The sequence below is a fragment of the Pseudomonas sp. A25(2017) genome, from assembly GCF_002001065.1.
GTDB classification, from domain to species: domain Bacteria; phylum Pseudomonadota; class Gammaproteobacteria; order Pseudomonadales; family Pseudomonadaceae; genus Aquipseudomonas; species Aquipseudomonas kilonensis.
This window is the reverse complement of record NZ_MUOA01000053.1, coordinates 1-44428: the sequence shown is the minus strand read 5'-3', so window position 1 is coordinate 44428 and position 44428 is coordinate 1. Positions and strand designations below refer to the sequence as shown.

Genomic DNA, 44428 nt, shown 5'->3' with positions numbered 1-44428 from the left:
CCACCCCCAGCGGCCATTTGCATTTCGGTTCGCTGGTCGCCGCCCTGGCGTCGTACCTGGATGCCCGCGCCGTGGGCGGGCGTTGGTTGCTGCGCATGGAAGACCTTGACCCTCCGCGGGAAGAACCGGGCGCGCAAACGGCGATTCTCAAGGCACTGGAAAGCTACGGGTTCGAATGGGACGGCGAGATGATTCGCCAGAGCGAGCGCCATGACGCCTACGATCAGGTGATCAGCCGGCTGTTCAGCCAGGGCCTGGCCTACGCCTGCACCTGTTCGCGCAAACAACTGGAAGCGTACCAGGGCATTTATCCGGGGCTGTGCCGCAACGCCGGGCACAGCACCGAGGACGCCGCCATCCGCCTGCGCGTCCCCGAGCTTGAGTACCACTTCACCGACCGGGTCCAGGGCGAGTTCCGACAGCACCTGGGCCGCGAGGTCGGCGACTTCGTGATCCGCCGCCGCGACGGGCTCTACGCCTATCAACTGGCCGTGGTCCTGGACGACGCCTGGCAAGGGGTGACCGATATCGTGCGCGGCGCCGACCTGCTGGACTCCACGCCACGCCAGCTCTACCTGCAAGAACTGCTTGGGTTGCCGCAACCGCGTTACCTGCACGTGCCGCTGATCACCCAGCCCGACGGGCACAAGCTCGGTAAATCCTACCGCTCACCGCCCCTGGCAGGCGATCAGGCCACGCCATTGTTGTTACGGGCGTTGCGCGCGCTGGGCCAGCAACCGGGCCTCGAACGGGTCGATGCCAGCCCACGGGAACTGCTGGCCTGGGGCATTCGCCACTGGGACGCGGGCAAGATCCCGCGCACACTGAGCCTGCCCGAAGCGCAAATACGTTGACGGCCCTTGCAGCTTGGCGCCCATCCGTTACCATCGCCGCACGTTTTTTGGGCACGCGCATAAATTAGAGAGGCCGGGATGTATATCTATCGCTTGGTCCTGCTCCTGGTAGTGGGGATTTATCTGTTCTCCCCGGCCATCATGGATTGGTGGATCGATGCCACGGGTGCCTGGTATCGGCCGTATCTGCTCTGGCTGATCCTGATTGTCGTGACCTTCATCCTGCAGAGCCAAAAAGATGCCGATGAGCTTTAGCCTGACCCAGATGATCCTGATCAGCGCCGCCTACCTGGCCGTGCTGTTCGGCGTAGCCTGGATCAGCGAACGAGGCATGATCCCCCGGGCGATCATCCGCCACCCGCTGACCTACACCCTGTCGCTGGGTGTCTATGCCAGCGCATGGGCGTTCTATGGCACCGTCGGGCTGGCCTACCAGTACGGCTATGGCTTCCTCTCCAGTTACCTGGGGGTGTCAGGGGCGTTCCTGCTGGCGCCGGTGTTGCTCTACCCGATCCTGAAAATCACCCGCACCTACCAACTGTCGTCGCTGGCCGACCTGTTCGCCTTTCGTTTTCGCAGCACCTGGGCCGGCGCACTGACCACGATTTTCATGCTGGTCGGGGTGCTGCCGCTGCTGGCCCTGCAGATCCAGGCCGTGGCCGACTCCATCAGCATCCTGACCCGCGAGCCGGTGCAGCACCGGGTGGCGTTGAGCTTCTGTGTGCTGATCATCCTGTTCACGATTTTCTTCGGCTCCCGGCACATTGCCACGCGGGAAAAGCACGAAGGCCTGGTGTTCGCCATCGCTTTTGAATCGGTGATCAAGCTGATCGCCATCGGCGGCGTCGGCCTCTATGCCTTGTATGGCGTGTTCGATGGCCCGCAGCAGCTTGAGCTTTGGCTGCTGCAGAACCAGACCGCCCTCGCCGCCCTGCACACGCCTTTGCAGGAAGGCCCATGGCGCACGCTGTTGCTGGTGTTCTTCGCGTCGGCCATCGTGATGCCGCACATGTACCACATGACCTTTACCGAAAACCTCAACCCGCGCTCGCTGGTGAGCGCCAGTTGGGGCCTGCCGCTGTTCCTGCTGCTGATGAGCCTGGCGGTACCGTTGATCCTCTGGGCCGGCCTGAAGCTGGGCGCCAGTACCAATCCGGAATACTTCACCCTGGGCATCGGCATCGCCGCCAACAGCAAGGCCCTGGCGTTGCTGGCGTATGTCGGCGGCCTGTCGGCGGCCAGCGGCTTGATCATCGTCACCACGCTGGCATTGTCGGGCATGGCCCTCAACCACCTGGTGCTGCCGCTTTACCAGCCACCGGCCGAAGGCAATATCTACCGCTGGCTGAAATGGACACGGCGGGCGCTGATCGTCGCGATCATCATGGCCGGCTACGGTTTCTACCTGATGCTGGGTGAGGGACAGGACCTGGCCAACCTGGGCATCGTCGCCTTTGTCGCCACCCTGCAGTTCCTGCCCGGCGTGTTGTCGGTGCTGTATTGGCCGACCGCCAATCGCCGCGGCTTCATCGCCGGTCTGCTGGCAGGGATCCTGGTATGGCTGGTCGCGATGCTGTTGCCGCTGATGGGCAACCTGCAGGGCTTCTATATTCCGCTGCTGAACATGATCTACGTGCTCGACGACACCAGTTGGCACATGGCGGCCATCGCCTCCCTGGCCGCGAACGTGCTGATGTTCACCCTGATCTCGCTGTTCACCAACGCCAGCAGCGAAGAGGCCAGCGCCGCCGAAGCCTGTGCCGTGGACAACGTCCGCCGCCCGCAGCGCCGCGAACTGCACGCCGCCTCGCCCCAGGAGTTCGCCACGCAACTGGCCAAGCCCCTGGGCGCCAAGGCCGCGCAAAAGGAAGTCGAACAGGCCCTGCGTGACCTTTACCTGCCTTTCGATGAGCGCCGTCCGTATGCCTTGCGACGCCTGCGGGACCGGATCGAGGCCAACCTGTCCGGCCTGATGGGCCCCAGCGTGGCCCAGGACATGGTCGAAACCTTTCTGCCCTACAAGGCCGGCGGCGAGAACTATGTCACCGAGGACATTCACTTCATCGAAAGCCGCCTCGAGGATTACCACTCGCGCCTCACCGGCCTTGCCGCCGAACTGGACGCCTTGCGCCGTTACCACCGCCAGACCTTGCAGGAACTGCCGATGGGCGTGTGCTCCCTGGCCAAGGATCAGGAAATCCTGATGTGGAACAAGGCCATGGAAGAACTCACCGGGATCGCGGCCCAGCGCGTGGTCGGTTCCCGCCTGAGCACCCTGGGCGAGCCGTGGAAAGGCTTGCTGCAAGGCTTCATCGATCTGCCGGACGAGCACTTGCACAAACAGCACCTGGCCCTCGACGGCCAGACCCGTTGGCTGAACCTGCACAAGGCAGCGATCGACGAGCCGTTGGCACCGGGTAACAGCGGCCTGGTGCTGCTGGTCGAAGACCTGACCGATACCCAGATGCTCGAAGACAAGCTGGTCCACTCCGAACGACTGGCAAGCATCGGCCGGTTGGCCGCCGGGGTGGCCCATGAAATCGGCAACCCGATTACCGGCATTGCCTGCCTGGCGCAGAACCTGCGCGAAGAGCGTGAGGATGACGGCGAGCTGACGGAAATCAGCGGCCAGATCCTCGAACAGACCAAGCGCGTGTCACGCATCGTCCAGTCGCTGATGAGCTTCGCCCATGCCGGCGGCCACCAGCACAACGATGAGCCCGTCTGTCTGGCCGAAGTGGCCCAGGATGCCATTGGTCTGCTGGCGCTCAACCGGCGCAATTTCGAGGTGCAATTCTTCAACCTGTGCGATCCGGATCACTGGGTCGATGGCGACCCCCAGCGGCTCGCCCAGGTGTTGATCAACCTGCTATCCAACGCGCGGGACGCCTCACCGGCCGGCAGCGCGGTGCGGGTCAAGAGTGAAGCCTTCGAACACACGGTCGACCTGATCGTCGAAGACGAAGGCAGCGGTATCCCACAGAACATCATGGACCGATTGTTCGAACCTTTCTTCACCACCAAGGATCCTGGCGAAGGCACCGGTCTGGGCCTCGCACTGGTCTATTCCATCGTTGAAGAGCATTATGGACAAATCACCATCGACAGCCCGGCCGATGTACAAAGCCAACGCGGCACCCGTATCCGGGTGACCTTGCCGCGTCATGTCGAAGCGACGTCCGCTGTGAACTGAGACCGTCGAGAGAATCGAATCAATGCCGCACATTTTGATCGTCGAAGACGAAACAATTATCCGCTCCGCCTTGCGCCGCCTGCTGGAACGCAACCAGTACCAGGTCAGCGAAGCCGGTTCAGTGCAGGAAGCACAAGAACGTTTCAGCATTCCCACGTTTGACCTGATCGTCAGCGACCTGCGCCTGCCTGGCGCCCCGGGCACCGAGCTGATCAAGCTCGGCCAGGGCACCCCCGTGCTGATCATGACCAGTTACGCCAGCCTGCGCTCGGCGGTCGACTCCATGAAAATGGGCGCGGTGGACTACATCGCCAAACCGTTCGACCACGACGAGATGCTCCAGGCCGTGGCCCGCATCCTGCGCGACCGACAGGCGGCGACCAGCAACCCGGTGGAGCCCGCTGGCAAGGCCAGCGCCTCGGCGAAAGCCGGCGCCAGCAACAATAATGGCGAAATTGGCATCATCGGTTCCTGCCCGCCCATGCAGGACCTGTACAGCAAGATCCGCAAAGTGGCGCCAACCGACTCCAATGTCCTGATCCAGGGCGAGTCCGGTACCGGCAAGGAGCTGGTAGCCCGTGCCCTGCACAACCTGTCACGCCGGGCCAAGGCGCCGATGATCTCGGTGAACTGCGCGGCGATTCCGGAAAGCCTGATCGAGTCCGAACTGTTCGGTCACGAGAAAGGTGCGTTCACCGGCGCCAGCGCCGGGCGGGCCGGGCTGGTGGAAGCCGCGGACGGCGGCACGTTGTTCCTCGATGAAATCGGCGAGCTGCCGTTGGAAGCCCAGGCGCGGTTGCTGCGGGTGCTTCAGGAAGGCGAAATCCGCCGGGTCGGCTCGGTGCAGTCACAGAAGGTCGATGTCCGCCTGATCGCGGCCACCCACCGCGACCTCAAGAGCCTGGCGAAAATCGGCCAGTTCCGCGAAGACTTGTATTACCGCTTGCACGTGATCGCCTTGAAGCTCCCTGCCCTGCGCGAGCGCGGCGCGGACGTCAATGAAATCGCCCAGGCGTTTTTGGCCCGCCAGAGCGCGCGGGTCAACCGCACCGACCTCAAGTTCGCCCCGGACGCCGAACAGGCCATTCGTCATTACGCTTGGCCGGGTAACGTTCGCGAGCTGGAAAACGCGGTCGAGCGGGCGGTGATCCTGTGCGAGAGCCCGGAAATCTCTGCCGACCTGCTGGGCATCGACATCGAACTGAGTGACCTGGACGACGAAGAGTTCATCGGCCTGGCCCCGCAACAGGGCGGCGCTGCCAACAACACCAGCCACGAACCCACCGAAGACCTGTCCCTGGAAGACTATTTCCAGCACTTCGTCCTGGAGCACCAGGACCACATGACCGAGACCGAACTGGCACGCAAGCTGGGCGTCAGCCGCAAGTGCCTGTGGGAACGTCGCCAGCGCCTGGGGATTCCACGACGCAAGACCGGTGCGACCAGCGAAAGCTGAGGTGTGGGGGTAACACCGCTGAATGTGAAAAAACTGTTACCTCAGCTTTTTCACGTAACAGAAGCCGGGGTTTACGGTAACGAAACCCCGGCTTTTTTTCGCCCCGAAAAAATGGTTATAACCCTAGAACCCCCAGTTTCTCTGGGCCTCGCAAAAGTTGGCACGCACCCTGCTATAGCTTTGGTACAAGAACAATAACAAGCAATGCAAAAGACAATAAAAATAAGACGAATCGACTCACGCACAATAAAAACAAGACGGCGAGAGGCGCAGCTAACTGATTCTTTTGGAGAGGCGTTGTATTTGGGGCTTGCCCCACAACCAGGCCGAGAACAATAAAAACTGTCTCAAGACAGGTGCCTGAACTGGTTGGATCGATAGATCACTGCAACACAGCGATCAAAGCAATCCGTTTGCTCTTGGCTCCCGATTGGGAGGGTCACGAAGGGAAACCTCGTGACGCGGGCACTCAACAAAAACAAGAAGCCCGAAACCAATAATAAAAACAGAGCACGCAACTAATTCTGGGGGAGCTTCGGCTCCCCTTGTGGTTTCTGTCGTTCCGCCTCCCTGCAGCCTACAAGGCTTGTCGCTGAAGCTTGCAGCTCTAAACTGCTCCGTCCTACACCATCCCTCGACTAAATGCTAGAATCTCGGCCCATCATGCGGTCATTCTTCGTTTTTGGCCGAATATTCCTTCAAACAGTGCATCCCATGCTGAAGAAGCTGTTCCAGTCATTCCGTTCTCCCTTGCGTCGTACGCAACACATTCGCAGCACGCCTGAAGTGCTCAACAGCGGCCAGCATTCACTGCAAAAGGCCCAGTTCAGCCGTTATGCGGTGAACATCGTCGAACGCTTGCAGAACGCCGGCTACCAGGCTTACCTGGTCGGCGGCTGCGTGCGCGACATGCTGCTCAACATCACCCCCAAGGATTTCGACGTTGCCACCAGCGCCACGCCGGAACAGATACGGGCCGAATTTCGCAATGCGCGGATCATTGGCCGGCGCTTCAAGCTGGTCCACATCCACTTCGGTCGCGAAATCATCGAAGTGGCGACCTTCCGCGCCAATCACCCGCAAAACGATGAAGAGGAAGACAGCAACCAGTCCTCCCGCAACGAGAGCGGGCGCATCCTGCGCGACAACGTCTACGGCACGCTGGAAGAAGACGCGCAACGCCGCGACTTCACCATCAACGCCCTGTATTACGATCCGGTCAGCGAACGCATCCTCGATTACGCCAACGGCGTACACGATATTCGCAATCGCCTGATCCGCCTGATCGGCGATCCCAAGCAGCGCTACCAGGAAGACCCGGTGCGGATGCTGCGGGCCGTGCGTTTCGCCGCCAAGCTGGACTTCGGCATCGAAAAACACAGCGCCGTGCCCATTCGCGAACTGGCGCCGATGCTGCGGGAAATCCCTTCGGCGCGCCTGTTCGAGGAAGTGCTCAAGTTGTTCCTCTCGGGCAACGCCGCAGACACCTTCGAGATGCTCGTGGACCTGCAGCTGTTCGATCCGCTGTTCCCCGCCAGCGCCGAGGCCCTGGAGCACAACCCGACCTACACCCACACCTTGATCAGCGAAGCCCTGATCAACACCGACCTGCGCATCAAGCAGAACAAGCCGGTGACACCTGCGTTCCTGTTCGCCGCGTTGCTCTGGCCTGCCCTGCCGGCCCGGGTGTTGCGCCTGCAAGAGCGTGGCATGCCGCCGATCCCGGCGATGCAGGAAGCTGCCCACGAGCTGATCGCCGAACAGTGCCAGCGCATCGCCATCCCCAAACGCTTCACGATGCCGATCCGCGAGATCTGGGACATGCAAGAACGCCTGCCACGGCGCAGCGGTAAACGTGCCGACCTGCTGCTGGACAACCCGCGTTTCCGCGCCGGCTACGACTTCCTGCTGCTGCGTGAAAGCGCGGGCGAGCAGACCGATGGCCTGGGTGAATGGTGGACCGATTACCAGGACGCCAACGACAGCGAGCGCCGCGACATGATTCGCGAGCTCAGCGGCAAGGATGACGGCGCCAGCGGCCCGCGCAAGCGCCGTCGCAGCAGCGGTGCCAAGCGCAAGCGTGCCGGTGTACCGAGCGCATCGGGCGAGTAATCGATGGAACGCATCTACATCGGCATGGGCAGCAACCTGGCCGAACCTACCGAACAATTGCGCAGTGCCGTCCAGGCGCTGGCGCAATTGCCCGACACCCAACTGGTGGGGGTCTCGGCGTTTTATCAAAGTGATTCCCTGCTGCCCGGCCAGCCGCGCTACACCAACGCGGTGGCGGCGCTGGACAGCCGCCTGGCACCGCTGGACCTGCTCGATGCGCTGCAAGCCATCGAAACCGGACAGGGTCGTGAACGCCTGGAACGCTGGGGCCCGCGCACCCTGGATCTGGACATCCTGCTGTTCGGCGATCGCCTGATCGACGAGCCTCGCCTCAAGGTCCCCCACTACCACATGCAAGCCCGGGCCTTTGTGCTGTACCCACTGGCCGAGTTGGCACCCGCCGACCTGCGCCTGGCCGATGGGCGCTCACTCAAGGATCTCCTCGCGGCGTGCCCATTCGTTGGTCTGGAACGCTTGCCGCCGCACTGACGCAGTTCCTCTTGTGGGAGCAAAGCTTGCTCGCGATTGCGGTGGGCCAGTGAACATTCATGCCGTCTGATCCACCGCCATCGCGAGCAAGCTTTGCTCCCACAGGATGCGGTACTGGACCGTCATGCCGGGGACACGCCTCTACGCTGAAACGCATCAGTAACCCCGGTAACACCCGGCGGTAACACATCCAATTGACTTCCCGAGTGCTCCTCACGACTATAGGCGTCCCGTTGCCGCCAATACGGCGCTGAAGGGCGCAATCCAGGCCTTACAAGCACCACACATAAGAAGGTGCGCCTGTATCGATAACGAATCATGCGCGTTACTTGCAGTAATTCACGAGCGCCTAATGAGGACTTTTTCATGCCAGCTATTACCCTGACCACGCTGCAAGGTCTCAAGCAAAAAGGTGAAAAAATCACCATGCTGACCTGCTATGACGCAACTTTCGCCCACGCCTGCAATGAGGCCGGTGTCGAAGTGTTGCTGGTGGGCGATTCCCTCGGCATGGTGCTGCAAGGTCACGACAGCACGCTGCCGGTGACCACCGCCGAGATGGCCTACCATGTGGCCGCCGTCAAACGCGGTAACACCGATGCACTGATTCTCGCCGACCTGCCGTTCATGGCCTACGCCACCCTCGAACAAACCATGACCAACAGCGCCATGCTGATGCAGGCCGGAGCCCACATGCTCAAGGTCGAAGGCGCGTTGTGGCTGGCCGATTCGATTCGGCTGCTGGCCGAGCGGGGTATCCCGGTATGCGCGCACATGGGCCTGACCCCACAATCGGTCAATATCTTCGGTGGCTACAAGGTCCAGGGTCGCAATGAGAACCAGGCACGGCAGATGCGCGCCGATGCAATTGCGCTGGAGCAGGCTGGTGCGGCGATGTTGCTGCTCGAATGCGTGCCCAGCGAGCTGGCGGAAGAAATCACCCAGGCGGTGAAGATCCCGGTGATTGGGATCGGCGCCGGCCACGCCACCGATGGCCAGGTGCTGGTGCTGCACGACATGCTCGGCCTGTCGATCACCGGTCGCGTGCCCAAGTTCGTGAAGGACTTCATGGCCGGGCAGACGTCCATCCAGGGCGCCTTGAGTGCCTACGTCGCCGAAGTCAAGGCCGTAACCTTTCCTGGCGCCGAGCACGGGTTTTCTGCATGAACACCGTCAAAACCGTACGCGAACTGCGAGCCGCCGTGGCCCGTGCCCGCGGCGAAGGCAAACGCATCGCCTTCGTGCCGACCATGGGCAACCTGCACAGCGGTCATGTGGCGCTGGTCACCAAGGCCACGCAACGGGCCGACTTCGTGGTGGCGAGCATTTTCGTCAATCCGCTGCAATTCGGCGCTGGCGAAGACCTGGACAAATACCCCCGCACCCTGGCGGCCGACCAGGAGAAACTGCTCCAGGCCGGCTGCCATCTGCTGTTCGCGCCCAGCGTCGAAGAGATCTACCCCGACGGCATGGCCGGGCAGACCCGGGTCAGCGTCCCGCAATTGTCCGAAGGCTTGTGCGGCGCCAGCCGTCCAGGGCATTTCGAGGGTGTGGCGACGGTGGTCAGTAAACTGTTCAACATGGTCCAGCCTGACCTGGCGGTGTTTGGCCAGAAAGACTTCCAGCAACTGGCGGTGATCCGCGCACTGGTCCATGACCTGAACATGCCGATCCAGATCATCGGCGAGCCGACCGTTCGCGCCGAGGACGGCCTGGCACTGTCCTCGCGCAACGGCTTCCTCAGCCCGGATCAACGTGCCGTCGCGCCCGTGGTCTATCGCGTCCTGAGCCAGATCGCCGACGCCATCAAACAGGGCCGACGAGATTTCCCGGCACTGATCGACGAGCAGCTCAAGCAACTCGAAGCCGCCGGCCTGCGTCCCGACTACCTGGAAATCCGTCACGCCAAGACCTTGCGTCCGGCATTGAGCGAGGACCGTGACCTGGTGATTCTGGTGGCGGCCTTCCTGGGCACCACGCGCCTGATCGACAACCTGCACCTAGACCTCGACACCCCCGCCTAAACCCACACCCGTCCCAATCTGGGAATTGGCCTTGTGGGAGCAAAGCTTGCTCGCGATAGCGGCCTGATATTCGGCATACGTGTCGAATTTGACCCCGTCATCGCGAGCAAGCTTTGCTCCCACATACAGACTGCACTTGCAAATCCCTCGCGTATTGCCGCCCCACAAGCCTTCAGGCAGACTGCCCGCCGTTCGGACCCGACCAGAGGAAACATTCATGCATGCCATCATGCTCAAGGCCAAGCTGCACCGCGCCGAAGTCACCCACGCCGTGCTCGATTACGAAGGCTCCTGCGCCATTGATGGTGAATGGCTGGACCTGTCGGGGATCCGCGAATACGAACAGATCCAGATCTACAACGTCGACAACGGCGAACGCTTCACCACCTACGCCATCCGTGGCGAGGAAGGTTCGCGGATGATCTCGGTGAACGGTGCCGCAGCGCACAAGGCCAAGGTCGGTGACCGCGTCATCATCTGCGCCTACGCCCACTACAGCGAAGCCGAACTGGTCAACTTCAAGCCCCGCATGCTGTACATGGCCCCGGGCAATGAACTGAGCCACACCAGCAATGCGATTCCGGTGCAGCTCGCCTGATCGAACCCGAACGATATCTGTGTACAAGCCTGTGGGAGCAAAGCTTGCTCGCGATAGCAGTGTGTCAGGCGACATCCATGCAACGGGTCCATTGCAATCGCGAGCAAGCTTTGCTCCCACAGCGAACCATTCCCGCCCCCTGCTGTATAAAAAAGTACCGGGAATCGGTCAGACAAAGCCAAGACAGATCGCAACACGAGGTTTACTGTAGTCGCCCTGCGTCCGGCGATCGTGTCGATGCAGTGTCCGGACGCCCACCTCGAGCCGCGTCGGAATTTTTAGTGTACAAAAGGCCGTTCAAGTAAAAAGGAAACCCGCAGCGATGGCGTATTACCGAACCCCTCATGACGTGACCGCTCTGCCAGCCTGGCAAGCGCTGAATGACCACCGCAAAGCCATGCAGGATTTCAGCATGCGCGAAGCGTTCAATGCCGATCCGCAGCGTTTCACTCAATTCACCCTGTCGAGCTGTGGCCTGTTTCTCGACTACTCGAAAAACCTGATCAACACCCAGACCCGCGACCTGCTGGTGGGCCTGGCCAACGAAGTCGACCTCAAGGGCGCGATCAAGTCGCTGTTCGAAGGCGAAATCGTCAACGCCTCGGAAAACCGCCCTGCCCTGCACACCGCCCTGCGTCGGCCGGTGGGCGACAAGTTGCTGGTCAACGGCGTCAACGTGATGCCGGACGTGCACAAAGTGCTGAACCAGATCACCGACCTGGTGGGCCGCATTCACGACGGCCTGTGGCGCGGCTACACCGAAAAGCCCATCACCGACGTGGTAAACATCGGCATCGGTGGTTCTTTCCTCGGCCCGGAGCTGGTGTCCGAAGCACTGTTGTCCTACGCGCAAAAAGGCGTTCGCTGCCACTACCTGGCGAACATCGACGGCAGTGAGTTCCATGAACTGACCATGAAGCTGCGCGCCGAGACCACGTTGTTCATCGTCTCGTCGAAATCCTTCAACACCCTCGAAACCCTGAAGAACGCCCAAGCCGCCCGCGCCTGGTACCTGGCCCAGGGTGGCTCCGAAGCGGAGCTGTATCGCCACTTCATCGCGGTATCGAGCAACAACGCCGCCGCCGTGGCCTTCGGCATCCGTGAAGAAAACATCTTCCCGATGTGGGACTGGGTCGGCGGGCGCTACTCGCTGTGGTCGGCCATCGGCCTGCCGATCGCCTTGGCCATCGGCATGTCGAACTTCAAGGAGTTGCTCTCCGGCGCCTATTCCATGGACCAGCATTTCCAGAGCGCCCCGTTCGAGCAGAACATGCCGGTGCTGCTGGCGCTGTTGGGCGTGTGGTACGGCAACTTCTGGGGCGCGCAGAGCCATGCGATCCTGCCGTACGACCACTACCTGCGTAACATCACCAAGCATTTGCAGCAGTTGGACATGGAATCCAACGGCAAGAGCGTGCGCCTGGACGGTACGCCGGTGTCGACCGACACGGGCCCAGTGATCTGGGGCGGCGTTGGCTGCAACGGTCAGCACGCCTACCACCAGTTGCTGCACCAGGGCACCCAGTTGATCCCGGCCGACTTCATCGTGCCGATCGTCAGCTTCAACCCGGTTTCCGATCATCACCAGTGGCTGTACGCCAACTGCCTGTCCCAGAGCCAGGCACTGATGCTCGGCAAGACCCGCGCCGAAGCCGAAGCCGAGCTGCGGGACAAGGGCGCCAGCGAAGAAGAGGTGCAGAAACTGGCCTCCCACAAGGTGATCCCGGGCAACCGTCCGAGCAACACCCTGGTGGTCGAACGCATCAGCCCACGTCGCCTCGGCGCGCTGGTGGCGCTGTATGAACACAAGGTGTTCGTGCAGAGCGTGGTCTGGGGCATCAACGCCTTCGACCAATGGGGCGTGGAACTGGGCAAGGAGTTGGGCAAGGGCGTCTACAACCGCCTGGTGGGCAGTGAAGAAAACCCGGCCGAAGATGCTTCGACCCAGGGCTTGATCAACTACTTCCGCGGGCGTCATCGCGGCTGATCGTCCCCCCGCTCCCACAGCTCACCGCTGATCCCTGTGGGAGCGAGCCTTGTGGGAGCAAAGCTTGCTCGCGATAGCGGTCTGACATCAACCTATCTGTTGAATGTGACGCCGTCATCGCGAGCAAGCTTTGCTCCCACCAAGCTCGCACACAGTTGCTTTGTGCATGACTTGAACCCTCTGGCTACTGGGCGCATCTTTATATCTTGTCGCAAAACAAGAATAAGGAACCGTCATGTTCGATATCAGCCAGTACCCCCAAGCCGATGCCGTCCGCCGGGCTGCGCAACTGAGTCAGGACGAGTACAAGCGGCTCTACAAAGAATCCATCGAACACCCCAGCGCCTTCTGGGCCGAGCAGGCCACGCGCTTTCTCGACTGGATGACGCCCTGGCAAACCGTCCAGCGCTATGACCTCAAGAACGGCGACGCGACCTGGTTCGCCGGTGGCAAGCTGAACGTCAGCGCCAATTGCATCGACCGTCACCTGGAAACGCGCGGCGACCAGACGGCAATCATCTGGGAAAGCGACGACCCCGCCGAATCGGCAGAAATCACCTACAAAAAACTACACAACCATGTGTGCCGCCTGGCCAACGTGCTGAAAAGCCGTGGTGTGAAGAAAGGCGACCGGGTCTGCATCTACATGCCGATGATCCCCGAGGCCGCCTACGCCATGCTCGCCTGTACCCGCATCGGCGCGGTGCATTCGGTGGTGTTCGGTGGTTTCTCACCGGACTCCCTGCGCGACCGGATCCTCGACGCCGATTGCCGCACCGTGATCACCGCTGACGAAGGTGTCCGCGGCGGGCGCTTCGTACCGCTCAAGCGTAACGTCGACAAGGCCCTGGAAAGCTGTCCGAACGTCAGCACCGTGCTGGTGGTCGAGCGCACCCAGGGCGAGGTGGACTGGGTTGAAGGTCGTGACCTCTGGTACCACCAGGCCATGCATGACATCAGCGACGATTGCCCACCCGAACCGATGGACGCCGAAGACCCGCTGTTCATCCTCTACACCTCCGGCAGCACTGGCAAACCCAAGGGTGTGCTGCACACCACGGGCGGCTATCTGCTGCAAGCGGCGATGACGTTCAAGTACGTGCTCGACTACCGCGACAACGAAGTGTTCTGGTGCACCGCCGATGTCGGCTGGGTCACCGGCCATAGCTACATCGTCTATGGCCCGCTGGCCAATGGCGCCACCACGCTGATCTTCGAGGGCGTGCCGAGCCACCCGAGCAGTTCGCGTTTCTGGCAGGTGATCGACAAGCATCAGGTCAACATCTTCTACACCGCGCCGACCGCCCTGCGCGCGTTGATGCGCGAAGGGCCCGGACCGTTGCAGGAAACATCGCGCAAAAGCCTGCGATTGCTCGGCACCGTCGGTGAGCCGATCAACCCGGAAGCGTGGGAATGGTATTTCAACGTGGTCGGCGAACAGCGCTGCCCAATTGTCGATACCTGGTGGCAGACCGAGACTGGCGGCATCATGCTCAGCCCGTTGGTGAGTGCCCCACGGCTCAAGCCAGGCTGCGCCACCCGGCCGATGTTCGGCGTGCAACCGGTCTTGCTGGATGAAGTGGGCAAGGAAATCAATGGCCCCGGCAGCGGCGTACTGGCGATCAAATCCAGTTGGCCCGGGCAGATTCGCAGCGTCTACGGCGATCATCAACGCATGGTCGACACGTACTTCAAGCCCTACCCCGGTTATTACTTCACTGGTGATGGGGCGCGCCGCGACGAAGACGGCGATTACTGGATCACCGGGCGCATCGACGATGTGATCAACGTCTCCGGGCATCGCATCGGCACCGCCGAGGTGGAAAGCGCCCTGGTACTGCACGACAACATTGCCGAAGCCGCCGTCGTCGGTTACCCCCACGACCTCAAGGGCCAGGGCATCTATGCCTTTGTCACGCCGATGAACGGGGTCGAGGCCAATGACGAGTTGAAGAAGGAACTGCTGGCCCACGTCAGCAAGGAAATCGGCAGCTTCGCCAAACCGGAACTGATCCAGTGGGCACCGGCGCTACCCAAGACCCGTTCGGGCAAGATCATGCGGCGCATCCTGCGCAAGATCGCCTGCAACGAACTCGACAGCCTCGGCGACACCTCGACCCTGGCCGATCCCAGTGTGGTGGAGGGGTTGATCGACAAGCGCCTCAATCGCTAAGCCAAACAACTCGGTTCCCCTGAGGCATCGAGTCCTTGCGCCGCAGGACTGTGGGAGCAAAGCTTGCTCGCGAAACAGGCACCTCGATTTCTGAAAGACCGCATCGCCTGCATCGCGGGCAAGCCTTGCTCCCACAAAGCACCTGGCCATTAGGGGGACTAGCTCACATCTGTATGCAATACCCGTGTTTACAGAACTGCTAAACTCCCGCGCCTCATTTCTCTAAGGCGCGCCCGGCATGTCTTCCTTGAATCAGGCGCTGCGCGCCGCCCTCGACCAGCGCCAGGAGCTGCTCGGCCAACTGCACCAGCAAGGCACCGACTGCTATCGCCTGTTCCATGGCAGCCAGGAAGGCGCCCCCGGCCTGACCATCGACCGCTACGGCCCGCAACTGCTGGTGCAGAGCTTCCACCAGTCGCTGGAGCGCGACGACCTGCTGCAACTGCACGGCATCGTCAACGAACGGCTGGGCCTGGACACTCTCTTGGTCTACAACGATCGCGCCCGGGGCAATTCGCGTGTCGACCGCCAGGACACCGTCTATCAGGCGGACGAGGCCGCCCTGCAAGACCTGGTCGGGCATGAATGGGGCTTGAATTATCGCGTCCGCGGTCGCCATGCCGGGCAGGATCCACTGCTGTTTCTCGACCTGCGCAACGCCCGGGGCTGGGTCAAGGCACACAGCCGCGACAAAAGCGTGCTGAACCTGTTCGCCTACACCTGCGGCGTCGGCCTGAGCGCCGCGGCCGGTGGTGCGCGGGAGGTGTGCAACCTGGACTTCGCCGAAGGCAACCTGGCGGTGGGCCGCGAAAACGGTCTGCTCAACCCCGATTTGCCGCCGATGGAATTCGTGCAGTCGGATTACTTTCCGGCGATTCGCCAACTGGCCGGCCTGCCCATCAGCCAGCGGCGCGGGCAGAAACTGCCCAGCTACGTGCGCCTGGAGCAACGCCAGTACGACCTGGTGCTGCTCGATCCACCGGCCTGGGCGAAAAGTGCGTTCGGCACCGTCGACCTGTTGCGCGATTACCAAAGCCTGCTGAAACCGGCGCTGCTCACCACCGCCGACAATGGCGTGCTGATCTGCTGCAACAACCTGGCAAAAGTGCCCATGGACGACTGGCGCGAACAAGTGCTGCGTTGCGCGGAAAAGGCCGGCCGCCCGGTGCGCGAGTGGAGCGTGCTGACGCCCGGCAGCGATTTCCCCTCCCGGGACCAGCAGCCACCACTCAAGACGCTGATCCTCCAGCTCTAGGCCCGCGTCGGAATTCTCACCGAGAAAACCAGACAAATCTCATAAATCACAGTGGCTTCGGAACCGTAAACGCATGCCATACTCCAAGGCATTCCGAATTCACACCAAGATGAAGCCGCACATGCCCAAAGGATTGATTCGCGCCATCGGCGCTCTGTTGACCGCACTGGCCCTCTACAGTCTGTTGGGCTTTCTGATTTTGCCGGGCATCGCCTTGCGCATCGCCAACCAGCAATTAGCCGCCCTTGCGACGGTCCCGGCCCAGATCCAGCGCATCGAACTCAATCCCTTCAGCCTTGAAGTCACCCTCTGGGGCCTGAATATCGGCGAACCGGGCAAGGAACAGGTCGGCTTCGAACGGCTGTACGCCAATTTGCAACTCGACAGCTTGTGGTCCGGCGCCCTGCACCTGGTCGACATCGAGCTGGACAAGCCCAAGACCGAAGTGGTGTTCGCCAAGGACGGTCAGTTGAACCTGCTGGGCCTGTTCAAGCTGCCGGCCAGCGAACCGACGCCCGCCACCCCCGAGGCCAAGCCGTTCCCCCTGCGGGTCGATCGAATCAAGTTGGCCGGCGGTTATGTGCATTTCCAGGACCTGCGCCCCAGCGAGCCCATTGAGTTTCTCTACGACACCCTCGATTTCGAGCTGAAGAACCTCAGCACCCTGCCCGACGACAATGCCGACATGACGCTGGTGGCGGTAGGTCCCAACGGCGGACAGATCGACTGGACCGGTAATTTCAGCCTCACCCCGATTGCCTCCCAAGGCACGCTCAAAGTCACCGACGGCCAGATGAAAGCCTTTTGGCCCTACGTGCGCGACGCCGTACCGCTGGTGTTGGAAAACGGTGTCCTGAACCTCAGCACCGACTACAAACTCAACCTGGCCAAAGGCACCGAGCTGCTGCTCAACAACGTCGCGGTCAGTGTCGCGCCCTTCGCCATCAAGGCCCCCGATGGCCGTCCACTGGTGAAGCTCGAACGCCTGGACGTGAGTGAAACCTCGGTGGACCTGGCCAAGCAGCAAGTTATCGTGGGCAAGATCCGCAGCCAGAAGCTGGAAACCTGGGCCGCTCGCGAGGCGGACGGGCAACTGGACTGGCAGAAACTCTTCGCCAGCCAGCCGGCCAAACCGCCGGTCAAGGCTGAGCCGGCATCTGCCCCGGCGGCGGCCGACTCGCCAAAAGCTGAACCGGCACCGCCCAGCAAACCATGGCAGGTGATGTTGAAGGACGTGCAGCTACGCGACTATAAGGTGCACTTGGCTGACCGTCAGGCCCAGCCCGCCGTGGCACTGGAGGTCGGCCCGCTGAACCTCGACCTGCAGAACTACGACACCCTCAACGGCTCACCCTTTACCCTCAAGCTGGACACCGGGATAGGCAAGCAGGGCAAGATCCTCGCCGACGGCGAGGTCAACCTGAACCCGATCACCGCCAAGCTCAAGGTCAAGACCCAGGACGTCGACCTGCGCGTCGCCCAGTCGTACATCAACCCGTTCATTCGCCTGGAGCTGCGCTCCGGGATGCTCGGCAGCGACCTGGCAGTCGACCTCAAAAGCACCGAGCCACTGGCATTTGCCGTCACCGGCCGCGCCCAGGTCGATCAGTTGCACACCCTCGACACGCTCAAGACCCGTGACTTCCTCAAGTGGCAGCGCTTGGTCCTCGAAGGCCTGAACTATCAGCACGGTGACAGCCTGTCCATCGACAAGGTCAACCTGTTCCAGCCTTACGCGCGCTTCATGATCAACGACGACCGCACCACCAACGTCGATGACCTGCTGATTCCGCAACCGGCCGACAGCGGCACCAAGAAAACTGCGGCAAAACCGGCGTCCCAGGAAAAACCGCTGGGTATCCACATCGGCGGCATCACCATCAATGACGGTTCGGCCAACTTCGCCGACTTCAGCCTGACGCCCAATTTCGCCACCGCCGTCCAGCAGCTCAACGGCCAGATCGGCACCATCGACAGCCGCCAGGCCAAACCGGCCAGCGTCGACATCAAGGGCAAGGTCGACCGTTACGCGCCTGTCACCATCAAGGGGGCGGTCAACCCCTTCGATCCGATGGCCAGCCTCGACATCGCCACCAGTTTCAAACGGGTCGAGCTGACCACCCTGACCCCCTACTCCGGCAAGTTCGCCGGCTATCGCATCCGCAAGGGTCGGCTCAATCTCGACCTGCATTACCGGATCACCCAGGGCAAGCTCCAGGCGGAGAACAAAGTGGTGGTCGAGCAACTGCAACTGGGTGAGAAAGTCGACAGCCCGGACGCCGTGAGCCTGCCACTCAAATTGGCCGTCGCATTGCTGAAGGATTCCGAGGGCAGGATTTCCATCGAACTACCGGTTTCCGGCGATCTCAACGACCCGCAATTCAGTGTCATGCCAATCGTCTGGCAGACCCTGCGCAACCTGGTGGTCCGCGCGGCCCAGGCGCCGTTCAAGCTTATCGGTGGGCTGGTGGCCGGTGGCGGCTCGGAAGATCTGGGCAGCGTCGCGTTTGCGCCGGGCTCCAGCGACCTGAGCAAGGACAACGAAGGCACACTGCTCAAACTGTCCGAAGCCCTTGGCAAACGTCCGGAGCTGCGCCTGGAGATCGAAGGCACCGCCGCCGAAAGCAGCGACGGTCCGTTGCTCGCCGCCCAGCGCCTGGAGCGCGAGTACCAGTACAACTACTACAAGATGCTGCAGCGTCGGGGCGACAAAGTCCCGGCCCAGGCCTCGCTGATACAGGTGCCCGAGGACGAAAAGGCGCCGCTGCTCGAAGGCATCTACCGCACCCGCCTCAAGACCCAACCGCCGGCCGAATGGACGCAACTGGACAAAAAGGCGCGCATCGAGAAACTGCGTGAAGGCGTGATCAAGTTCTGGAGCGGCAGCGACGTGCTGTTGCGTCAACTGGGCCAGGAACGGGCCAGCAGCATCAAGGACTTCCTGGTAGACAAAGGCCAGTTGGCCGACGACCGCGTGTATTTCATCGACGCCAGCCTCGGCCAGGCCGAGAGCGATGGCCGGGTGATTACCCCGATGCATCTGGATGCCGAATAAGATGAAACCCTGGTTCGGGCTCTGTCTATTGCTAGCCGCCGGCCAGGCCGCGGCTGCCGACACGCTGCGCTGCGGCAGCCAGTTGATCAGCGTCGGCGACCGCTCGAGCGAAGTGCTGCAAAAGTGCGGTCAGCCAGCGGCGCGGGATGACCTGGGCTACAAGCGCAGTGTCAATCGCCGGGAGGAATACCCGGTGGAAGAATGGACCTACGGCCCCAACAGCGGCATGTATCAGTACCTGCGTTTCGAGGGGAATCGGCTGGTGCAGATCACCAGCAAGCGGGGGCGGTGACCGGGCCACTACACAACTAGCTGGTATGTGTGTTGATTGTGCCGCCGCCTTCGCGAGCAAGCCCGCTCCCACAGTGGAACGTGCCTCTTCAGGCCGAACGCATTTAAATGTGGGAGCGAGCCTGCTCGCGAAAAGCGCAACTCGGTTTCCCAGACATCCCCACAAACTTCACCGCACCTTTCCCTCCCCAGAATAGAACAGGCCCCCGACACGAATGCCGGGGGCCTGTAATGGCCACGTCCGTGTGGCCTTTCGCATGAACTCCAAAGCGACGGCAAACGTATATCCTGGCCCGCTTGCCGCGCCTTCTCCCAGTCCAGGCGAGAAGTCTTGGCCTTACTCGGCTTTCAGGCCGTCAGCCGATACGGCCTTGACGCCTTTGATTTTCTTGGCGATTGCCACAGCGGTGTCTTTTTGTGCATCAGTGACTTTGGTCATCGAAGACAGGGACACAACACCTTTGTTGGTTTCGACTTTGATATCTGTGCCTGGAATGCCTTTTTCAGTGACCAGATCAGCTTTGACCTTGGTGGTGATCCAGGTATCGGAAACGTCTTCCTTGGCCTCTGTCACTTCGCCTGCAGCCAGCATCATTGGCGCCTGAGTTGCTTGAGTGGTCTCGGCGAATGCGCTAGCCATGGTCAGGGTCAGAGCGGTAGCAGCGGCGGCAGTGATAGCGAACTTCTTCATACGAGTAACTCCTGTTTTTCTCAAAAACTGCCGGAGGTGCATCCCGGCAGGGTTATCAGGAGTAGTGCGAAGGTTGTGCCAGTTTTAAGAAACTAATTAATACTTTATAAATCAATCAGTTAAGCGAAACGGTGAAATTCAGAATCATGCAAATTGCATGAGCCTCCCATTTTCAACATGCAACATGCCGATCCTGCCTTGCCGCTAAGCCGATAAATCAAGAACGGTTTGCACGGCGAGGGAGCGGCCCCCCTCGCCGCGCGAGTATCAGGTCCCAGGGCAAGCGGTCGGCAGGTATTCCTTGGCTGCGGTGGATGCGCATGTCCAGGCGCCGTTGACATCACGGCTGAGGGTGATCGTCTTACCTGCTACGGAGGCAGGGGCGTTCAGGAGGGTACAAACGATGGTGCCTGCCGTCGTAGCCGTACCTGTTACCGAAACTGTGCAGTTGCTGGTTGTGGTCGGGGCGTTCATGAGGGCCAACGTTGGAGTAACGCCCTGATTCATCTGATCCTCGTACGCCACCTTCAGCGCCGAGATTTCCCCCAGCCCGGCGGTAGCCTTCGCCCGCGCTTGGTACCTGGAATATTGCGGCAACGCAAACGTCGCCAGGATGCCGATGATCGCCACGACGATCAGCAGTTCGATCAGCGTAAAACCCTTCTGCTTACTCATAGATATCTCCGTAGCATGAGTCGAAATCTCATGACCTGAAATGGCCTTTGCAGGGCACATGCCAACCCTCAAGCCTCATCAATAAAGGGGGTTGAACCCGCACAACGGCAACGTCCTACCTCAACAACCGCACTATCTGACGTTTTTTGTCACCCTGCCCCGCTGGTTTGGCGCCAAGCCTTGACTAGGCTATAAGTCATGAATTGTTCGCCGCCGGGATTCCCATGAATGACATCGCCCTCAGCGGCCTGACCAAGCAATTGGTGTTGGCCGAACTGCTCACCGAGCAAAGTGCGCAACAGGCGTATCAACAGGCCCAACGCAGCCGCATCCCCCTGGTCAGCTACCTGGTGCAGAACAAACTGGTCCAGAGCCGCCAGGTCGCGGAGATTGCTTCGGAGCATTTTGGCGTTGCCCTGCTGGACCTCAACAGCCTCGACAAGGAAACCCAACCCACCGGCCTGGTCAGCGAGAAACTGGTGCGCCAGCACCACGCCCTACCGCTGTGGCGGCGTGGCAACAAGCTGTATGTAGGTATCTCCGACCCCACCAATCATCAGGCCATCAACGACATCCAATTCAGCACCGGCCTGACCACCGAAGCCATCCTGGTGGAGGACGACAAGCTCAGCGACGCCATCGAAAAGTTTTTCGAGTCCAGCAGCACCGGCCTGGAAGGCATGGGCGATGTCGACCTCGACGGCCTGGACATCGAATCGATCGACGACACCAGGCAGGACTCCATCGCCGGCCAGGACACCGACGATGCGCCCGTGGTGCGCTTCGTCAACAAGATGCTGCTGGACGCAATCAAGGGTGGCTCTTCCGACTTGCACTTCGAGCCCTATGAAAAGATCTACCGGGTGCGGGTGCGCACCGACGGCATGCTGCGAGAAGTGGCCAGGCCGCCGATCCAACTGGCCAGCCGTATCGCCGCACGCCTGAAAGTCATGGCCAGCCTGGATATTTCCGAGCGGCGCAAACCCCAGGACGGGCGCCTGAAAATGCGCCTGTCGAAAACCAAGTCCATCGATTTCCGGGTCAACACCCTGCCCACGCTCTGGGGCGAAAAAGTGGTGATCCGGATCCTCGACCCGTCCAGCGCACAAATGGGCATCGATGCCCTGGGCTACGAACCGGACCAGAAAGACCTGTACATGGCCGCCCTCAAGCAACCGCAAGGGCTGATCCTGGTGACCGGCCCGACCGGCTCGGGCAAGACCGTGTCGCTGTACACCGGGCTGAATATCCTCAACACCGTGGACATCAACATTTCCACCGCCGAAGACCCGGTGGAAATCAACATGGAAGGCATCAACCAGGTCAACGTGAATCCGCGCCAGGGGCTGGATTTCGCCCAGGCCCTGCGCTCGTTCCTGCGCCAGGACCCGGACGTGATCATGGTCGGCGAGATCCGCGACCTGGAAACCGCCGAGATCGCCATCAAGGCCGCCCAGACCGGGCACCTGGTGCTCTCCACCCTGCACACCAACAGCGCCGCCGAAACCCTGATCCGCCTGCAGAATATGGGCATTCCGGGGTTCAACATCGCCACCGCCGTGCACCTGATCATTGCCCAACGGCTGGCGCGCAAGCTGTGCAACCACTGCAAGAGAGCCATCGAGATTCCCGAAGAAACCCTGCTCAAGGAAGGTTTCAGCCGGGAACGCATCGGCACATTCACGATCTATGAGCCGGTCGGTTGCGAACAGTGCAACCAGGGTTACAAAGGGCGCGTGGGGGTTTACGAAGTGGTCAAGAACACGCCCGAGCTGCAACGGTTGATCATGGCCGAGGGCAACTCGCTGGAAATCGATCTGCAGATGCGCAAGGACGGCTTCAATGACCTGCGCACGTCGGGGCTGCTCAAAGTGATGCAGGGCGTCACCAGCCTCGAAGAAATCAACCGGGTCACCAAGGATTAAGCATGGCGGTCAAGGCAGTAAAAACCGACGTCTATACGTGGGAAGGCAAAGACCGCAAAGGCGCGAAAATGGCCGGCGAGCTGACGGGTCAGAGCCCGGCCCTGGTCAAGGCACAGCTGCGCAAACAAGGCATCAACCCGCAGAAGGTGCGCAAGAAATCCACCTCGATATTCAGCAAGGGCAAGCGCATCAAGCCGCTGGATATCGCCCTCTTCACCCGCCAGATGGCCACGATGCTCAAGGCTGGCGTACCGCTGCTGCAAGCGTTCGACATCATCGGCGAAGGCTTCGACAACGCCAACATGCGCAAGCTGGTGGACCAGGTGAAGCAGGAAGTTGCCGCTGGCAACAGCTTCGCCGCCTCGCTGCGCAAATGCCCACAGTATTTCGACGACCTGTACTGCAACCTCGTCGACGCCGGTGAACAGGCCGGCGCCCTGGACACACTGCTGGACCGGGTCGCGACCTACAAGGAAAAGAGCGAAGCCCTCAAGGCCAAGATCAAGAAAGCCATGACCTACCCGACGGCGGTGATACTCGTCGCAGCGGTGGTCACCGGCATCCTGCTGGTCAAGGTGGTGCCACAGTTCGAATCGGTATTCTCCGGGTTCGGTGCGCAGCTGCCGGCCTTCACGGTGATGGTCATCGGCCTGTCGGAGTTCATGCAGGAATGGTGGTGGATGCTGCTTGGCGGCTTGGCGGGGGCTTTTTTCGGGGTGAAATATGCCCTCAAGCGTTCCCAGGCGTTTCGTGACTGGCGAGACACATGGCTGCTCAAGCTCCCGTTGATAGGTACCTTGATGTACAAGTCTGCGGTGGCTCGCTATGCCCGCACGCTCTCGACGACATTCGCCGCTGGCGTGCCGCTGGTCGAAGCCCTCGACTCGGTATCGGGTGCCACCGGCAATGTGGTATTCAAGCGTGCCGTGCAGCGCATCCGCCAGGACGTCTCGACCGGCATGCAGTTGAATTTTTCCATGCGCGCCTCAGGGATCTTTCCGAACCTGGCGATCCAGATGACCGCCATCGGCGAGGAATCCGGCGCGCTGGACGACATGCTCGACAAAGTGGCGAGCTTTTATGAGGCCGAGGTGGACAATCTGGTGGACAACCTCACCAGCCTGATGGAACCCTTCATCATGGTGGTCCTGGGGGTGGTCGTCGGTGGCCTGGTGGTTGCCATGTACTTGCCCATCTTTCAACTCGGCTCTGCGATCTGACATGCCCCTGAGCGAATTCTTCGTGCTGTACCCCCTGGCTTTCGTGCTCGTTGCGGCATTGCTCGGCCTGATCATCGGCAGTTTCCTCAACGTGCTGGTGTGGCGCCTGCCGAAGATGCTCAACCGCGAATGGCGCCTGCAAGCCCACGACCTGCTGGGCCTGCCGGCCGAAACCCCGGGCCCGATCTACAACCTGATGCTGCCCCACTCCCAGTGCCCGCACTGCGGCCATCGCATCCGCGCCTGGGAAAACATCCCCCTGCTCAGCTACCTGATGCTGCGCGGTCGCTGCTCAAGCTGCGCCGCGCCCATCGGCAGGCGTTACCCCCTGACCGAAGTGGCCTGCGGCGCGTTATCGGCGTTCGTCGCCTGGCATTTCGGCTTTGGCTGGCACGCCGCGATGGTGATGGTGTTGACCTGGGGCCTGCTGGGCATGAGCCTGATAGACGCCGAGCATCAATTACTGCCCGATACCCTGGTGCTGCCGTTGTTGTGGCTGGGCTTGATCATCAACAGCTTCGGACTCTTCGTGCCCTTGAACCAGGCGATGTGGGGCGCCGTGGCCGGCTATCTGGCGCTGTGGTCGGTGTTCTGGGTGTTCAAGCTGATCACCGGCAAGGAAGGCATGGGCTACGGGGATTTCAAGCTACTGGCGATGCTCGGCGCCTGGGGTGGCTGGCAGATCCTGCCGCTGACGCTGCTGCTGTCGTCGCTGGTGGGCGCCGTTGTCGGGGTGATTGTGCTGCGCTTGCGTGATGCTCCCGGGTCGACGCAGATCCCCTTTGGACCTTATCTGGCCATTGCCGGCTGGATTGCCTTGCTCTGGGGTGGTCAAATAACCGACTTCTATTGGCAGTCTGTCGGTTTTTAATGAATACCTCAGTGAAAAAACCCTGGATTCTCGGCCTGACCGGTGGCATCGGCAGCGGCAAGAGCGCAGCGGCCCAGCATTTCATCGACCTGGGCGTGCACGTCATCGACGCCGATCATGCGGCGCGCTGGGTGGTCGAACCCGGGCGCCCGGCGCTGGCGAAAATCGCCGAGCATTTCGGCCCCGGCGTATTGCAGGCCGACGGCGCCCTGGACCGGGCGGCGCTGCGCAAGCTGATCTTCGAGAATGCCGATGAACGCCGCTGGCTCGAGGCGCTGCTGCATCCGCTGATCGCCGAGGAAATCGCCCATCATCTGGCCCAGGCACAATCGTCCTACGCGATTCTGGTATCGCCACTGCTGATCGAGTCAGGGCAGTACACCATGACCCAGCGGATCCTGGTGATCGATGCGCCGGAACAACTGCAGATCGAACGTACGTTGCAGCGCGACCAGACCAGCGAACAGCAGGTCCAGGCGATTCTCAAGGCCCAGTCCAGCCGCCAGGATCGCCTGGGCCATGCCGACGACGTGGTGGTCAATGATCGCGACCTCGCCTGGCTGCACAGCGAGGTCGAGCGCCTGCATCACTTTTACCTTACTTTGCGTGGAGGCCAATCATGAGCCAGACCCCAACCGTTGATTGCCCAACCTGCGGCGCCCCTGTGGAATGGAGCCCGGAGAGCACATTCCGGCCGTTCTGTTCTGATCGCTGCAAACTGATCGACCTCGGCGCCTGGGCGTCGGAAGAACATAAGATTCCGGTCAGCCCCGACGCCGAGGACGAGCTGTTCAGCGAAGACTTCGAGCCTCGCTCACATCATTAAGGCCGCATGAAACCGTAGTCCTGTTCATCGTCGAGGTTTTCCGCCAGGAAACTCAACTCATCGGCCAGGTCTTCAGGGCTGCGCACTGTCTTGCTCTGTTGCACGATCGCACTGAGCAAGGCACGCAGGCTCAAGCCCGGGTCAAAACCGATCTCCATCGCGGCATCGTGACTACGCCTGATCTCTTGTCTCGCCCACTCATAAACACTCATGGTTGTGCTCCTGGAAATTTTCCAAAGCATGAAGGGCGTGTGGTGGTGCAGCCTTGACGTGAATCAAGGCTTGTCATCATCGTTCCACGGAGCCGACAGGTAGCGCGTGCGGTTGAAGGTCTCCAGCCATTCGGGACTGAACACCACCAACGCACTGATCACCATGCCGTTGATGAAGGCCTCGGGGAAGATGATCAGCCAGAGGTAGCCGACAAAATCTTCCAGCCAGTAAGGCATGGCGAATATACCGTCGTACCACAGCAGGCCAAGTCCCAGCAGCAGGCACGCCAACGCCGAAAGCGCGGCGGCGAGAAACCCCGAGCAGAAGATATACACGAACAGATTGCGCGGCTGGGCGCGCTCCACCAGGATCGCGCAACATTCGGTGACCAACACCGGCAACAGGATCAGCAGCGCACCGTTGATCCCTACCGCCGCCATGTCCTGACGGCCCAGCAGCACAAGCGCGAGCTGCGCGCACAGGCCACCGAGGATCGCCAACGGCCAGTCCAGCAACAGCGTCACGGCAGTCATGCCGATGAAGTGATACGAAACGCCGGTATCGAAATCCCGGCGCACCAGCCACAGCATGAACAACGCCAGCACCGTGCCGAACAACAGATGCTGGCGACGGCTGTCGGTGAACAGCTCGACCCACGGCGCCCGCACCACGGCCCAGACCAACACCGGCACATACATCAGCCAGCCGGCCGCCAGGGTCTGCGGTGAAAGCAGTTCGGCACCGATCATGGGCTACTCCTGCGAGAACTTGAACGCCGTCCGCGCGCTACTTAAGTAGCGACACTTCCTGGCTGTTGTACCAAGGCCATTGCAAACTTGCCAAAGCCTACCGACCAATCCGAATAGTCATTCTCGTGCATGAAGATGAAAACGTCTTGCGGACGAACCTGGGCTTGAACCCCGAGATTGTCCGCGATTTTTTTGTAGAGCTCGCGCTTCATCGCATCACTGCGGCCCCTGCGCATCGTAATCTCAATCACGATCAAATGGTCTGAACGAGCCACACCGTTAAACGTGCGGCTGTAGAAAAACTGTTCAGGGTCGTAGTCCGTGACCAGGTTGAACAATTCATCCTCGGGCATACCAATGCTCTCGACCAGCGCTTGGTGTATGCCATCGACGATGCGCTGACGTTGTTGCTGGCTGGTGCCCTTGATGACGGCGGTACGAACGAATGGCATGTGAGGTGCTCTCAATTTGATAGGGAATGCCCCTCAATCCTGGCGACCCGGAACAGTCGGCAAACACTGCAGGAACTGGGGAATTCTGCAAAATCCGCGCGATACCTGATATCGATTTATGCGCTCGATGTAATTGAGTTAAAGTCACTTTATGAAACGTCGCCTCCCCCCATTGAATGCACTGCATACCTTCGAGGCCGCTGCCCGACTGGGCAAAATGATCGCGGCCGCCGAGGAGCTGTCTGTCACGCCTGGCGCTGTGAGTCGCCAGGTACGCCAGCTGGAGCTGAGCCTTGGCGTGGACCTGTTCGAAGGCCCAAAAAACAAACCTCAGCTCACCGTAGCCGCAAGAGAACTGCTGCCGGAACTGACGGCCGCACTGGATCAGATCGAGGCTGCGGTGAGCAGGGTCCGAGACACGGCGACAGGCACCTTGGACGTGTCCTGCTTCAGCACCTTTACGGTCAAGTGGCTGATACCGCGTCTTTTCGACTTCAATACGACTTACCCAGAGATCAAGATTCGCCTGAGCTCACCGGTTCACGGGACCGATCCGGGCCGGGATCGCTATGACGTGATGATCACGGCTGAACAGGGCGTCGTGGGCGAACAGAAAAACACGGTCAGGCTGTTTCCTGAACGATTGGGCGTCGTGTTGTCGCCCACCTTGTCCGCGCGAATTCAATTGACCGACTTGGGCTCGATTTTCCGCCATCCCCTCCTGCATACCAAAACCCGTCCGGATGCCTGGGCAAATTGGGGGGATGCGATTGGACACCAGGCCACTGCGCCGGCCGGGCTGGAATACGAGCATTATTACTTTACGTTGGAGGCGGCGATTGCCGGCCTGGGGATTTGTGTCGCACCGTGGCATCTGGTGGCCGACGACATTCGCCTTGGCCGCCTGGTGGCACCGTTTGGGTTTCGCCCGAGCCGCTACGTCTATGTTGCTAAGCGCAGCGCGCAGCAGAGCAAGAAGCTGGATTTGTTTTGCGCTTGGTTGGCGTGTCAGGCTGAACAGGATGATCTATTGGGCCCTGCCTGGGGGTAATGCTGTTCACTTGAGCGCTTATCGGAATTTTATCTTCCATTCCTAGGGCTGTTTCAGGGTGGTGCGTATATCCATTTCTTCGGTAACGGCTACTTAGGGTTGCGCCCTGACGGCGGGTCACTTTCGAAAAGCCCGGAAGCCGGCCCAGTCGAAAGTAACCAAAGCGCTTCTGCCCCACCACTCGGTGCCTCGCCCAGGCTCGGCATGCCTGAACGAAGGCATTGCTCCGTGGGCCGCCGCGAAGGGCTATCCATGGCCCAGCGCGGCTAACCCGGTCGTACATCCGTTAGCTCTGTGGGAGCAAAGCTTGCTCGCGATAGCGGTCTGTCAGGCAACATCAATGTTGAATGCGCCGACGTCTTCGCGAGCAAGCCCGCTCCCACAGGTTTTGCGGTATGCATGAGTTTTGTGTCTGCTGAAGATTCAGTGTGGGAGCGAGCCTGCTCGCGATAGCGGTGGTGCAGATGCATGGAGGCTTGGCCCCTTGCTTTAGGCTCTAAGTGAGCAGCATTACCCGGCCCGGGCGGAAATTTGCCCCTTCACTGCACGCTTTATTTTTTTTGATCACATTTGAACGCTAAGCTTGGGCTCATGGATGACTCCGATTACTTACGCCTGCTGACCATCGCGGCCGAGCAAGCCAACGCCTTTCTCTCCAATGCCCGCAAATGGGAGCGTGAGCGTTGGGTCTGCCAGCGCCTGCTGCAGGGGCTGAACGTGCCTTACCGCGCCGACGAGTTCGCGCCGGCCGGCGAGCCGCCGGACGTGTTGTTTCGCGATGCCAACTTCGAGGTGTTTTTCGTGCTCGACGAGGGCCGGCGCCTCAATGACGAATGGCGCGATGAACTGCAACGCCGTCGCAGCGCCTTTTCCCTGAGCCAGCTGGTGCGTCGCGAGGCCAAGCCGCGGCGGATCCCGGCCAATGAGTTCCTGATGCGGCTGGCCCCGACCTTGCGCAAGAAAGCCCATAACTACACCGAGCGCGGCATGGACCTGGGCGACCTCGACATCATCGCCTTCGCCAGCCTCAAGCGCGAAGTGCTGGACCTCAACAGTCACTTCCCACCGCCGACCGAATACCTGCGCCAGGGCTGGCGCTCGCTGTCACTGGTAGGGCCGACGTTCGCCCGGGTGCTGTTCGCCCACCCTGACGCGCCGGACTTCCTGCGCAGCAACCTGGGTCGCAGCATTGTTTTCGATGTCGGGATCAGCCTGTGAGCCCACTGCAGGAACTGATTGCCGCTGTGCCCCAGCAAGGCCGCGTACGCTGGATTGGCGTGCGCCCCCAGGGCCATGCACCGATGATCGAACTGGACGCCGTGGAGGCCCGCCTGGAGGCTGGGCTGACCGGCGATCATGCCCGCCCCGGCGTGCGCAATGCGCGGCAAGTGACGCTGATCCAATGGGAGCACCTGGCCGTGATCGCCTCGCTGATGGGCCGTCCCGAGGACCGGCCCGTGCTGCCACAGGAGCTGCGACGCAATATTGTGGTCAGCGGCATCAATCTGTTCAGCCTCAAGGGCCGGCGCTTTCGCATTGGCCAAGCCATTTTTGAAACCACCGGCTGGTGCCAGCCGTGTGCTCGATTGGAGCGAAACCTCGGCGAAGGTACGTTCCAGGCGGTACGCGGCCATGGCGGAATCACCGCACGGGTGTTAAAAAGTGGAATCATTCGCCTGGACGACAGCCTGATCGTCGAACCCGTTCCGGCGAGCGGCTACGCTGCTTTCAATGCCGGCTAGCCGGACGCTGTAACGTCTTCACATTCCGCAACGTCTACCTGACGAGGCCTTTATGACCAGTCGCCTGAACCCAGATGACCAGAAGCATGTCGAAGAGTACCTGCAACTGTCCCAGCACCGAGTCGAGCGCCGGCCTTTCCGGCCGTGGATGCTCCTGGTGGTGGTACTGGCCGTGACCATCGGCCTGGGCCTGTTGAGCCGACTGATCAGTTACCTGACGCTATGAGCCGCTTGATGCTCGCGCAGGTAACGGCACTGATTTCCTTTAGCCTTGCGAGATATCCCCATGACTCATCGTATTGTCATCGTTGGCGGCGGCGCCGGCGGTCTGGAGTTGGCTACCCGTCTGGGTAAGACTCTGGGCAAGCGCGGCACGGCCAGTGTGATGCTGGTCGACGCGAACCTGACCCACATCTGGAAACCGCTGCTGCACGAAGTGGCCGCCGGCTCCTTGAACTCCTCCGAAGACGAACTCAACTATGTCGCCCAGGCAAAATGGAACCACTTCGAGTTCCAGCTGGGGCGCATGAGCGGCCTGGATCGCGAGCGCAAGAGAATCCAACTGGCCGCCACCTATGACGAGGCCGGCGTCGAGCTGTTGCCAGCCCGGGAACTGGGCTACGACAGCCTGGTGATTGCCGTCGGCAGCACCACCAATGACTTCGGCACCGAAGGCGCGGCGCAGCACTGCCTGTTCCTCGACACCCGCAAACAGGCCGAGCGCTTCCATCAGCAATTGCTGCACCACTATCTGCGGGCCCACGCCGGGCAAACCGATATCGTCGAGCGCATCAGCGTCGCCATTGTCGGTGCCGGTGCGACCGGGGTCGAACTGGCCGCCGAGCTGCACAATGCCGCCCACGAACTGCACGCCTACGGCCTGGACCGGATCAAACCGGAGAACATGCACATCACCCTGATCGAGGCGGGCCCAAGGGTCTTGCCGGCACTGCCGGAGCGTATCGGCGGCCCGGTGCACAAGACCCTGGAAAAACTCGGCGTCAACGTCATGACCAACGCCGCCGTCAGCCAGGTGACCGCCGACAGCCTGATTACCGCGGATGGCAAAGTGATCGACGCGAGCCTGAAAGTCTGGGCCGCCGGGATTCGCGCCCCGGACTTCCTCAAGGACATCGACGGACTGGAGACCAACCGGATCAACCAGTTGCAGGTGCTGCCCACGTTGCAGACCAGCCGCGACGAGAACATCTTTGCCTTCGGCGACTGCGCCGCCTGCCCGCAACCCGGCAGCGAGCGCAACGTCCCGCCCCGCGCCCAGGCCGCGCACCAGCAGGCCTCTCTGCTGGCCAAATCCTTGAAGCTGCGGATCGAAGGCAAGGCCCTGCCCGAATACAAATACACCGACTACGGTTCGCTGATCTCGCTGTCGCGGTTCTCGGCGGTGGGCAACCTGATGGGCAACCTGACCGGCAGCGTGATGCTCGAAGGCTGGCTGGCGCGGATGTTCTATGTGTCGTTGTATCGCATGCACCAGATGGCGCTGTACGGCATGTTCCGCACGGCCATGCTGATGCTGGGCAGCAAGATCGGGCGTGGGACTGAGCCTCGGCTGAAGTTGCACTGAGGATAAAAAGCGAAGCGTCAACCGCTTGTGGTGGCGCTGAGCTTTAGAGGTGCATCGCCTGTTCCATCGTCTTCGCGAGCAAGCCCGCTCCCACAGGAGATCGAGTACTTCATGAGTACGCGATCAACTGTGGGAGCGGGCTTGCTCGCGAAGACGGCAGTGCAGTCAATATTTATCTAAACGATAAAACTCGATCTGCACAGCCAATCCATCAAACCTGAAACCGCTGCACCATCGTGCGCAGCGAATTCGCCAGCTGCGACAACTCATGGCTGGACGCGCTGGTCTGGTCCGCGCCAGATGCCGAGCGCACCGACAAATCACGAATGTTCACCAGGTTGCGATCCACCTCGCGGGCCACTTGTGCCTGTTCTTCGGCGGCGCTGGCGATCACCAGGTTGCGTTCGTGGATTTCATTGACCGACGCCGTGATGGTCTGCAACGCGTCCCCCGCCCGCTCAGCCATGGCCAGGGTACTGGCGGCGCGACTGGAGCTGGCCTGCATGGAGTCGAGTGCCTGGGTGGCACCGCTGCGCATGCCCTGGACCATTTGCTCGATTTCCTGGGTCGATTGCTGCGTGCGATAAGCCAGCGCCCGCACTTCATCGGCCACCACCGCAAACCCACGTCCGCTCTCACCCGCCCGGGCCGCTTCGATGGCCGCGTTAAGGGCCAGCAGGTTGGTCTGCTCGGCGATGGCGCGGATCACGTCCAGCACCTTGCCGATATCCTGCGATTGGTTGGCCAGGGATTGCACCAGGCCACCGGTCACCTGCACATCGCTGGCGAGGGCGCCGATGGCGTCGACCGTATCGCTGACCCGCTGCTGCCCAAGGGACGCCGACTCACTGGACTGACGCGTGGCATCGGAGGTGGAGACCGCATTGCGCGCAACCTCCTCCACGGCAGTGGTCATTTCGGTGACGGCGGTGGCGGCCTGTTCGATTTCGTTGTTCTGCTGTTGCAGGCTGTGGGTGCTGTCGAGCGTGACGGCGTTCAGCTCATCGGCTGCGGTGGCCAGTTGCGCGGCCGAACCGCTGATGCCCTGCAACGTCTCACGCAGATTTTGCTGCATGGCCGCCAATGCCTTGAGCAATCGACTCACTTCGTCGTTGCCATGGGTCTCGATTGGCCGGGTCAGGTCACCCCGGGCGACGTTCTCCGCAGCGTTGAGCGCCTCCCCCAAGGGTTTGACGATACTGCGCGTGAGCAGCATGGCCAGGGCCACCGTGGCCAGGGCGGCGAGCACAACGAACAGGCTGACGATCATGCGGGAATTGGCGTAGTGCTCCTGGGACTTCTGGCTCTCGATGGACACCTGCTTGGAGAATAGCTCCGCCAGGTCGTTGAGCTGCTTGCCGGAACCGTCCACCACGGTCTTCATGTCCACCAGCAGCAGCTTGATCAACTCGTCCCGCCGCCCTTGTTCGGCCAGGGTGAAGGATTGGGCGATACCCGTACGGTAAGCGGCAAAGGTTTGCTTGAACTGGTCGTAGAGGGCCTTGCCTTCAGGCGTCACAACGAGCTTTTCGTAGGCCGCGATTTTTTCGCTCAGCTCCTTGTCACGCGTGTCCATCTGCCCGCGATACACCGCAACGTTCTTCGGGTCCTGGTCCAGGGCCATGCGCAGGGAAATGGTGCGGATCCGCAGCATCCACTCGCGGATCTCATCACCGCCGCGAATGCTCGGCAGCCACTGGGTTTCCACCGCGACTTCACTGTCACGAATACTCGACATCTGCCCCAGCGCGAACACCCCGAGCAATGCCACCAGCACGGCGATCAAGGCAAAACCCAACGCGGCACGTGGGGCGATATTCAACTGACGAAGAACCATAGGGAATGCCTTTTTTTATTGTTGGCCTGAAGTGGGGCCAGGCCCCTGTCGGCGGGTTATCGGCAGGTTGTACGATGTCTTAAGTCCTACCCACTTTATCGCAGGCAAAAAAAATCCCCGTATCTTTCGATACGAGGATTTTTAATATGGTCGGGGTAAGGGGATTCGAACTCCTGACATCCTGCTCCCAAAGCAGGCGCGCTACCGGACTGCGCTATACCCCGGTAAAAAAAAGGCGACCTTTGCAAGTCGCCTTCTCGATCAGGGCTTTTGGCCTCTGATCTTAAGATTCGATTCCAGCGAACTGGTTTCAAAAATGGTGGGTCGTGTGGGATTCGAACCTACGACCAATTGGTTAAAAGCCAACTGCTCTACCAACTGAGCTAACGACCCAAAGATGGTCGGGGTAAGGGGATTCGAACTCCTGACATCCTGCTCCCAAAGCAGGCGCGCTACCGGACTGCGCTATACCCCGATTGAAATGGCTCCGTGACCAGGACTCGAACCTGGGACCCAATGATTAACAGTCATTTGCTCTACCGACTGAGCTATCACGGAACTGATATTTCAAGTTGAAACATTGAAGCTAGCTTCAACCTCTTCTACCCTTACGCATCGCTGCGTTCGTGTGTCTGAGGCGCGCTATTCTACAATCTTAAAAACCTCTGTCAACCCCTTAAATTGCTTTCAAGACAATGATTTGCAACTTATTTTGGATTCCTTCTCAGCGAGAAGTAACCCTTGGGGTGACGTACTGCGGGGCGCACTTTACAAGCCTTTTCCTTTGAGTTCAACGGCCTGATGAAAAAAATGGCCTCGCAAAGCAAACACGCCCTGTGGCAAGCGATGGACTGTGTAGGAGCTGCCGAAGGCTGCGATCTTTTGATCTTTCGCTTGAGACTCAAGTGTCTGGGGAAAGATCGCAGCCTCGTTGCACTCGACAGCTCCTACATAGCTCCTACAGCACCCTCCAGCGAGAGCAAGTTCCCTCGCCACAAAAGCCCTGTCAATCGACTCAGTCAAAGACGATTTCGTCGTTCTCCACTGTACCGGTCACGGTTTCGCCCGGCATGAAACGACCCGACAGGATCAACTGCGCCAGCGGGTTTTCGATCCAGCGCTGGATCGCCCGCTTCAGCGGCCGCGCGCCATAGACCGGGTCGTAACCCACCGCAATCAGCTTGTCCAACGCCTCGTCGCTCAACTGCAGTTTCAGCTCACGTTCGGTGAGGCGACTGCGCAGGCGACCCAACTGGATCTCGGTAATGCCGGCAATCTGATCACGGGCCAACGGCTCGAAGATCACCACTTCGTCGACCCGGTTGATGAACTCCGGCCGGAAGTGCGTAGAGATCGCGTCCATCACCGCCGCGCGCTGCGCCTCGCGGTCGCCCACCAGTTCCTGGATCTGCGTCGAGCCCAGGTTGGAGGTCATCACGATCACCGTGTTGCGGAAGTCCACCGTGCGCCCGTGGCTATCCGTCAGGCGACCATCCTCCAGCACTTGCAGCAGGATGTTGAACACATCCGGGTGCGCCTTCTCGACCTCATCGAGCAGGATCACCGAGTACGGCTTGCGACGCACGGCCTCGGTCAGGTAACCCCCCTCTTCATAACCGACATAACCTGGTGGCGCACCGATGAGCCGTGCCACGGAATGTTTCTCCATGAACTCGGACATGTCGATGCGCACCATGGCCTCTTCGGTGTCGAAGAGGAACTCGGCCAACGCCTTGCACAGCTCGGTTTTACCGACCCCGGTCGGGCCGAGGAACATGAACGAGCCGCTCGGCCGGTTCGGGTCCGACAGCCCGGCACGGGAACGACGCACGGCGTTGGACACCGCCACCACTGCCTCTTCCTGACCGATCACACGCTGGTGCAGCAGACTTTCCATCTTCAGCAGCTTGTCGCGCTCGCCTTCGAGCATTTTCGAGACCGGAATGCCAGTCCACTTGGAGACCACTTCGGCAATCTCTTCCTCAGTGACCTTGCTGCGCAGCAACTGGTTTTCGCTCTTGCCATGCTGGTCGACCATTTGCAGGCTGCGCTCCAGGTCCGGGATCACCCCGTACTGCAGCTCGGCCATGCGGTTGAGGTCGCCTTTACGACGGGCCGCTTCCAGTTCCTGGCGGGACTGTTCGATCTTCTGCTGGATCTGTGCGGAACCCTGGACTTCGGCTTTCTCCGAGTTCCAGATTTCCTCGAGGTCGGAATACTCACGCTCGTGACGAACGATCTCTTCCTGCAACCTTTCCAGACGTTTCTTCGCCGCTTCGTCGCTTTCTTTCTTCAGGGCCTGGGACTCGACCTTGAGTTGAATCAGGCGCCGCTCCAACCGATCCAGCACTTCGGGCTTGGAGTCGATTTCCATGCGAATGCGGCTGGCCGCCTCGTCGATCAGGTCGATGGCCTTGTCCGGCAACTGGCGGTCGGTGATGTAACGGTGGCTGAGCTTGGCCGCCGCGATAATCGCGCCATCGGTGATCGCCACCTTGTGGTGAACTTCGTAGCGTTCTTTAAGGCCGCGCAGGATGGCGATGGTGTCTTCCTCGCTCGGTTCCTCCACCAGCACTTTCTGGAAACGCCGCTCGAGGGCAGCGTCCTTCTCTATATATTGGCGGTACTCGTTGAGCGTGGTCGCGCCGACGCAGTGCAACTCGCCACGGGCCAACGCAGGCTTGAGCATGTTGCCGGCGTCCATCGAGCCTTCGCCCTTGCCCGCACCGACCATGGTGTGCAGTTCGTCGATGAACAGGATGATCTGCCCTTCCTGCTTGGACAGTTCATTGAGCAAAGACTTGAGCCGTTCTTCGAACTCGCCACGGTACTTGGCACCGGCGATCAACGCGCCCATGTCCAGGGACAACAGGCGCTTGCCCTTGAGGCCGTCCGGCACTTCGCCGTTGATGATGCGCTGGGCCAAGCCCTCGGCGATGGCGGTTTTACCCACGCCAGGTTCGCCGATCAATACCGGGTTGTTCTTGGTGCGGCGTTGCAGCACCTGGATCGTGCGGCGGATTTCATCGTCGCGACCGATCACCGGGTCGAGCTTGCCTTCCTCGGCGCGTTTGGTCAGGTCGACGGTGTATTTGTCCAGCGCCTGGCGCGACTCTTCGTGGTTGGCGTCGTTGACCGCTTCGCCGCCACGCAGGTTGTTGATGGCATTTTCCAGGGCTTTCTTGCTCACGCCCTGGCCGAGCAACAATTTGCCGAGCTTGCTGTTCTCGTCCATGGCGGCGAGCAGCACCAGCTCGCTGGAAATGAACTGGTCGCCCTTCTGCTGGGCCAGGCGGTCGGCCTGGTTGAGCAACCGCGCCAGGTCCTGGGACATGTTCACGTCACCGGTGGGATTCTGGATCTTGGGTAACTGGTCGAGCTCCTTGGCCAGTTCTTTGCGCAGGCTGTTGACGTCAAAGCCGACCTGCATCAGCAGGGGCTTGATGGAGCCGCCCTGCTGTTCGAGCATGGCCTGCATCAAATGCGCCGGTTCGATACCGGGATGGTCCAGGCCGACGGCCAGGGACTGGGCATCGGACAGGGCCAACTGTAATTTGCTGGTTAAACGATCAATACGCATGGGTCACCTTCCTAATGAGCAGGCCGGACCGTGGAAACATCCTGAGTGAAGAAACCTGCCAGATACCGTTATAGATGTGGTCGATTCTGGAAGATTCAAGCCGGGCGCCCTTGATACAGATCAGAGAAGTCTAGCGTTCGATCCAGATCAGCGAGGCGAAGCGACCGGTGCGCGGGTTGCGGCGGTAGGAAAAAAAACGAGGGTCGGTCACGGTGCAGAGACCGCCACCGTAGACGGCCGTGACACCGCGTGCGGCCAGGCGCAGCCGTGCCAACGTGTAGATATCGGCCAGGAACTTGCCGGCGTTGGGGCTCGCGGTAAAGGCTTGTGCCGCCTGGGGCAGTTGCACGATGAAGGCTTCACGCACTTCCGGCCCGACTTCAAACGCTTGCGGACCGATGGCTGGGCCAAGCCAGGCTAGGATTTCATCCGCGGGCACGGCAAGGCTGTCGAGGGTGGCTTCCAGCACGCCGTTCGCCAGCCCGCGCCAACCGGCATGGGCCGCCGCGACGCGGGTGCCGGCACGGTTGCAGAACAGTACGGGCAGGCAGTCCGCCGTCATCGCCGTGCAGGCGATACCCGGCGTGTCGGTCCAACTGGCATCGGCGGTCGCCACCTGGGCCGGGTCAGCCTCGACCACGGCAATGCCGTGGACCTGCTGTAGCCAGGCCGGGGTGATGGCGAATTGATCGGTGAGGCGACGACGGTTTTCGGCGACGGCCGCAGGCTCGTCGCCCACATGGTCGCCCAGGTTGAGGCTGTCGAACGGCGCCAGGCTGACGCCACCCACGCGGGTCGTGACGCAGGCCTTGACCCGGGCCGGCGCGGGCCAGTCGGGTGTCAGCCAGTCACTCATCCGATGAACGCCTCGCGGTCCTGCTTGAGCAACGTCAGCAACCAGACGAAGTCATCCGGCAACGGCGATTCCCAGCTCATGCGTTTGCCAGTCGTCGGATGATCCAACTCCAGGAAACGTGCATGCAGCGCCTGGCGCGGGAAATTCTTCAGCGATTCGACCATGGTCTGGCTGGCAGCCGGCGGAATACGGAAACGTCCGCCATAGGCCGGGTCACCCACCAACGGGAAGTTGATGTGAGCCATGTGCACACGGATCTGGTGGGTCCGGCCGGTTTCCAGCTTGACCCGCACATGGGTGTGGGAACGGAAACGCTCGAGCACGCGGTAATGGCTGACCGCCTGCTTGCCGCCCTCCATCACCGCCATGCGCTGGCGCTGCTGGCCGTGACGACCGATGGGGGCGTTGATCTTGCCACCGGCGGTGACGACCCCGATCACGATGCATTCATAGATGCGGCTGACGCTGCGGCTTTGCAGCTGTGTGACCAGCTGTGTCTGCGCCTGGATGGTCTTGGCCACCACCATCAGACCGGTGGTGTCCTTGTCCAGGCGATGGACGATGCCGGCACGCGGCACATTGATAATGTCCGGTACGTGGTGCAGCAAGGCGTTGAGCAAGGTGCCGTCGGCATGGCCAGCGGCCGGGTGCACCACCAGGCCCGCAGGCTTGTTGATCACCAGGATGTCATCGTCTTCATAGACGATGTCCAGGGCGATGTCCTGGGCGACCCATTCTCCCTGGGCCTCCTGTTCGGCAGTCAGTTCAAGAATGGCACCGCCGTGGACGATGTCGCGCGGACGAATCACCGCCCCATCCACAGTCAGGCGGCCGTCCTTGATCCAGGCGGAAAGGCGCGAGCGAGAGTGCTCGGCAAAGAGTTGTGCGGCGACTTGATCGAGGCGTTGGCCGCCCAATTCGGACGGCACCTCTGCGCGAAGTTCTATTTTATCGGACATGCTCGGACTGGGCGTCGGCACAGCCTTTGGTTTCGGCTGCGCGCTTGTGGTTAAATACGGCGTCTTTTGCCCCGAGGCTTTCAACGGGGCGCTCATCATAACAGGACGGCCCCGCCCAAGACAGCGGCCGTCATAGGGACGCAAGCCGCCATGCAAGTGAAACACCTGCTGCTGATCGCCATCCTCGCATTGACTGCTGCTTGCTCGTCGAAGGAAGTCGTAGACGAAAACCTGAGCGAAGTCGAACTGTACCAACAGGCGCAGAACGACCTGGATAACAACAGCTATACCAGCGCCACCGCCAAGCTGAAGGCGCTGGAGTCGCGGTATCCGTTCGGTCGCTACGCCGATCAGGCCCAGTTGGAGCTGATCTACGCCAACTACAAGAACGCCGAGCCGGAAGCTGCAAAATCCGCCGCCGAGCGTTTCATTCGCCTGCACCCGCAGCACCCGAACGTCGATTACGCCTATTACCTCAAGGGCCTGACCTCCTTCGACCAGGACGTCGGCCTGCTGGCGCGCTTCCTGCCGCTGGACATGACCAAGCGTGACCCGGGTGCCGCGCGCGACTCCTACAACGAGTTCGCCCAGCTGACCAGCCGCTTTCCCAACAGCCGCTACTCGCCAGACGCCAAGCAGCGCATGATCTACCTGCGCAACCTGCTGGCGTCCTACGAAATCCACGTGGCCGACTACTACCTGACCCGCCAGGCCTACGTCGCCGCCGCCAACCGTGGTCGCTATGTTGTAGAAAACTTCCAGGAAACCCCTTCGGTGGGTGATGGCCTGGCCGTGATGACCGAAGCCTACCAGCGCCTGCACCTGGACGAACTGGCAGCCACCAGCCTGGAAACCCTCAAGCTGAACTACCCGGATCACCCATCCCTGGTCGATGGCCAGTTCACCCCACGGGTCGACGAAGCGGACAACCGTTCGTGGCTGAGCAAGGCGACCCTGGGCCTGATCGAGTCCAGCCCACCGCTGCCGCCAGGCGAGACACGCGCCAACCAGGACGTACAGCGCCAGTTCCAGGATGCCAAGGAAGCCATCCCGAACGAACTCAAGCCCAAGGATGAAAATGGCGACGTGATCGAGGAAGAAGAGCCTGAAAGCGAGTCCAGCGACCGCTCCTGGTTCAGCTACATGACCTTAGGTCTGTTCGACTGAGGCTAAGGCCCATCAAAAAGGGAGACCCGACGGTCTCCCTTTTTTGTGCCCGGGTTTTATTGCGCTGTGCGCCGTTCCTGTCCTTGGCTAAACTGCCTGATCTCTAGCCAAAAAGCCGCCCATCATGCTTCGTTTACTGTTCTGGATCGCCCTGATTGCCGCCGCGGTATGGTTCTGGCGCAAGTTCAAGAGCACCTCCTCCGCGCCGAACGCTCCCCGCGAGCAGGACGCTCCGCCCATGGTTCGTTGCGCCCATTGCGGCGTACACCTGCCCCGTGACCGGGCGCTGGCCCTCGAACAACAATGGTATTGCAGCCAGGCTCACCTCGAGCAAGGCCCGGGCACTCGTGAGCGCTGAGGCCTCAAGCCCACGCGAAAAACAGGCGCAGCGCCTGCTGCGTCTCTATCACCTGTATCGTCTGAGCATCGGCATCACCCTGGTGCTGCTGATCTCCAGCAAACTGGACAACCGCCTGCTGGAGTTCGCCAATGACGACCTGCTGCGCAGTGGCAGTTGGTTGTACCTGGTGCTGAATATCCTGCTGGTGGTGTTCCTTGAGAACACCCGCCGCCCTGCCCGGCTGTTCGGCCTGGCCCTGACTGATGTGCTGCTGCTCTCGTGGCTGTTCTTCGCCGCGGGTGGTGTGCCCAGTGCCATCGGCAACCTGCTCATTGTCTCGGTGGCCATCGGCAACACACTGTTGCGCGGCCGCATCGGCCTGTTGATCGCGGCCGTCGCCACCCTCGGCATCGTCGGTTCGAGTTTCTTTCTTGGCTTGAGCGACTCGAACCGTCCCAGCAGTTATCTGCAGGCCGGCACCCTGGGGGCACTGTGCTTTGCCGCCGCGCTGTTGGTGCAAGGCCTGACCCGACGCTTGGAAGCCAGCGAAACCCTGGCCGAGCAACGGGCCAGCGAGGTGATCGGCCTGGAAGCGCTCAACGCCCTGATCCTGCAACGCATGCGCACCGGCATCCTGGTGCTTGACCGTGAGCGTCGGGTGCAATTGGCCAACGAAAGCGCGCTGAACCTGCTGGGCATGCACGATCTGGTGGGCCAGCAGCTCGACGATTACTCCACCGCCCTGGTCGAACGCCTGCAATTGTGGCGAAACAACCCCAGCCTGCGCCCGTCCAGCCTGACCGTTACCGGCACGGGCCTGACCCTGCAACCGAGCTTCATCGCCTTGGGGCATCAAGATCAGCAGCAGATCCTGGTGTTCCTTGAAGACCTGGCCCAGGTTGCCCAGCAGGCCCAGCAGTTGAAACTCGCGTCCCTCGGGCGCCTCACTGCTGGCATCGCCCATGAAGTTCGCAACCCCTTGGGCGCCATCAGCCACGCGGCGCAATTACTGCGCGAATCCGAGGAACTGAACGACGCGGATCGGCGTCTGACGCAGATTATTCAAGATCACTCCCAACGAATGAACCGCGTCATTGAAAACGTCCTGCAGCTGTCTCGCCGCCAGCAAACCACCCCCCAACGCCTCGACCTGCGGAGCTGGCTCGACCAGTTCGTCCGGCAGGCCCGCGAAAGCATGGCCGAGCACCAGCACTTGCACCTGAGCATCGACCCAGGGGACTACATCACGCTGATGGACCCCGACCAGTTGACCCAGGTACTCGACAACCTGCTGCGCAACGCCTGGCGCCACAGCGCCATGGCCCACGAACAGGCCGAGGCCTGGCTGAAACTGTTCATCGACCCCCATAGCCAGCTGTCCACGCTGGACATCATCGACAACGGCCCCGGTGTCACGCCCGAGCAGCAGGCGCATTTGTTCGAACCTTTCTTTACCACCAGCAGCCAGGGCACCGGCCTTGGGCTCTATCTGTCCCGTGAGCTGTGCGAAAGCAACCAGGCCCGCCTAGACTTCAAACCACGCCAAGGCGGCGGTTGCTTTCGCATCACCTTTGCTCACGGACGGAAACAGATTTGAATAATCGCTCACGGCAACGAATCCTGATCGTCGATGACGAGCCGGACATCCGCGAACTCCTGGACATCACCCTGGGCCGGATGAAACTCGACACCCGCAGCGCCAAGAACCTTGCCGAGGCCCAAGCCCTGCTGGCCGGGGATGCCTTCGACCTGTGCCTGACCGACATGCGCCTGCCCGATGGCACCGGCCTGGAACTGGTGCAGCACATCCAACAACGTTACCCCCAACTGCCCGTGGCGATGATCACGGCCTATGGCAGCCTGGAAACCGCCATCGACGCCCTCAAGGCTGGCGCCTTCGACTTCCTGACCAAACCGGTCGACCTGGGTCGGCTGCGGGAGCTGGTCACCAGTGCCCTGCGCCTGCCGCCGGTCGCCACGCCGGGCACCACCCTCGAGCGCAGCCTGCTGGGCAACTCGCCACCGATGCTCAGCGTGCGCAAGCAGATCGAAAAACTCGCCCGCAGCCAGGCACCAGTGTACATCAGCGGGGAATCGGGCTGCGGCAAGGAACTGGTCGCCCGGCTGATCCACGAACAAGGCCCCCGGGCCAACCTGCCCTTTGTACCGGTCAACTGTGGGGCAATTCCCACGGAGCTGATGGAAAGCGAGTTTTTCGGCCATCGAAAAGGCAGCTTCAGCGGCGCCATCGAGGACAAGCCCGGGCTGTTCCAGGCCGCCCATGGCGGGACCTTGTTTCTCGATGAAGTGGCCGACCTGCCCTTGGCGATGCAGGTCAAGCTGCTGCGAGCCATCCAGGAAAAAGCCGTGCGCGCTGTTGGCGGCCAGCAGGAAGAAGTGGTGGATGTGCGAATCCTCTGCGCCACCCACAAGGACCTGGACAGCGAAGTCGCCGCCGGGCGCTTTCGCCAGGATTTGTATTACCGGCTGAACGTCATCGAACTGCGCGTCCCGCCGTTGCGTGAACGCCGTGAAGACATCGAGCTGCTGGCCAACCACATGCTTCAGCGCCTGGCAGCCAACACCGGTAGTCCACCGGCCAAGTTGCATCCCCAGGCGTTGGACGCTCTCAGGAGTTACCGCTTCCCGGGCAACGTGCGGGAACTGGAGAACATGCTCGAACGGGCCTACACCCTTTGCGAACAGCAGCAGATCGAAGCGGATGATCTGCGTTTGGCCGAGGGCAATAGTACTACTGAGGCAGGTAATCCCGATTTGATGCAGGTCGACAACCTGGAGGATTACCTGGAAGACGTCGAGCGCAAGCTCATCCTCCAGGCGCTGGAGGAAACCCGCTGGAACCGCACGGCGGCGGCGCAGCGGTTGAAGTTGTCGTTTCGGTCGATGCGGTATCGGTTGAAGAAGCTTGGGCTGGATTGAGCCACGGTTTTGAAGCTCACGCTTACCCCTGTGGCGAGGGAGCTTGCTCCCTTGCCACGGGTTCGGCGTTCACCCTCTGTAACGCCGCTCTCTAGCCCTCCGGCACAGGTACCCGCTCGTCCAGAACACGATTGGCCAATAATTCACTCAACTCAATCAATTGCTGTACCCCCAAGGCGATATGCCGCCGCGAGCCTTCAAGTTCGAAGGCCAGGTCGCTGATCGTTGCGTTGGCGCAGGCCAGGGTTTCGCTGAGGTTGGTGAGGAGACATTCGGTGTCGATGCCGGCCACGACAGTGAACAACTGGTTTGAGGCGGGTTTCTTTTTGGTTTCGGGCTTTGGGCCGAGGTAATAGTCGAGGGCGCGTTTGGCGGCTTCATCAAGCCCTTTTGGGTTAAGGCTGGCGTCAGGAGAAGCGTTATTGGTTTCTGAAGGTGGTAGGGGTTTGTCACTCATTGCGGTACTCCAAAGAGGGAATGGATTACCAAGTTTTTCGGGCCGCGACGCCCGGACGCTGAATTGGCAGCGACGGGAAAAGGTTAGCCAGAGTTCTTCCCACCCGGCAACCGCCAGAACTCGTCGGAAAATTCGGCTCGAATCAGAATCTTGTCCGACCATTCCCACAAAGCTTGGTCGGCTGTGAGGGCGGTGTGTATATCCGTTTCTGCGGTAACGGCTACTTAGGGTTCCGCCCTGACGGCGGGTCACTTTCGAAAAGCCCGGAAGCCGGCCCAGTCGAAAGTAACCAAAGCGCTCATGCCCCACCACTTGGCACCTCGCCTAGGCTCGGTGTGCCCTCACTCCGGCATTGCTCCGTGGGCCCGCCGCGAAGGGCCATCCATGGCCCAGCGCGGCTAACCCGGCAGCCATGCCGGGTTGCCCACTCCACAATGCCTGCGTTCGGCCAGCGTGGTTAACGGGGCGCCCGAGATCAACGTCCACCGCGAGGCGGCCTAACAGCCGACCTGGTTCTTGATGGGGACCGCGTTCCTCCTGTGGGAGCAAAGCTTGCTCGCGAAGGCGATGGTTCAGTCACATGAATGTTGGGCTTGCTGGCCTCATCGCGAGCAAGCTCGCTTGTATGGTAGGACTTGAAGGGAGGAGGAGGGACAAAGCTCGATTCTGACTGTTAGCCGCAGTACAGACCGTGGGAGATTTCACCCCTCCTCCTTTCACCCAAGCGCCGATAAAGAATGCATCTGGCCTAGACCGACGATAGGAACAAGCCTGCGCCTCTGGGTGAACCCTTCAAGTGTTCAAA

At 61.1% G+C, this 44428-nt stretch carries 38 protein-coding genes, 4 tRNA genes and 1 pseudogene; 28 read left to right on the top strand and 15 right to left on the bottom strand.

What is annotated here, in order from left to right; genetic code table 11:
• From gluQRS to B0E42_RS10610, 14 genes are all read left to right on the top strand, one after another.
• Positions 1-854, top strand: an 854-nt coding sequence (gene gluQRS / locus B0E42_RS10675; protein ID WP_077506355.1) for a tRNA glutamyl-Q(34) synthetase GluQRS, incomplete at its 5' end; no start/stop codon positions are given.
• Positions 855-932: 78 nt separating this feature from the next.
• Positions 933-1109 (top strand): hypothetical protein, encoded by a 177-nt coding sequence (locus tag B0E42_RS30025; protein ID WP_003176118.1) that lies wholly within the window; start codon positions 933-935, stop codon positions 1107-1109.
• Positions 1093-4047, top strand: coding sequence for a sensor histidine kinase (locus B0E42_RS10670; RefSeq protein ID WP_024618745.1), 2955 nt, complete (start codon positions 1093-1095; stop codon positions 4045-4047). The genes B0E42_RS30025 and B0E42_RS10670 overlap by 17 nt, the downstream gene beginning before the upstream one ends.
• A gap of 22 nt (positions 4048-4069) precedes the next feature.
• Positions 4070-5503, top strand: coding sequence for a sigma-54 dependent transcriptional regulator (locus B0E42_RS10665; RefSeq protein WP_024618746.1), 1434 nt, complete (start codon positions 4070-4072; stop codon positions 5501-5503).
• Between the two features lie 714 nt (positions 5504-6217).
• A complete protein-coding gene (locus B0E42_RS10660) occupies positions 6218-7615 on the top strand; it encodes a polynucleotide adenylyltransferase PcnB (RefSeq protein WP_018609287.1) in 1398 nt (465 codons plus the stop codon).
• 3 nt (positions 7616-7618) lie between these two features.
• Entirely contained in the window at positions 7619-8104 is a 486-nt protein-coding gene (folK, locus tag B0E42_RS10655) for a 2-amino-4-hydroxy-6-hydroxymethyldihydropteridine diphosphokinase (protein ID WP_053181940.1), read from the top strand.
• A gap of 366 nt (positions 8105-8470) precedes the next feature.
• Positions 8471-9271, top strand: coding sequence for a 3-methyl-2-oxobutanoate hydroxymethyltransferase (panB, locus tag B0E42_RS10650; RefSeq protein ID WP_018609283.1), 801 nt, complete (start codon positions 8471-8473; stop codon positions 9269-9271).
• Positions 9268-10128, top strand: a complete 861-nt coding sequence (gene panC, locus B0E42_RS10645) for a pantoate--beta-alanine ligase (protein ID WP_077506353.1) — start codon at positions 9268-9270, stop codon at positions 10126-10128. Before panB ends, panC begins: the two co-directional genes overlap by 4 nt.
• Before the next feature lie 217 nt (positions 10129-10345).
• On the top strand, positions 10346-10726 hold the full coding sequence (gene panD, locus B0E42_RS10635; protein WP_003205654.1) for an aspartate 1-decarboxylase: 381 nt from the start codon (positions 10346-10348) through the stop codon (positions 10724-10726).
• A 322-nt stretch (positions 10727-11048) separates the two neighbouring features.
• Positions 11049-12713 carry a glucose-6-phosphate isomerase gene (gene pgi / locus B0E42_RS10630; protein ID WP_077506351.1) on the top strand — a complete coding sequence of 555 codons (1665 nt, stop codon included), beginning with the start codon at positions 11049-11051 and terminating at the stop codon, positions 12711-12713.
• Between the two features lie 235 nt (positions 12714-12948).
• The gene (gene acs, locus B0E42_RS10625) at positions 12949-14886 is read left to right on the top strand and encodes an acetate--CoA ligase (protein ID WP_018609274.1); all 1938 of its coding nucleotides are present in this window, start codon (positions 12949-12951) and stop codon (positions 14884-14886) included.
• Between the two features lie 238 nt (positions 14887-15124).
• A complete protein-coding gene (locus B0E42_RS10620; protein ID WP_046065030.1) occupies positions 15125-16141 on the top strand; it encodes a class I SAM-dependent rRNA methyltransferase in 1017 nt (338 codons plus the stop codon).
• A gap of 121 nt (positions 16142-16262) precedes the next feature.
• Positions 16263-19196 carry a DUF748 domain-containing protein gene (locus tag B0E42_RS10615; RefSeq protein ID WP_174599575.1) on the top strand — a complete coding sequence of 978 codons (2934 nt, stop codon included), beginning with the start codon at positions 16263-16265 and terminating at the stop codon, positions 19194-19196.
• Between the two features lies 1 nt (position 19197).
• Entirely contained in the window at positions 19198-19488 is a 291-nt protein-coding gene (locus tag B0E42_RS10610) for a DUF2845 domain-containing protein (protein WP_018609270.1), read from the top strand.
• Between the two features lie 336 nt (positions 19489-19824).
• Here B0E42_RS10610 and B0E42_RS10605 read toward each other — a convergent pair whose 3' ends face one another.
• Positions 19825-20178: a BON domain-containing protein gene (locus B0E42_RS10605; protein WP_003205664.1), complete on the bottom strand. Its 354-nt coding sequence runs from the start codon at positions 20176-20178 to the stop codon at positions 19825-19827.
• A gap of 267 nt (positions 20179-20445) precedes the next feature.
• Positions 20446-20853: a pilin gene (locus tag B0E42_RS10600; RefSeq protein ID WP_053181950.1), complete on the bottom strand. Its 408-nt coding sequence runs from the start codon at positions 20851-20853 to the stop codon at positions 20446-20448.
• 224 nt (positions 20854-21077) lie between these two features.
• Between B0E42_RS10600 and pilB the strand changes: the two genes are divergently transcribed.
• The 5 genes from pilB to yacG are packed head-to-tail and all read left to right on the top strand — an operon-like array spanning position 21078 to position 25695.
• On the top strand, positions 21078-22778 hold the full coding sequence (gene pilB, locus B0E42_RS10595; protein WP_018609265.1) for a type IV-A pilus assembly ATPase PilB: 1701 nt from the start codon (positions 21078-21080) through the stop codon (positions 22776-22778).
• Positions 22779-22780: 2 nt separating this feature from the next.
• Complete coding sequence (locus B0E42_RS10590; protein ID WP_053181952.1) at positions 22781-23998, top strand: type II secretion system F family protein; 1218 nt, start codon at positions 22781-22783, stop codon at positions 23996-23998.
• 1 nt (position 23999) lies between these two features.
• Positions 24000-24869 (top strand): A24 family peptidase, encoded by an 870-nt coding sequence (locus tag B0E42_RS10585; RefSeq protein ID WP_053181955.1) that lies wholly within the window; start codon positions 24000-24002, stop codon positions 24867-24869.
• Positions 24869-25492, top strand: coding sequence for a dephospho-CoA kinase (gene coaE, locus B0E42_RS10580; protein ID WP_033062721.1), 624 nt, complete (start codon positions 24869-24871; stop codon positions 25490-25492). The genes B0E42_RS10585 and coaE overlap by 1 nt, the downstream gene beginning before the upstream one ends.
• Positions 25489-25695, top strand: a complete 207-nt coding sequence (gene yacG / locus B0E42_RS10575; RefSeq protein WP_018609255.1) for a DNA gyrase inhibitor YacG — start codon at positions 25489-25491, stop codon at positions 25693-25695. The genes coaE and yacG overlap by 4 nt, the downstream gene beginning before the upstream one ends.
• On the opposite strand, the gene B0E42_RS10570 is transcribed toward yacG, so the two are convergent.
• The 3 genes from B0E42_RS10570 to B0E42_RS10560 all read right to left on the bottom strand — a co-directional run bounded on the left by B0E42_RS10570 (position 25692) and on the right by B0E42_RS10560 (position 27109).
• Positions 25692-25907, bottom strand: coding sequence for a hypothetical protein (locus tag B0E42_RS10570; RefSeq protein WP_013694234.1), 216 nt, complete (start codon positions 25905-25907; stop codon positions 25692-25694). The genes yacG and B0E42_RS10570 overlap by 4 nt on opposite strands.
• A 63-nt stretch (positions 25908-25970) precedes the next feature.
• Positions 25971-26657: an energy-coupling factor ABC transporter permease gene (locus B0E42_RS10565; protein ID WP_024618762.1), complete on the bottom strand. Its 687-nt coding sequence runs from the start codon at positions 26655-26657 to the stop codon at positions 25971-25973.
• Between the two features lie 41 nt (positions 26658-26698).
• Complete coding sequence (locus B0E42_RS10560; RefSeq protein WP_003205679.1) at positions 26699-27109, bottom strand: tautomerase family protein; 411 nt, start codon at positions 27107-27109, stop codon at positions 26699-26701.
• A 151-nt stretch (positions 27110-27260) separates the two neighbouring features.
• On the opposite strand from B0E42_RS10560, the gene B0E42_RS10555 reads away from it, so the two are divergent.
• From B0E42_RS10555 to B0E42_RS10535, 5 genes are all read left to right on the top strand, one after another.
• Positions 27261-28160, top strand: a complete 900-nt coding sequence (locus tag B0E42_RS10555; protein WP_077506350.1) for a LysR substrate-binding domain-containing protein — start codon at positions 27261-27263, stop codon at positions 28158-28160.
• 591 nt (positions 28161-28751) lie between these two features.
• Positions 28752-29378: a DUF1780 domain-containing protein gene (locus B0E42_RS10550; RefSeq protein ID WP_003205682.1), complete on the top strand. Its 627-nt coding sequence runs from the start codon at positions 28752-28754 to the stop codon at positions 29376-29378.
• Entirely contained in the window at positions 29375-29902 is a 528-nt protein-coding gene (locus tag B0E42_RS10545) for an MOSC domain-containing protein (protein WP_053181958.1), read from the top strand. Before B0E42_RS10550 ends, B0E42_RS10545 begins: the two co-directional genes overlap by 4 nt.
• Positions 29903-29954: 52 nt before the next feature.
• Positions 29955-30128, top strand: coding sequence for a DUF3094 domain-containing protein (locus tag B0E42_RS10540; protein WP_003185543.1), 174 nt, complete (start codon positions 29955-29957; stop codon positions 30126-30128).
• 60 nt (positions 30129-30188) lie between these two features.
• Positions 30189-31487 (top strand): NAD(P)/FAD-dependent oxidoreductase, encoded by a 1299-nt coding sequence (locus B0E42_RS10535; RefSeq protein ID WP_018609242.1) that lies wholly within the window; start codon positions 30189-30191, stop codon positions 31485-31487.
• Between the two features lie 211 nt (positions 31488-31698).
• Here the strand turns inward: B0E42_RS10535 and B0E42_RS31725 are convergent, their stop codons facing one another.
• From B0E42_RS31725 to rluD, 9 genes and pseudogenes are all read right to left on the bottom strand, one after another.
• Positions 31699-32562 (bottom strand): methyl-accepting chemotaxis protein, encoded by an 864-nt coding sequence (locus B0E42_RS31725; protein ID WP_371915892.1) that lies wholly within the window; start codon positions 32560-32562, stop codon positions 31699-31701.
• Positions 32554-33324: pseudogene (locus B0E42_RS31720) on the bottom strand (MCP four helix bundle domain-containing protein); the annotation flags it as partial. The gene B0E42_RS31725 and the pseudogene B0E42_RS31720, both read right to left, overlap by 9 nt.
• 147 nt (positions 33325-33471) lie before the next feature.
• Positions 33472-33548 (bottom strand) — tRNA-Pro (locus B0E42_RS10525).
• A gap of 93 nt (positions 33549-33641) precedes the next feature.
• Positions 33642-33717: transfer RNA gene (locus B0E42_RS10520), tRNA-Lys, on the bottom strand.
• Positions 33718-33722: 5 nt separating this feature from the next.
• Positions 33723-33799 (bottom strand) — tRNA-Pro (locus tag B0E42_RS10515).
• Between the two features lie 7 nt (positions 33800-33806).
• A tRNA-Asn gene (locus tag B0E42_RS10510) sits at positions 33807-33882 on the bottom strand.
• A 457-nt stretch (positions 33883-34339) separates the two neighbouring features.
• Entirely contained in the window at positions 34340-36904 is a 2565-nt protein-coding gene (gene clpB, locus B0E42_RS10505; RefSeq protein ID WP_077506349.1) for an ATP-dependent chaperone ClpB, read from the bottom strand.
• Positions 36905-37034: 130 nt separating this feature from the next.
• Positions 37035-37760, bottom strand: coding sequence for a peptidoglycan editing factor PgeF (pgeF, locus tag B0E42_RS10500; RefSeq protein WP_077506348.1), 726 nt, complete (start codon positions 37758-37760; stop codon positions 37035-37037).
• Positions 37757-38719: a 23S rRNA pseudouridine(1911/1915/1917) synthase RluD gene (gene rluD, locus B0E42_RS10495; RefSeq protein ID WP_003205696.1), complete on the bottom strand. Its 963-nt coding sequence runs from the start codon at positions 38717-38719 to the stop codon at positions 37757-37759. Before rluD ends, pgeF begins: the two co-directional genes overlap by 4 nt.
• A gap of 150 nt (positions 38720-38869) precedes the next feature.
• On the opposite strand from rluD, the gene B0E42_RS10490 reads away from it, so the two are divergent.
• The 4 genes from B0E42_RS10490 to B0E42_RS10475 all read left to right on the top strand — a co-directional run bounded on the left by B0E42_RS10490 (position 38870) and on the right by B0E42_RS10475 (position 43166).
• Positions 38870-39886 (top strand): outer membrane protein assembly factor BamD, encoded by a 1017-nt coding sequence (locus B0E42_RS10490; RefSeq protein WP_018600938.1) that lies wholly within the window; start codon positions 38870-38872, stop codon positions 39884-39886.
• A gap of 124 nt (positions 39887-40010) precedes the next feature.
• Positions 40011-40244, top strand: a complete 234-nt coding sequence (locus tag B0E42_RS10485; protein ID WP_014340265.1) for a PP0621 family protein — start codon at positions 40011-40013, stop codon at positions 40242-40244.
• Positions 40234-41823 carry a nitrogen regulation protein NR(II) gene (locus tag B0E42_RS10480; RefSeq protein ID WP_024619500.1) on the top strand — a complete coding sequence of 530 codons (1590 nt, stop codon included), beginning with the start codon at positions 40234-40236 and terminating at the stop codon, positions 41821-41823. Before B0E42_RS10485 ends, B0E42_RS10480 begins: the two co-directional genes overlap by 11 nt.
• A complete protein-coding gene (locus tag B0E42_RS10475) occupies positions 41820-43166 on the top strand; it encodes a sigma-54 dependent transcriptional regulator (RefSeq protein ID WP_018600947.1) in 1347 nt (448 codons plus the stop codon). Before B0E42_RS10480 ends, B0E42_RS10475 begins: the two co-directional genes overlap by 4 nt.
• 91 nt (positions 43167-43257) lie before the next feature.
• Here the strand turns inward: B0E42_RS10475 and B0E42_RS10470 are convergent, their stop codons facing one another.
• Positions 43258-43623 (bottom strand): DUF6124 family protein, encoded by a 366-nt coding sequence (locus B0E42_RS10470; RefSeq protein WP_077506347.1) that lies wholly within the window; start codon positions 43621-43623, stop codon positions 43258-43260.
• Positions 43624-44428: the final 805 nt, after the last annotated feature.

What these genes read in the sequence shown, in the direction of transcription:
- B0E42_RS30025 (WP_003176118.1), top strand. Translation starts at nt 933, where the DNA reads ATGTATATCTATCGCTTGGTCCTGCTCCTGGTAGTGGGGATTTATCTG.
- B0E42_RS10670 (WP_024618745.1), top strand. Translation starts at nt 1,093, where the DNA reads ATGCCGATGAGCTTTAGCCTGACCCAGATGATCCTGATCAGCGCCGCC.
- B0E42_RS10665 (WP_024618746.1), top strand. Translation starts at nt 4,070, where the DNA reads ATGCCGCACATTTTGATCGTCGAAGACGAAACAATTATCCGCTCCGCC.
- B0E42_RS10660 (WP_018609287.1), top strand. Translation starts at nt 6,218, where the DNA reads ATGCTGAAGAAGCTGTTCCAGTCATTCCGTTCTCCCTTGCGTCGTACG.
- folK (WP_053181940.1), top strand. Translation starts at nt 7,619, where the DNA reads ATGGAACGCATCTACATCGGCATGGGCAGCAACCTGGCCGAACCTACC.
- panB (WP_018609283.1), top strand. Translation starts at nt 8,471, where the DNA reads ATGCCAGCTATTACCCTGACCACGCTGCAAGGTCTCAAGCAAAAAGGT.
- panC (WP_077506353.1), top strand. Translation starts at nt 9,268, where the DNA reads ATGAACACCGTCAAAACCGTACGCGAACTGCGAGCCGCCGTGGCCCGT.
- panD (WP_003205654.1), top strand. Translation starts at nt 10,346, where the DNA reads ATGCATGCCATCATGCTCAAGGCCAAGCTGCACCGCGCCGAAGTCACC.
- pgi (WP_077506351.1), top strand. Translation starts at nt 11,049, where the DNA reads ATGGCGTATTACCGAACCCCTCATGACGTGACCGCTCTGCCAGCCTGG.
- acs (WP_018609274.1), top strand. Translation starts at nt 12,949, where the DNA reads ATGTTCGATATCAGCCAGTACCCCCAAGCCGATGCCGTCCGCCGGGCT.
- B0E42_RS10620 (WP_046065030.1), top strand. Translation starts at nt 15,125, where the DNA reads ATGTCTTCCTTGAATCAGGCGCTGCGCGCCGCCCTCGACCAGCGCCAG.
- B0E42_RS10615 (WP_174599575.1), top strand. Translation starts at nt 16,263, where the DNA reads ATGCCCAAAGGATTGATTCGCGCCATCGGCGCTCTGTTGACCGCACTG.
- B0E42_RS10610 (WP_018609270.1), top strand. Translation starts at nt 19,198, where the DNA reads ATGAAACCCTGGTTCGGGCTCTGTCTATTGCTAGCCGCCGGCCAGGCC.
- B0E42_RS10605 (WP_003205664.1), bottom strand. Translation starts at nt 20,178, where the DNA reads ATGAAGAAGTTCGCTATCACTGCCGCCGCTGCTACCGCTCTGACCCTG.
- B0E42_RS10600 (WP_053181950.1), bottom strand. Translation starts at nt 20,853, where the DNA reads ATGAGTAAGCAGAAGGGTTTTACGCTGATCGAACTGCTGATCGTCGTG.
- pilB (WP_018609265.1), top strand. Translation starts at nt 21,078, where the DNA reads ATGAATGACATCGCCCTCAGCGGCCTGACCAAGCAATTGGTGTTGGCC.
- B0E42_RS10590 (WP_053181952.1), top strand. Translation starts at nt 22,781, where the DNA reads ATGGCGGTCAAGGCAGTAAAAACCGACGTCTATACGTGGGAAGGCAAA.
- B0E42_RS10585 (WP_053181955.1), top strand. Translation starts at nt 24,000, where the DNA reads ATGCCCCTGAGCGAATTCTTCGTGCTGTACCCCCTGGCTTTCGTGCTC.
- coaE (WP_033062721.1), top strand. Translation starts at nt 24,869, where the DNA reads ATGAATACCTCAGTGAAAAAACCCTGGATTCTCGGCCTGACCGGTGGC.
- yacG (WP_018609255.1), top strand. Translation starts at nt 25,489, where the DNA reads ATGAGCCAGACCCCAACCGTTGATTGCCCAACCTGCGGCGCCCCTGTG.
- B0E42_RS10570 (WP_013694234.1), bottom strand. Translation starts at nt 25,907, where the DNA reads ATGAGTGTTTATGAGTGGGCGAGACAAGAGATCAGGCGTAGTCACGAT.
- B0E42_RS10565 (WP_024618762.1), bottom strand. Translation starts at nt 26,657, where the DNA reads ATGATCGGTGCCGAACTGCTTTCACCGCAGACCCTGGCGGCCGGCTGG.
- B0E42_RS10560 (WP_003205679.1), bottom strand. Translation starts at nt 27,109, where the DNA reads ATGCCATTCGTTCGTACCGCCGTCATCAAGGGCACCAGCCAGCAACAA.
- B0E42_RS10555 (WP_077506350.1), top strand. Translation starts at nt 27,261, where the DNA reads ATGAAACGTCGCCTCCCCCCATTGAATGCACTGCATACCTTCGAGGCC.
- B0E42_RS10550 (WP_003205682.1), top strand. Translation starts at nt 28,752, where the DNA reads ATGGATGACTCCGATTACTTACGCCTGCTGACCATCGCGGCCGAGCAA.
- B0E42_RS10540 (WP_003185543.1), top strand. Translation starts at nt 29,955, where the DNA reads ATGACCAGTCGCCTGAACCCAGATGACCAGAAGCATGTCGAAGAGTAC.
- B0E42_RS10535 (WP_018609242.1), top strand. Translation starts at nt 30,189, where the DNA reads ATGACTCATCGTATTGTCATCGTTGGCGGCGGCGCCGGCGGTCTGGAG.
- B0E42_RS31725 (WP_371915892.1), bottom strand. Translation starts at nt 32,562, where the DNA reads ATGCAGCAAAATCTGCGTGAGACGTTGCAGGGCATCAGCGGTTCGGCC.
- clpB (WP_077506349.1), bottom strand. Translation starts at nt 36,904, where the DNA reads ATGCGTATTGATCGTTTAACCAGCAAATTACAGTTGGCCCTGTCCGAT.
- pgeF (WP_077506348.1), bottom strand. Translation starts at nt 37,760, where the DNA reads ATGAGTGACTGGCTGACACCCGACTGGCCCGCGCCGGCCCGGGTCAAG.
- rluD (WP_003205696.1), bottom strand. Translation starts at nt 38,719, where the DNA reads ATGTCCGATAAAATAGAACTTCGCGCAGAGGTGCCGTCCGAATTGGGC.
- B0E42_RS10490 (WP_018600938.1), top strand. Translation starts at nt 38,870, where the DNA reads ATGCAAGTGAAACACCTGCTGCTGATCGCCATCCTCGCATTGACTGCT.
- B0E42_RS10485 (WP_014340265.1), top strand. Translation starts at nt 40,011, where the DNA reads ATGCTTCGTTTACTGTTCTGGATCGCCCTGATTGCCGCCGCGGTATGG.
- B0E42_RS10470 (WP_077506347.1), bottom strand. Translation starts at nt 43,623, where the DNA reads ATGAGTGACAAACCCCTACCACCTTCAGAAACCAATAACGCTTCTCCT.